Raw genomic sequence first — 47,457 nt, forward strand, 5'->3', positions numbered from 1 at the left:
TAATTTTTTAGGGGATATTCGATGTTTAATGACTGGAGCGTAAAGCTTAAATTAGGAACAGGTTTTGGAGCCGTATTGTTATTGACCCTCCTCGTTGGTGGCATCGGTCTGATGGTGATAAATCAAATTGAGAGTCAGACTGAAAAACAGCAACATATCATCATTTTTAACAATCATATCAGTCAATTGGCGAGCGGTCGCTTAGGCTACCTCAAAGACTTTAATGGCGACATCGCCGCTCATATCGCCACTGAATTACAGGCCGCTAAGACGCTGGTAGATCATGACTTGCAACTAAAACGTAGCAGTGACAGCAGCCAACGTCTCAATCACTTGGCGCAACAACTACAGCTATATGATGATTCTTTCACGCAACTTAAACAATCTGTGAGCGCCAGGATTACCGCTGAAAACCAGTTACAAACGCACATCAATCATGCCAGTGAACTATTGCGGCAGTTAACAGCCGCAATTCCTGCCAGTGATGACAGCCTGCAACATCTGGCCGCGCAACTTGGTAAGCGCTTTTATCAGGCGCGCTTTTTAGTGATAGAACTGCTACGAGGGGATGATATACAGGGAAAACTGCAAGATACCGCGGCTGAGTTTGACACCTATATCACCCAGTTACAGACTCAAGCATCTTCACAGCAACAGTTACTTACTGATATCAGTGACAGTTTCAAACAATACGTGGCAATTGCCAGTACCCTACCCGGCCTGATGAGCTCACTGGCAAAAAACAGTGCCGCACTGGAGCAAGATGAGCAGACACTGGTGGACACCGCCAATCAGGAGAGCGTAGCGCAGGCTAATCTGCAACAAAGTATCACGCACTCTGCCTATATTTACGTGACCATCGCCACTTTGGCCGCCTTGTTTGTCGGCTTCAGCGCTACCTTGGTGATAAGTCGCGGCATCAACCAACCCTTACAGCAGGTATTGGACGTTGCCAAACGCATTGGTGAAGGCGATCTGACGGCGCAGAGCAACGCCAAACGCAAAGATGAAATGGGGCAACTGATGCAGGCAATTGCTGCCATGACTCAGAGTCTACGGCAGCTTATTAGTCAGGTGAAAGAAAGCGCGGTACAGCTAGCATCATCGGCGACCGAGTTATCGGCAGTTACCGAGCAAACCAGCATTGGTGCGCAACAACAGAAACAGGAAACCGATCAGGTTGCCACCGCCATCAACGAAATGACCCTGACAGTTGCCGAAGTCGCCCGCAACGCGGAAGAATCTGCCAGTGCCGTAGAGCGAACTGACCAGCAAACCGCCGCTGCGAATCAGGAACTGGACAACACCATCGCGCAGATGCAGCTGCTAAGCCAAAAAATGCAGCAATCATCGCAGGCGATGGATCATGTGGTGAGCAGCAGCGAGCAAATTGGCAGCATCATGGATGTGATTAAAGGGATTGCCGAGCAAACTAACCTGCTAGCGCTGAACGCCGCGATTGAAGCCGCCCGAGCCGGTGAATCTGGTCGTGGTTTTGCCGTGGTTGCTGATGAAGTACGGAATCTGGCACAACGCACGCACAATTCGACCTCAGAGATTGAATCGCTGATTTTAGGGCTGCAACAAGGTGCCCGTGAAGCGGCTACCCAAGTGAACGACAGCCATGAAAGCACGCAAAGCGTCGTACAGCATGTGAATGTGGTCGGTTCAGCGTTGCATACTATTACCGAGCTGACCCATCATATCCGCGATATGGGGCAACAGATTGCGACCGCAGCTGAGGAACAGACCACCGTGGCAGAAGATATTAACCACAATATTCTGAACGTCCGTGATGCGGCCGATCAGGCTGCGGCGGCCAGTGAACAAACAGTGGCCTCCAGCAATGAATTAGCGCGGCTTAGCAATGAGTTGCAGCAAATGGTGGCAGGCTTCAGGGTGTAATGTCAGTTAGCAGTGAATGACTGTCATGGTCATTCACTGTTTTACCGCAGTGGAAGTGCCGATAATTTCGCCATCAGTCAATCATCAATGCCAATCACTTCTGTTAAACTGCCCCCACTTGTGTGGTTCTGTTCGATACAACAAAATCGAGGCTTTAGGCCGACAGCCCACTGACTTTTTCAGGACGTTAACATGGCATTGCTGTGGCTGATCACTGCACTCTGGGCTGTTTCCTTTTCATTGATAGGCGCTTATCTCTCAGGACAGGTAGATGATTACATTGCGGTTACCTCTAGAATGTTGTTAGCGCTAATGATATTTCTACCGTTCTGGCGGCCAGTTCACTGGCGTCAGGCGTTGGTAATGATGGCCACCGGTGCTATTGAAATTGGTATGACTTACCTGTTTCTGTATCGCAGCTATCACTATCTAAGTGTGCCAGAGCTGCTGTTATTTACCATTTTCACGCCAATTTACGTGAGTTTATTTGCCGACCTGTTTGCCAAACGCTGGCCCAAACAGTTATGGGCTCCGGCTTTGCTCGCAGTAGCGGGTGCGGCAGTGATCCGCTGGACCGAACTCAGTGAAGATTACTGGAAAGGGTTTTTGCTAATCCAGGCCGCAAACGCCTGTTTTGCCTTTGGTCAGGTGTGGTATCGCCACCAAAGCCTGCAAAATCAGCTGCCCCATCGCGCGCGTTTTTTTTGGTTTTTCCTCGGCGCCGCCGTCATCACCAGTGCCGCCATGTTAGGGCTGGCAGACTGGTCAAAACTGCCATGGACGCCGCAGCAGCAAGGCATATTGCTATGGTTGGGCGTTGTCACTTCTGGGCTGGGTTATCTGGGCTGGAGCTATGGTTCAACCTTAGTGAATGCTCAGCAACTGGCGGTGATGAATAATATGCTGATCCCTGCCGGGATCATGGTAAACGTGTGGTTCTGGCACGGCCAAGTCAACGACTGGCCAAGATTAGTGTTGGGATGTCTCTGCATGGCGGTCGCATTGTGGCTTTGTCGGCAACGTCAAAGCGCGATAACCAAATGACGGTTAAAGATAACTTTCAACACGGTTACGACCGTTATTCTTGGCACGATATAGTGCATCATCAGCGGCATTTAACAGCTGCCACGATTCCGTAATATCATCGGAACAGGCCAGTCCGATACTAACCGTCAATCTCAGCCCTGGGGCAATATCACTGCAGTCCATCGATTCCACAGCAATACGCAACCGCTCACAAACCTGCAGCGCCTGCTGACTGGTAGTGGTTGGCAGCAACAAGGAGAACTCTTCGCCGCCCCAACGCGCAGCGATGTCAATGCCGCGGCAGGATAACTGCAGCTGTTTTGCCAAACGGATCAGCGCCTTATCACCAACACTATGGGAATACTTGTCGTTGATCCATTTAAAATGGTCAATATCGATAAACGCCAGCGTCAAAGGCTGCACCAGTCGTTTTGCCCGCATAAATTCCTGTGCTAGGTGTTCATCGAAGGCTCGGCGATTGGCTAATCCCGTCAGTGAGTCCTGCTTGGCTTGAATTTCTAACGCCAGTGTTTGCTGCTGCAACTTATCAAGCAATACCGACTTTTCTTGGTTGGCGCTTGCCAGATTTTCAGCCTGCCGTTGCAGTTCTGCGGTTTTGCTGGCCACCTGCTGTAATAGATACTGCTTGGAACGCCGCAAACTAGCGGTACGCCAGTAAGTGAACCCAACAATCAACAATATTGCTACTGCTAATGCGATATATTTGGCGGGTAATGTTTGCCACCAGAATGGCAATTTCACTATGGTCAATTTTGCTGACGGACTCCAGTGTCCACCAGGATTGGCGGCCTGAATATCCAACACATAGGTCCCAGGTGCCAAGTTGGTAAATTCCACTTGGTTCTGGCCGGTTTTATCGCGCCACTCCTGCTCGAAACCCTCCAGTTTAGTGCGATAACGCAACCGGGTTGGCATAATGAAACTGAGGCCGGCATATTGAATTTCCAAACGTTGTACCGCAGCCGCCACCGTCAACTCGGCACTCAGTGGTACCGATTCGCTATCCAGGGTGATGTGCTCTATCACGACCTGCGGTATATGTTCAGCAAACTGCTGCAAGCGCTGCGGTCTTACTGAGGTCACGCCCATGGCGGTCGCCATCCACAAAGTACCGTCACGACTCGCCACCATTGTAGGATTTGAACCACCGTTAGCCTGCGCACTCAGCATGCCATCACTTTCGCCATACAGCACAGTTGCCAACGTTGCCATCCGGCCATCAGCCACCGCATTGGCATCCGCTTCACTAAAGCGCAAAATGCCACGATTACTGGTCATCCAGATATTGCCAAATCCATCGATCAGCAGTTGGAAAAATTTGTCAAAGGGCAACCCACTGCGACGACCAATCAGGTTGATTTCACCGGTGTCCAGCCGCAAACGTAATAAGCCACGGTCAGTGGCAACCCAAAGCAATCGCTTCTCTGGCTGCGGATAAAGGCCAAAAGCATATTCTGCCTGATCAAATTGATGGATAGGCATTTCAGTGAACTTGCCATGTTGATAGATGGCAATGCCAGTGCCGGTACCAATCCACATTTTGTCGTCACAGCGCAGTAATTCCACTACAAAGTTGCCCGGTAAACCATCCTGAGTCGTGAGGTTATCAATTTTACCGTCGTGCCAATGCGCCAGACCTTGTGCCGTACCGATCCAGACGCTGCCATCAGGGTCTTGCAGGAGCGCCCTCACCTCGTTGGAAACTAATCCAGAGTTACGATCAGCAAGCAAGTGAGTTTTGCCATTCTCATAAATAAATACCCCCGCAGTATAGGTGCCAATCAGTAATCTCTGCTTATCCATGGGCGCCAAACTGAGGATAGATTCGCCTGCCAGCACATTGTCAACGACTTGGCCTTTTTCGGGGGAATAGCGACTCAATCCGCGGGAACTGCCCACCCAGATATCACCATTTTCAGCTTCTAGCAAAGCTCGAATATAGTTACCGACCAAACCCTGCTTGGTGGTAATCGTTGAAAACGGTGCATCCCGCAAGCGAAATAAACCGCCATTAGTACCAATCCAGATGCTTTGTTCCTTGTCCTCAAAGATATCCAGCACCCGGTTACTAGGCATACCTTGACTCGCATCCAGATGTTCTAACCCATAAGTCTGACTCAAGCGGAAAATACCCTGCTGGACCGTGCCCATCCACAGGCTTCCCTGATGATCGAGTAACAACTTGGACACCGCCACATTTTGTAATTGCGGATGCAGAAACTCGAAGTTTTCTCCCACCTTGCGACGCACACCAGTTTCGCTGGCAACAATAAGTCCTTCTGCGGTATTCAATAGATCAAAAATAGGCGTTTCATGCAGCGCCGCGATAGAGGTAAATTTTTTGTGGTCCCATAGCACCAAGCCTCCAGCAGTACCAATCCAGATACTGTCATCTGCGGCTTTAGCAAAACTATAAATTGTGTTGCTGGGGAGCCCCTGCGCCGTCGTCCACTGCTGACGGGTCCCATCAGCATCCTGACGGAACATTCCGCCACCCTCGGTGCCAATCCACATGGTGTTGTGTTGGTCCACCCAAATACGGTTGATCAACACGCCGACAGGCGGCAACGGAAGCCATTTGCCATTTGTTACTGTCGTCAGCCCACCTCTGGCACCCCCGATAATTAACCTTCCGTGCTGATCCAGATAGGAGGTCCGAGTGCCAACATCCGGTAATCCGGTGGTATTGTCACGACCAAACATCTTGAATTTATTACCATTAAAACGAGCAACGCCTTCCCAGCTAGTCAACCATAAGTAACCTTCAGGGGTCTGAACTATGCTGTTAACTGTGTTATGGGGTAACCCTTGGCGCGTCGTCCAGATCTCGTTGAAATAACGATTCAGGGGGGCAATATTGCTGGCGTCAACAGTCTCTGCTGCGGCAGCCAGTAATTCAAAAGCAAAAAATAGCGTGGCAAATGCCAACAAACGGATACAGTTTGTCATGGATGGAGATGACCTGTTCTGCTCATGGAGTGAGTCCGTTTACATCTTTGCAACTTCCACTAACAATACCTTTTTTTGCCCCATTGGCATAGGCAATTACTTGTCATCAAACGCAATTATTTTGAGAAAAAACCATAAAAAAAGCTGCAGTGCAGCTCTTTTTGTACTATGACCATTACCCACCCGTGCTATTTAATCGTTGCCGGAACCATAATGAAGATAATAGCCCCAAACAGATCTATCAACAGAAACGAAAAAAACAGAATGCCATTTAACTGCCTTCCTTTCAGGGGCGCGCCTTTTGAACATTTAGGGCTGAAGGTGAATTGAGGATGCAACGTTTTCAATAACGGCAAGTTAGCATCACGGATCACTTCATCACGCCGCATCATCAACAACAGGATCACCGTAACAAAAGCACAAAGGCACAGAACAACAGCAGAATTATGTGGATCAGATTTTAGGGCATATGCCCCGCCAATGGCCGCCGTCTGAATCGCTATCAACCACTGCACACGGTTCCACATGACCTGATCCAGATGAATAAAATGCGACATCATGATCGACAAAGTACTGTCATCAGGTCTGGTTGTTTGCTGCGGTTCGATCATCATTTTCTCCTGCATGTATCCCCTATATCGCTAGTCAGCTAGTCACGTTGCGCCACCAGACAGTGCTAACAGCTCATTTCTTTCACGACATTGTATCCGAGCCAAAGGTTTTGAGAAGCCAGGATTTAGTGAAATTATTGATGAATCACAAGTGATTGCCATTAAGTCATCGGCTACGGCAACACCACTGCATTACAGACATACTGTCGATAAACTCATTTCAAGATTGGTGATAACGGCAATCTTTGTAACTCACGGCTTACAGGTGTAGAACCATCGGCTGATAGATTAATCCGGCTTTCTCCGCCACCTCGCCGTGACACTCAAAACCCGCTTTGCGATACACAGGAATAGAATAGAGTGATGCGTTCACTGTGACCGCCTTGGCGGTGGCATGTTGCAGTATTGCCTTCAATAACTGCTTACCTATTCCTTGTAGCTGAAAATCAGGATCAACAAAAAACATCACCACATGACTAGCAGCGCTAAGCTCTATCACGCCGGTAATATGTGCCGCATCTGTTGCCACCAAAATAATGCTTCCCTGTTGGAACCGCTGTAAAAAAGCTGTAGCAGCGGCCACGGTAGCAAAGGTCTGCACTCCAGCTGGCGGCAATGAGGCCGCAACGGTTTTACTGAATGAACGCATACAAACAGCGCTGACGGCATCAACATCTGCCGCCGTCATACGTCGAATCAACATGTTTACTCCTTTTTTCACCAGCGCCGTTTTTACGCCAACATTAACACTTGAGTCCATACGCCAACAGCTGGAAATCGCGTTAATTACTCTGGCTGACGGGGAAACTGTTTCACACCCGCGGGGATCTGGAACCAGTCCTGTTTTTCGCTAACCCAGGCGTGTATTGTCGGTTGGAGAATGCGCGTGTCATCCAGATTCGCCGCTTTCAATTTGATTTGCTCTGGATGTGCTGGGTTAACGTGATATATGCGGTTGCCACAAACGGGACAAAACATGGCTGCATTAATATTACCGCTGTCGGCCTTACGCTCCCAACGTTTCATCTCGCCGTGAAAGACCACGTCTTTTGCGTTGACCAAAGCGGTAATGCTAAAGGCGCTGGTAGACAGCTTTTGACACGCTTTGCAATGACAAGCCACAACCCGCTGTGGTGGTGCCAGCAATTCGTAAGTTACATTACCGCACTGACAGCTTCCGTGAATCGGATACTGAACTTCATCCATGATAACTCCTTAATCAGAATACAAAAAAACACCCGCCATCAGGCGGGTGTCGATACCTTTAAGGCGATATCAGTCTACCAGACCACGACGCTTCAGTAATGCATCAATAGTAGGCTGCTGACCACGGAAGTTGATGTAATCCTGCATCAGATCCTGACTATTGCCTTTTGACAGCACATCCTCGCGGAATTTGTCGCCATTTTCGCGAGTCAAACCACCATGCTCCTTCATGTAAGAGAAGGCATCAGCGGCAAATACCTCTGTCCACAGGTAAGCGTAGTAACCTGCAGAGTAGCCGCCAGAAAACGCATGGCTAAAGTAGCAGGAACGGTAACGCGGCATTATGGGTGCATAGTAGATACCGTGTTTTTCCAGAGCGGCTTTTTCAAACGCGTTGACATCGGTGATTTTGCTGCCAGCCTTCACTGAGTGCCATTCCATATCCAACAACGCGGCACCTAAGTATTCCACGGTGTTGAAGCCTTGATTGAAAGTGGCGGCATCACGGATTTTCTTCAGCAGATCCGCGGGGATTGGCTCGCCAGTTTTGTAGTTTTTGGCGTAATTTGCCAATACTTCTGGATTGATGGCCCAATCCTCATTGAACTGTGACGGGAACTCCACAAAATCACGAGCAGTAGACGTTCCTGCCAAACTCGGATATTTCACTTTGGAGAAGATACCATGTGCGGCGTGACCAAATTCGTGGAACATGGTCACCACTTCGTCAAAGGTCAGCAGCGTTGGCTGTCCGGCTGCTGGTTTTGGAATGTTGAGTGCGTTATATACGACAGGCTTGCCATCCAGCAGATAGTTCTGGGTGACAATCTCATCCATCCAAGCACCACCATTTTTACCCACGCGGGCATAAGGGTCCAGATAGAACAACGCCAACGGGCTACCGTCTTTATCAAACACCTGCCATACCTTGACATCTTCCTGCCATACGGGCAGATCGGTACGTGGCTTGAAGGTAATGCCATACAGTTTGTTCATGGCAAAGAACAGGCCATCATTCAGTACGCGGTTAAACTCAAAGTAAGGTTTGATCTGTGCTTCATCGAGATCATATTTGGCCTTACGCACTTTCTCGGCGTAGTAGTTCCAGTCCCAAGGTTTGAGTTCAAAATTACCACCTTCGGCTTTGATCTCCTTCTGGATATCTGCAGCTTCATGCTCAGCCTTAGCAACAGCTTTAGGTGCCAGATTGTCCAGCATGCTGTATACCGCGGCAGGCTTACCGGCCATCTGATCAGCCAGCACATAGTCGGCCCAAGTGTCATAACCCAGCAGTTTGGCTTTCTCGGCACGCAGCTCAGCCAACTTCAATACGATTGGACCGTTAGTGCTCTGTGCCCGATTTGCTGAGGTTTCCCAGATTTTCTGACGCAGTTCGCGGTTATCTAAGTGCATCAGTAATGGCTGACGGGTGGTATTCACCAAAGAGATCAGATATCCCTCTTTACCTGCTGTTTTGGCAGCGGCAGCGAGACCATCTATCTCATCGTCACTCAGACCTTTGAGCTGTGCTTTGTCGGTAACCAGAATCGTGTCGTCTTTAAATGACTTCAGAATATTCTGTGAAAACTCGGTTGCCAGCTTGGACAGTTCGCCATTGAGGTCACGCAGTTTAGCCTTATCCTGATCGTTCAGTTTGGCACCAGCACGGACAAACTGGTCGTAATAATGCTGGACTAAGCGCTGATCCACTTTGTCAGTGAGCTTATCCTTAGCGTCATATACCGCCTGCACACGGGCAAACAATTTTGGGTCCATATAGATGTTATCAGAGTGCTCGGTGAGCATTGGCATTGCCTGCTCTTCGATCTTCTGTACTTCATCATCAGCTAACAGGCCGGAATACTGGAAGAACGCCCGGCTGGTACGATCCAGAATGGCACCGGTTTTTTCCATCGCCACAATAGTATTAGCAAAGGTTGGCGCTTCTGGATTATTGGCAATTGCCGCAATCTCTTCGCTGTGTTCTTTGATGCCCGCCTTGAATGCTGGCATAAAATCCGCTTTGGTGATCAGGTCATACTGCGGCGCCTGGAATGTCAGCGGACTTGGTTCAAGCAATACGTTTCCCACTTTCTTAGTGTCTTTTTTGGTATCAGCCGGTGCGGCAATCTTACTAGCATCACTTGCCAGTTGTTGTGCTGCAACCTTAGCTGCTGTTTTGGGTTCCTGCGCTTTCTGCTCACCACAAGCGCTGAGGATCAGCGCTGCGCCGATGGCAGTAGCAATTACTGTTTTGTGCATTGTGACTCCGTTTTTCTTATGCTGTCGCCTGTTTATGATTATGAAAAGCCACTCATCGCGGCCGGGCACGACAACCTAGATTGATTCCCGCACCAACCTTACCAAGTTTTGCCAAGTAGGAACAATCACTGAACTGTAAGAATTTTCTGCCCAACGCAGTCGTCCACATCCCATGCCGCTGACATTAGCCTATTATGCTGAAAATTCTCAACAAAACCGAAGAACATCCCGTGTTTACAGGGATGACCGTAAAACAGCGATTCCTATGTCAGCTTCTGTTACAAAAATTCCGGTAATTTTAAGAAATAACCGCTAAGTTTACCTACCTCTGGTCACGTTTCATCGGCAAACTACGCCCCTTGAGCGAGCATCCATCCGTCTAACATAATTGATAAGACTTTTTATGTATAAAACATCACTACTGACACTGGCGATTGCCTTTAGTTTTACAGCCTTCGCACAGCAGACCGAGCAGTTCCAAACCGTCAAACTGCGAGTATTGGAAACCTCTGATCTGCACGCCAATATCATGGATTACAACTATTATGCGGGCAAAGAAGATCCAACCATTGGTCTAGCACGCACCGCCAGCTTGATAGACGCGGCCCGTAAAGCCGCCGACAATGCGGTGCTGGTAGATAATGGTGACCTGTTACAAGGCAGTCCGATGGGAGATTACATGGCCCATACCGGCTTGCAACCGGGGCAGATACATCCGGTATATAAGGCAATGAATCTGTTGGATTACACCGTAGGTAATATTGGTAACCATGAATTCAACTATGGTTTGGATTTTCTGCATAAGTCGCTGTCTGGCGCCCGTTTTCCCTATATCAACGCTAACGTTTACTGCGCGGCAGCACAGTGCTGGGGTGGCATTAAGCAAGGTCAACATCTGTTCACACCTTATTTGATTAAAGCTACGCAGGTGACGGATAGTGCGGGTCACAGTCACACATTGAATATCGGCTATATTGGGTTTGTGCCGCCACAAATTCTGCAGTGGGATCAACAGAATTTGCGCGGAAAAGTGCGCGCCGACAGCATTATTGAGACCGCTAAAAAGCTGGTGCCCGAGATGAAGGCTAAAGGTGCGGATATCATTATTGCCATTCCGCATTCGGGGATTGGTTCAACTGAGAATCCGGGAGATCCAATGGCTGAAAATGCGGTTTATGCCATCACGCAAGTACCCGGCATAGATGCTGTACTCTTTGGTCACAGCCATTCGATTTTCCCGGCGCCCCGTTACAGTGGTTTGCCCAATACTGATATCAGCAAAGGCCTGATGAACGGTATTCCTGCCGTTATGCCAGGGCGTTGGGGGGATAACATGGGACAGGTCGATTTTACCCTGCAGTTGCAGCAGAACCGCTGGCAAATTGTCGATGCCCGCGCCCAAGCCGTCCCTATTTACGATGGTATTCGCAAACAAGCCTTGGTGACCGCCGATGCACATATTCATCAGGCCGTGGCTGCCGAGCACCAAGGGACTCAAGCGTATATGGAGCGCCCTATTGGCGCGGCGGCCACGGATATGTACAGTTATCTGGCGCAAGTGCAGGATGATCCTTCCGTCCAAATCGTGGCGGATGCGCAGATAGCAGAGGTGAAAGCACAGTTACCAGAAACACTAAAAGGATTGCCGGTATTATCTGCCGCCGCGCCATTTAAAGCGGGTGGGCGTCATGGCACCACCAGTGATGCTGATCAGTACATCCAAGTTGCCAAGGGCACCTTGACCTTCAAAAATGCCGCCGATCTTTATCTGTTTCCCAACACCATGGTTGCCGTCAAAGTCACTGGTGCCGAATTAAAAGACTGGCTGGAATGTGCGGCGAATCAGTTCAACCGTATTGACCCTCATAGCAGCAAGCCGCAGCAACTGATCAACTACAATCATCCCACATACAATTTCGATATTATCGATGGCGTCAGTTACCGAATTGACGTAACGCAGCCAAGCAAATTCGACCGCGAATGCCAGGTTGTAGATCCACACGCATCTAGGATTGTTGACTTAAGTTATCGTACAGACAGCGGCAAACTGCTGACGGGAAAAGCAATGGCTGAACAAACGTTTATTGTGGCAACGAACAACTATCGGGCATTTGGCGGAAAGTTTGCCGGCACTGGCAGCCAACATGTGGTGATGGAGTTACCAAGCAGTAACCGCGAAGCCCTAGTGAATTACATCAGTACACAGTCCAAGTTTGATGCCGACAGCGGTCAGTATCAAACCATGGTTAATCCGGCGGCAGACTACAACTGGGACTTTGCCGATATTCGCAGCGATATCCCGCTAGATATCCGCTTTACCACTCAAAACAGCGACAAGGCCGAGCATTTTATCAACGCCCATCAACATCGCCCCATGCGCAAACTGCACGTTGATGAACTGGGATTTGCCGTGTATCAAATTGATTTGAGCGCTAAGCGCTGATAAAACAGACAACGCCCGTTATGCGGGCGTTTTTCTACTACCAACAACCGTCAATTCAGCCAAGATAACGCATTGACGGACGTGGTGTCATGGCGTCTGTCTGGGCATCATATTGCTGCTGCGCCTGGAACATCTGCTCCACGTTAGCCTCTGCCCACTGCGACACCTTTTCAATGGTGTCGGCAAAAGACAACCCCAATTGAGTTAACTGGTATTCAACGGTCACCGGCACAGTGGCGTAGACCTGCCGCACAATCAACCCATCACGCTCCAACTGTTTCAATTTCTGCGACAACACTTTCTGCGAGATACCGTCCACTTGTCGTTTTAATTCATTGAAGCGCAACGGTTTACCATCACGGAGTAATCCTATAATCAATAACACCCATCGCTCCGCCAACCGTTCAAAAAACCAGCGAGCCGGGCAGTTGCGAGAATAGACATTATAGGAAAGTGCTTCGGTCATGGTTTCCTCCAGGTAACCAACATACTTTAAAGCCACTTATTGTATACCTGGTTTCCAAAATATACCATGAGGCTGGCCAAAGGTTTCTGAGTCCTAGGCACTGTCGAATAACCGAGAACAAAGTGAGGAAGTTATGGCGTTAACTGCAGTAGTGTTCTTTTCAGGGTATGGTCATACCAAACGGGTTGCAGAATATGTTGCTAAAGGCGCCAACGCGCAATTGATCGCAATTAATGAGCAGGGAGAAATCAGCGATGCTGATTTTGACACCCTCAATGCTGCCGATGCCATCATTTTTGGTGCGCCCACCTATATGGGAGGAGTGCCGTGGCAATTCAAGAAATTTGCCGATGCAACATCTAAAATCTGGTTCACCAGCGGCTGGAAAGATAAAGTTTTCGGCGGATTTACCAACAGTGCCAGCCTGAATGGTGACAAGCAAGTCACACTGATCTCACTACAAACGCTAGCGTCTCAGCATGGTGGCTTGTGGGTAAGTCTCGGTCAGTTGCCGTCTAATACCATGGCCGCTACCCGTAACGATATTAATAATCTCGGCGGTTCAGTGGGACTGTTGGTGCAATCACCTTCTGATGCTGGCGCAGACAAAATCCCTGAGGGTGATTTAGAAAGTGCCCGTCTATATGGTGAACGCGTTGCAAATATTGCAGCCAGATTGAAGAAATAGTTTATTAAGGTTCATGCCAATAAAAACCGGGACTGGCACTATGCGCCCGGTTTTTATTGGCTTCAGTCAGCAAAACGCTGTTGATAATCCTGCTGCGCAAACTGCAACAACGCTTCAGCACTGTCGATGACTTTCGCCGCCCGCAACAACTGCAGCCTGCCAGGCTGAGCGTAATCAGTAAAATGCACTTCGTCATCACCTTCTATCACCACATAATCACAGCGTTCGTGTTGCGCACACCAGAGCGTTCTGGCTTCAGCGCTGTGTTCCCGTTGCGAATGCTCGATTTTAAACACAGGTTTCATCGGTTTCCCCTGCCCGTCTGTTATTCCCCGATTATTGTAAAAAATGATCGCACTAACTCGAAGGAGGGTTTAGTTACCAAAGTCACCAGGAGCCAATCAGCAACGGATTCTGTGAGCTGTGACATTGTTTATCATTCAGCCAACAGTGCCCGGATACGGGCAGCAATGGCTTCAATTTCGGTGTGGTCACCGGAGACTTGCGCATGTGGCTTTAATCCCTTCAACGGCCCTGGCAGCAGATGGAAGTGGACATGTGGCACACTTTGCCCGGCATAACTCCCATTGTGTTGCACTAAACTACTGCCTGAGACCCCCATGGCCTGTTGCAAGGCGGTGCCCACTTTTTTAATGGTCCGGAAACAGGCCAGAGCCGCGTCATCCGGCAACTGGTATAGCGTTACCGCCGGAGCCTTTGGTAATACCAACAGATGCCCTGACATTTGCGGCATAATATCCATAAATGCCAAAGTTTCGGCATCTTCATACACTTTGATACAAGGGAGTTCACCCCGGATAATCCGAGCAAACACGTTGTTGTTGTCGTAAGTCAAATCCATCTCAAGTGATTCCATTAGCAACTGAAGGCATGCAGGTTTACCAGATCTTTAACCATTTGCCCAGCCCATAAAGATCAAATGCTTAAAGGATGCAGCAAAAGTCGTTAAGCTATAAGGAGTAATCATGACGGCGACCTTAGGCAGTTATAGGCAGTTAATAGAGGGAAATGCTATGGCGGTGATAACAACCAGCGTCCACGCTAACGGACTTGAGTATATCGAAGTAAACAGCAAGCTGTGCTACGCCAGGATACTGTTGCAAGGTGCGCAAATTGACAGCTTTATTCCTAAAGGCCAGGCACCATTGTTATGGGTTTCCAGCGCTGATGACTACCAGCCTGGGAACGGCATTCGTGGCGGCATACCCGTATGCTGGCCATGGTTTGGTCAGCACCCAAATGCCGATTGGCCACAACATGGTTTTGCCAGAAATCGCCAATGGCACCACTTCAGCACAGAGGTTCAGGATGAGATAGTCACGCTGAAATTGGTATTGCCGCTGGCAGCGGCTGACCGGCGTTTTTGGCCACATAACACCCGCGTAGAATTACACTGCCGATTTGGCCAACAATTGCGCGTCAGTCTGGTTAACATCAATTTGGATGATCACCCGGTTACGCTGACGCAAGCACTTCACAGTTATTTTCCAATTGGTGATATTCATCAGTTGATTGCTAAAGGGTTTAAAGGCGCACACTACATCGAGTTTGGCAAAGGCCCTTATGTGCAAACCGAAGACAACGTTCACTTTGAGCGGGAAACTGACCGGGTTTATAACGGTCTGGGAGCGGTGCAGCAATTGCATACTCCGCATGGCACCATCGTGGTTAAAAGAGAGCATAGCCACTCCGCCGTGTTATGGAATCCTTGGGTAGAAAAGTCACGGCGATTGGCGCGTTTTAACGATGATGATTACCTACAGATGGTCTGTCTAGAAGCGGCTAATGTACTGGAGGACGCGGTAACGCTCGCCCCTGGTGAGCGTCATGAGTTGACCACTGAAATCAGTTGGCAAGCATAAGCGGTCATCAGCCATGATGAGCGGTAAGCGTCTGCTTTACCTATTGATAAGGTTGTTGATAGGTGGCTTTTTGCTACTCTCGCTGATGTTGGCAACAGGCTGGTGGTTGCTCACGCAGAAGCAGACTTGGTGGTTACCGCAACTCAACCAGCAGTTACAAGGGAAAGGACTGCAAATCACCCAACTTAGTTGGCAAATACCGGCTTTAGATACACTGACACTGCCGCAACTAACACTCAATTATCAAGGCAACCAGCTGCACTTTGAGCAGTTGCAGATCCGTCTGCAACATCCAGTAACCCTTCCGTTACTATGGCAATGGTATTGGCAAGATGATCCGCTGTTAGCTATGGGCAGCTCACAATGGCTGTTAGAAAATATCCGCGCAGTAAGCTACCAGCGCGCCAGACTGTTATTGACGCCACAACTGCTGTTACCGGAAGATGGTAACAATGCGCTGCCATTACCTGTTGCCGCTGGGGTACCAGACATCCAGCTCAATAACACTGAAGTGGCTTTTACTAATGCCACATCTAATAGTTTACGACTGCGACTGCCACAGGTGACGTTAACCCGTGACGGAAAATTTGCCAGTCAACTGCAATGGCAGCAGCAAACACAATGGCAACAACTCATGGCGATTAGAGGTGATCTGCAGGCGCAGCTAGCAACAGATGGCGGCGCACCACAACACTCCTGGCACGCTCAATTATTCCTCACCACTGATGCGCTGCAATCAGCGGTTGCACAGTTGGCTGATGACGAAAATGTCCAAGCATTGCAGACCGCATACCCTTGGTTACAGACAGATTTCCTGCAAAAGTTACCACGTATTGGCGGTAGGCTTGAGGCAGACGTTCAACTGGGGTTACAGCAAGGTAATAGTCTGATGTCCGTCTGTTGGTCAGCACCACAGTTATGGTTGCCAGCAGTTGGTCGTTTAAACCTCACCCCCCAAGCAACGGCAGAATGCCCGGAAAATAGTGTATCGTTAACCCTTAACGCCACGGATAAACAACAGCAATTAACATTGGCTCCCATGCAACTATCGCTGCAAACCTCAGCACCGCAGCGACAGGCGCTAATTGAGTGGCTCGCAAGCTGGCAAGCGGCGCCGGAATTGTCAGACAGCCGGCAGACTGTCGAATCGTTATTATCACAACTAAGCCAAGTTATCCAGCAACCCACCACCGCGCCTACGGCAGGCTTAACGCTGGATATCCCCGAGGGCGCATCGCTGGATCTAACGCAACACGCACTGACACTGCCAGCAGTGCAGCTAGTTCCTTCATTGGCAAGTGCCAGCGACTGGCTGACACTCAATATCAAACACCTGATATTAGCGCCAGCCACCCGCCCATCCATAGGCCTGATGCCGCAAGATAGCGATACCCTGCAGCATCAGCTGTACCAACTGTTGCCGAAGTTACCGCCGCTGCAGTTACAGGCCGATTGGCAACTACAGCTTAACTTGCCACAAGGGTTACGGTGGCAACAAGCGGATTTTAGCGTGCGCAGCCAAAGCACTCACGCCAGCTTAGCGGGCAAACTACAACTCAAAGGTGACAGCGCTGAACTCTTGGTTTCTATCGCTGAAGATGCGCACTTACAAACCCAAAAGTTACAGATCAAAACCGATAAACTGGAGATGAATATCGCCAGCAGCGATAGCCGCAGCACGCAACCCCTACAATTCAAACTGACACCGCAGCAATTACAGTTGACCTGGCCGGAACTTAAGCAACAATTGACCGCGTTGAATGCCGCTGCCGATACGCTTCAGGCCAGTATCGGCGAACTTAAGCTGACATTACCGGGACTGTCTCAACAACAGTGGCACTGGCGCGAAGCTAAGGCTTTAACACAACTACAAGCCTTGGCATTTAAACAGCAGCTAGCATTCAATGCCAAAGCTATCCATGTCAGCCAACAGCGCCAGAGCAAACTCGGCTCACGCACAGAAACCCTTCTGAATCTCGACAACGCCGCACTTACCGAACACTGGCAATGGGATGGCAATCATCTCAGCAGTCAGGAACAATGGCAGTTGGACCGACTGCAGTTTACCAGCCAGCATCAGTTACGCCCTGATCTGCAATCTGTGGACGCTGCAGGATACCATCTACTCGGTCATTGGCAAATGCAGGCAAAATTGGCTGATATTCAAGCATTAGCGGCCAAAAATCTGGTGTTATCCGGTGACTGGCAGTTGCATGGCAACGCTCACCTTAATGCCGACATTGAACTGCAACAACGGGGAACAGCATTTACGTTGAGTGGACAGTTCCAGCCTCAACTCCATGATGTCACGGGCAGTTATCGGCAGTTACCGTTTGAAGGATTGCAGGCGAGCAGCGCTTGCCGTTTCGTGCTGGATAATGCCAGCAACCAACCCACTACAGCAGCGGTTAACTGTCAACGACTGGCACTGAACATGGCGGCATTTAATCCAGGCGTAGTGCTGGATAATGTCAGCCTCGAAGGTGATATTTCACTCACGCCCGAATTGGATATGCAAAAGCGTCAACGGGCAAGCAACTGGTTGCTACCGGGGTTTAATGATGCTGATATCCAGTTGTCAGCCAGTGCCAATGCTCTTGGCGGACAACTATCATTGCCGCGTTTTCGTCTGCAACTGCAGCAACCATCGGACGCCTATCTAATGCTGTTAGGGCTGGATCTGCATCAATTGCTACAAGCCAATCCGCAACAAGGCATTGATGCCAGTGGCTTATTTGACGGTGTGTTACCACTTGCCATCACCAATAACCAGCTATCGGTCAGCGGCGGACATCTAGCATCGCGCGCGCCCGGAGGAGTTATCCGTATCGGTAACAATCCCGCAGTGCAGCAGATGCGTGCCGGTCAGCCCTATCTTGATTTTGTGTTTTCTACACTGGAGGAGTTGCAATACCAAGAAATCTACAGCACCTTTGATATGAACACCGATGGCAACGCCACGCTTAATATGATGATCAAAGGCCACGGTAAGGGTGTTGAGCGGCCGATTGAGTTAAACTACAGCCATCAAGAGAATCTGCTGCAACTGCTTCGCAGTCTGTCAATCGGTGACCGATTGCAAACGCAGCTTGAAGCATCCATGCAGTGAAACAGGAACCGGATATGAATCGTCTCCCGCGTGTAACAGCAAGTTGTTTGCTGCTGGGCATCTTGCTCGGCGGTTGTACCCCTACGGTCAAAATAGAACCACCGGATAAACCGATAGTGATCAATCTTAATGTCAAGATTGAACACGAAATCCGTATCAAAGTGGATAAAGCACTGGATGATCTGGTGTCTAATGACGAACTTTTTTGATCCCAATGAGGAACTGACAGATGAGAACCCGAATAATAACCCTGCTCTGCGCAACGCTGCTGAGCTTCTCCAGTTTCGCCATCAGTTTACAGGACGCCAAGGATCAAGGTTTAGTTGGTGAGCAGTTAAATGGTTATCTGGCGGTGGTGAAACCAGCAGCAGGTGTTGCAGAGCTAGTGAAAGATATCAATGCCAAGCGGCAAGCACAGTATGAAAAAATCGCCAAACAGAATAGCATTGCGGTCGCCGATGTAGCCAAGTTAGCTGCGGCCAAAGTGATTGCCAAGGCTGAAAAAGGCCACATGATCCAAGATAATAGCGGCAACTGGATCAAAAAGTAACGGCACGGTGCCAAACGTTATTCCAGAGGGTAAAGACAAACTGAATCACTATGCCATATTGGCATGAATTCATGGTATTAATTCATGAGCGATTTTGTCAGGTATGCGTGAGAATACTCACCTCTGAAGTGCTTTTACTTTGCCTCCTGCGTATGTGGAGGCTTTTTTTTGCGCGCTTGTCAAAGCAACAACATGCGGCGAATATAAGCCAAAGCCCTGCTAGCCTAATGTTAATGGTTTTTGCCAAAACATAGCTGACCCAGTTTCCGGTCGCAACTGGTAAGGGGCAAATCCGGCCTTGAGATAGGCATGACGAGCGACGGTATTGCCTTCCAGCACTTCCAGCGTCACTTTGCAGCAACCGCGTTGTATCGCTTGCTGTTCCACCGCCTGTAACAACAGTTGGCTGAGCCCGCGTCCACGCCACTCACTGTGTACCACTAAATCATGAATGTTGAGCAGTGGCGCACATTTAAAGGTAGAAAATCCGAGCACACAGTTAGCGAGCGCGACCGGAGTTTCTCCGGCAAAAATCAATAAGCTGAAGACATAATCAAGCCGTGCCATGGTAGACACCAAGTTGGTGACGACAGCATTAGGTAAAGCTGCGCCACCGCCCGTTGGCTCACTAGCATAGTGCTGCATTAACGTCACAATAGCCTCAGCATGCCGTGGTTGCTGATAATCAGCCACCTCCACTTTAAACGCTACTAGCCCTTGCGTATGGTCCAAGATAATCCCCTTTATTTATAGGATACTGTTGCAGGTCACTTTACGCCGTTACCAGTTGCCGCATCAACCTCTTCAGCCATTGTAATGCTGGTTGTGACTGCTGCACCGGATGCCAGACGCAATTGAGATGATAACTGGGCATTGCTGCAGGCAACTGCACTTGCTGCAATACCGCGCTAGCCGCCAACATAGTGGCGACCCGTTGAGGTAATACCAAAAGATGATCGGTCTGACTGACAATGGCAGCCGCCGACATATAGCTCTGGCTGTTGACCGATATTTGCCGTTTTAATCCCTGCCTAGCTAAAAACCGATCCACGATGGAGTCTTGGGTGCCCAGCGGCGAGTGAAACACATGCGGCGTCGTCACCAACTGTTGCAAATCCACGGCGCTAGTAATACTGGGATGCCCTTTGCGCACCAAACCACTCAACGGTTCGGTCAACCAGGTTTCACGGCTGAGATGCGACGGCACCTGCATATATTCATCAAAACCCAGCACCAGATCGATATCGCCATTGGCAAGTTCCGCTTCCGGCAACTGATCGCGCAGAATGGAGATTTCAATATTGATGCCGGGAGCGAGCTGATTCAGTTGGGCAATCAGCGGCGGGATCAACACACACTCGACATAATCCGTAGTGCTGATAACAAATCGCCGCTGAGAACTGGCCGGATCAAACGGTTGCGGCTCACTCAATTGCTGCTCTAACAGTCTCAACGCCTGCTGCACACCGGGATAAAGTGTTTCAGCTCGCCGACTTGGCAACATCCCCTGAGGCGTACGGACCAGCAGCGGATCGTTAAAAGCTGCCCGCAAGCGGTTCAGCGCATGGCTCATCGCCGGCTGACTGATAAACAACCGCTCCGCCGCACGGGTGACATTACGCTCCTGCATTAAGGCATCAAATGCCAGCAGCAGGTTGAGATCCAGTTGATTCAGCTTCATCTTAAATTCACAATATGAATAGATAGATTTATAATATTCATTTGATGGATACATAACAACTTCATACACTTTGCGCTATTCTGGGGAACAGCACTTGCTTACCCCTTGCCTCTTACCAAAAGGAGTCGTTGTTATGGCAAAAGTGAAAGTTGCCGCCACACAGATGGCCTGTTCCTGGGATATTGAATCCAACGTGATCCGCGCTGAAAAACTGGTGCGGCAAGCGGCCGCTGAGGGCGCACAGATCATCCTTATCCAGGAGCTATTCGAAGCCCCCTACTTCTGCATTGACCAGAGCCCAGAGCACTTTGCCCTGGCACAGACACTGGAAGACAGCACTCTGATCAAATACTTCCAGAACATTGCCAAGGAACTGCAAGTGGTGCTGCCGCTGTCATTTTTTGAACGTCGAGGTAACGCCCATTACAACTCGCTGGTGGTTATCGATGCTGATGGCAGCTTGCTGGATGTATATCGTAAAACCCATATTCCTAATGGCCCGGCATATCAGGAAAAACAGTTTTTCACTCCAGGAGACACCGGCTTCATGGTATGGCAAACCCGTTATGCCAAGATTGGCGTAGGCATATGCTGGGATCAGTGGTTTCCAGAAACCGCTCGCAGCCTAGCATTGATGGGCGCTGAACTGATTTTCTTCCCAACCGCCATCGGTTCTGAACCCGCTTATCCTGACATTGACTCTCAGCCACACTGGACTCGCGTACAACAAGGTCACGCGGCCGCCAATCTGGTGCCGGTGATTGCCTCCAACCGTATTGGTACGGAAAAAAGCAAGTTTATTGAAGGATTGGAGATGACTTTCTACGGTTCTTCCTTTATTGCCGATCAGACCGGGGCGTTAGTCGCTCAGGCCGACAAAACCAGTGAATGTGTGCTGGTGCATGAGTTCGATCTGACAGAAATCGACAAACAACGCATCAGTTGGGGCCTGTTCCGTGACCGTCGTCCGGCCATGTACGAAACCCTGCTGACCTCTGATGGCGAAAACGTCTGGTAAGGAATATTCCATGAGCAGTAATACCTTACAGGGAGCACCACAACAGCACGGCTTTTACATGCCTGCGGAATGGGCGCCACAGCAAGCCGTGTGGATGATCTGGCCTTATCGCCCAGATAACTGGCGCGAGGATGGCCATTTTGCGCAGCAGACCTTCGCCGCAGTGGCCAGTGCTATCAGTGCTGCAACGCCGGTGTATATGGCGGTACCCAAGCTGGAAATGGCCAAAGCGCAGGAGATTATGCCTGCCGCCGTCAAACTGGTGCCCATTGCCAGCGATGACTGCTGGGCGCGTGATACCGGACCAACTATCGTTATCAACGGTCAGGGGCAATGTCGCGGCATTGACTGGGGGTTTAACGCCTGGGGCGGAAATAACGGTGGTCTGTATTCACCTTGGGATCAAGATGAACTGGTAGCACAGCAGATGTTGGCCGAGCACGGCTTCGACCGTTACGCCGCACCGCTCATCCTCGAAGGTGGCTCCATCCATGTGGATGGCGAAGGCACACTGCTGACCACCGCCGAATGCCTGCTGAATCCTAATCGCAACCCGCACCTGAGTCAGACTCAGATTGAAGCCTGTCTAGCGGAATATCTGGGCGTCAGTCAGTTCATCTGGTTACCACAGGGTGTCTACATGGATGAAACCGACGGCCATATTGACAACATGTGCTGTTTTGCCCGTCCGGGTGAAGTGATCCTGCACTGGTGTGATGATGAAAACGACCCGCAGTATCCGCGCTCTCAGGCCGCTTATGCGGTGTTGCAGAACGCCGTGGATGCCAAAGGTCGTAAACTGACCATTCATAAACTGCCGCAACCTGGGCCGCTTTATTGCACTGAACAAGAAGCCGCAGGTGTCGCTAAAGGCTCTGGTGTGCCACGTGAAGCCGGCGATCGTTTGGCCGGTTCGTATGTGAACTTCCTCATTAGCAACCAGCGGATTGTATTCCCGCTGCTGGACCCGGCAACGGATGACATCGCCAAAGCTAAGCTGCAACAGATATTTCCTGAACATGAAGTGGTGGGCGTTGATGCGCGGGAAATCCTCTTAGGCGGTGGCAATATTCACTGTATCACGCAGCAAATTCCCAAGGGCTAATTTGCTGATATCACATAAAAAAGCCAGTCACGCTATTATGCAAGGCTGGCTTTTTTATACAAAAACGTGACGGTTCAGTGATGCTCTTTAGCACCGTGTTTGCCCGCTTCCACCTCTGATGAGGGATGCACATGCAGATGCTCATGAGCATGTTGGTGTGGATGCCGGTGCATCACCGCAGTATCCAGTTGCCCTGACTGTAAGATAACCGCCCGGTTTGCCAGTCGCTCCAGCACCGCCCGATCATGAGACACAATAATCATTGCCTGCGGCAACGCCTGCAGATGTTGCAACAATCGTTCTTCTGCGGCAGCATCCAGACCGTTGGTGGGTTCATCCAGCAACAATATTTCCGGTGACATCGCCAGCACGGTTGCCAACGCTACCATGCGTTTTTCTCCGCCAGACAACCGATAGGTTATCCGCTCGGCAAACTGCGCCATGCCCAGTGATGCCAATGTTGTCTGGGCTTTAGCAATCGCCTGTTCAGCAGTTAATCCCTGATTCAACGGACCGAAGGCCACGTCTTCCAATACGGTGGGGCAAAACAGCTGATCGTCAGAATCCTGAAACAGCAAGCCCATCCGCTGCCGCACCCGCTGAAAGCTTTCTTCGCCGACACAGTGCTGACCAAATGCGGTGATACTGCCACTATTGGGTTTTGCCAAACCGACTAAGACTCTAAGCAAAGTGGATTTTCCTGCACCATTGGCACCAATTAACGCCAGACGATCGCCTGGGTACAGCTCGAAATTCACTTCACTGAACACCGGCTTTTGTGCATAAGCAAATCCCAGCCCGGCAACTTTGAGTAAAGCGCTATGGGAAGTCTCCGTCACGCGGTCATCTCTTTGTTTGATATTCTCAGAAACCATATTGCCACCACTGCCATTCTAGCGGCAGTAAAAACAGTAACACGGCCAGGGTGAGTACCGCAGTGTCACGGCGATGCCATTTAACCGGGGTCAGCAAATGAAACTTACCGTTAAAACCACGGCAACGCATGGCACCACTTATGCGCTGCGCCCGCTCCATGCTGCGAACCAATAACATGCCCAGCAAGTGCCCATAACTACGCCAAGTGTGCCAGTTACTACCTGCGACAAACGCCCGCGCTTTCATGGCGGTACGCAGCCGTTGGTGCTCATCGAATAACACACCGATATAACGCACCGTCATCATAAACAGCTGTACCAGTTTTTCGGGTATCCCTAACCCCGCCAGCGCGTAACCCAGTTTTACCGGTTCCATCGACCCGACTAATGCCAGCAAAGCAAGCACTACGGCATTACCTCGCAGCAGGATCACCAAGGCTTGGATTACCCCCTGATAACTGGCTTCCATTCCGGCAATGGCAAACCAAGATTTGCCAGCAACAGTGAACGGTAAAAACAGCAGTACCAGCACCATAAACCCTTCAAATGCCAGCAGGCGCTTAATGATAAGTCGCCACTGGCAGCCAAGCAGTATGGTCAGTAGCAGCGCCAAGGCCAATAATGCTATCAATGGCCATAATGCGGATAAACACAAAGCACTCAACGTAAAAAACACCGCAGCTAACAAACGGGTACGGGGATCCAGCGCCGCAAACCAGCTCGGCTCAAGTGCCTGATGTTGCAAGGAGAAACTCGTCATTGCTGCTGTTTACGGCTACGCCACCATAGTGCACTGCCAGTAAGACCGAAGATAAAACCGATACCGCCGAGCAGATCGGATAATCTGAGCCGATCGGCATAGCGCTGCAATTCCATCCGCAACGGCCCAACCTCTTTGGCGACTGCGGTTTGCACCAATTGCTCTAGCGCGGCTTTATCAATCGCGCTATTTGCGACCGCTGCGGGGCCGCTAGTGACGGCATTATGGGTAACGTTGGAGGTAACGCCAGCAGTAGGATTGACATCCGGAGCAGCGACTTCAGCGGTTTTTATCTCCCAGTGCGCCACATGACCGTCTTCGGTATCGGCGACTATGCTGTAATCTGCCGCGCCCGGGACTTTAATCCGAAAGTCGCCCTTGCTGTCGGGACTCACTTCTGCCACCAGTTGATGCTGCCCATCAAATACCTTGATATGTGCACCACCCGCGGCGATGCCTCCAGCAAAATAAGCATTGCCAACGATCTCGTTACCTTCCGCCCACGCAAAAACTTTTAGCAAATGAGCCGACACCGGCATACTACAAATGCCAGACAGGCTAAACAGCAACCCAAGCAACAGGCATTTATTAGTTTGTCGCATGAGATTCCTCCGCCACTAAAGGCTGTGGTAATTGTCTCTGCAACAATTCTGGGGCTACTTTGGCAACAAACCCCACAATCGCGCCAGTGATCAGCGACTCCACCACCAGCAAAGGCAGGTAAGTCACTAGGATAATTTTCCCCGCGGCCAAGTACTGCGGCCCCGTCAACACCAAGGCTAAACACACCAAGGCCCCCGTTCCTGCAACCCCAATGGCTCCAGCAACCATGCCACTCATAAACAGCTGCCGCCGGTTATTGGCCAGCAATGCTTTATTGAGCCACGGTGACACCAGGTAGTAACTGAGTAAAGCGGGCAACGCAATGTTGAGGCAATTAACCCCAAGTACCAGCAAACCGCCGAAGCCAAAAAACACCGCTTGTAATAACAAGGCGACCAGCAAAGCCGGCACTGCTAGCCACCCCAACATCAATCCCATCAAGCCATTGAGTAACAGATGTACACTGCTCGGGCCTGCTGGCACAGCGACTAACGATGCCACAAAAAAACATGCAGCCAGTACGGCAGCTTGTGGTAAACGCTCGTAATCCAATTTACGAATGGCATAAGCCACCGCCGCGGTGGTAACCAGCGCTCCGGTAATCAGCACTGGTGCCGATAGCACACCTTCGGGGATATGAGCCATGACTATGTGCTCCTTACTTCATGTCGCGGGTAAATACCCAGATAAGCCCGCCACGTTCTACCGGGACCTCTTTGCCTTCCGGATTTTTCATCGGCTTTTTGCCTTCCAGTAATGCCGCAAATCCCCACCAACCGGCCTTTGGCATCACATAGCTGAAGGTGCCATTGGCATCAGCGCGGACTACCTGGGTGATATAAGGATCTGCTGGTGGTGTAACACTGCCATCATTGCACCATTCCACTTCCACTTCGGCAAAAGGTACAGGCTTGCCATTGCGTTTCACGACTCCTTGAAACAGGTTCCCCGTCCACAGACCAAAAGGCCGAGTTAACGGCACGATTTCGACCGGGAAACCGACTTCCGCATCCCAGTTATCTTCCATACCATAGGCATCCACGACTACCTTGGTGTAGTGCACAATCATCTTGCCTTCAGCGGGCTCCCAATAGGGGGCTGGTTCCACATAAAACAGATAATCCCCCGGACGTTTAATCTGGTACAGCGCATTAAAAGTTTGCGCACCCTGTATTGATTGGGGTTGCAGAGAGGCCAACAGATCCTGTCGTCCTTCTGGGCCGACAACGCCAAATTGCACCGGCCTCGCCATATTCATTAACGGCCCTTGCGACATAGGGTGGGTAAATTTCAGCGACAGCGATAATCTGCTCTCGCTGGGGGTCGACACAATATCGTGTGACGGGATCAATTCCTGAAAATGGGCACTGACAGTAAATGAGCAGAATAATATGGCAGTCAGCAACAGCTGAGGCAGATTTCGCAACATCAGAAACTCCGGAAAGTTGCATCGGCGGCGAGCAGCGTCGATATTACAAAAATAAAATTCGTAATACACGATAGCACTCAGCCGTGATTGCCGTCATCTATAAGCGACTGCTGTAACAGCACTAACTTGCAAGAATCCAACCTGGGTCACACTCCAGCGCCCGCTTGCCGTAGCATCGTAATAATTTACGACGCAACCACAAGTGTTAACGCTGAAGTCAACCTTTGACGCGCCATTTAGGCAACATACCGGCAGCAAAGATACCGAGAAAAATCAGCCCAATACCAGTGAGATGATACCAGTGCACTAACTCACCCAGCAGCGATACTGATAACACCACGCCAAATACCGGCATCAAGTAGATCGACATACCAGCCGGAGCGGGTCCCAAGCGGTCAACACAAGCGTTGTATAACAGATAAGCGGCAACCGAAGGGATAATGCCCACATACGCTAGCGCCAGCAGTGCGTGTAGGTTCCATTGTGGTATAGCTTGTCGGCTAGATTCCCACGCATAAAATGGTGCCAGTAACAGCAAGCCAATCAACATCTGTAGCGTCATTAACCCAACACGACTTATCTGTGGTGGTACACATTTCAGCCACTGGGTATAAAACGCCCAGCACAGCAAAGCACTGAAAATAATCAGGTCGCCCTGGGTGAACTTAAGTGCCAACAATAGCTGCCAGTTGCCCTGACTCACAATCATCAACACCCCGCTAAAAGACAGCAGCATGCCGACTATCTGCTGTCGCCGTAGCGGTTGTCTGAAAAACAACGCTCCCAACAACAAAATCACCAGCGGTACACAGCTATTAAGGATCAGGCCATTAGTGGCAGCAGTAGTTTGCAAGCCTATATACAACAAAGTGTTAAACGCGGTAATACCGGTGACAGACAGCCCGAGGATCAGCCACGGATGCTGCAGATAGTGCCGCCAATCCCGCTTCAGCGCCGTGACAGAAAAAGGCAATAGGATCAGCAAGGCAATCACCCAGCGATAAAATGCCAAGGTGATCGGGGGAATATCGTGCCGAATCGCGCGGCCGACAATAAAGTTACCCGCCCAAAACAACGGTGGTAATGCGATAAGTAATACATTGACAGCCATAACCCGCCATCTGCCAGGTGATGGCGTCGTCGTTAATACATCCATTGGTATAAGTTAGGTTGACGTTCCGAGGTTACAGACTAAGTCGTTTAGCGATATTTGAACATCCCCATTCAAGATTTCCTGATGGCTTCCGCTGGATGTGGTCGCTGTTCCCAGGCATCGGTACGCCATAAAGGCACACTGGACAGCGCATGTTTATGGCTGCCATTGGTTTCCTTGGTGGAATATGACAGATAAAGCAAGGTCTGATGTTCGCTGTCATAAATACGTCTCACTTTAAGACTCTTAAACAGCACACTTAATGACTCGGTAAAAACCACTTCGCCGGACTTACTCTTGTCGATACCGTCAATATCCGCTTTGTGAATAGGCCCAGTTTGGCGACAGGCAATACTCATATCAGATGGATCTGCCAAATTCAGATTGGCTTCAATGCGGCTGATATGGCAGGTCACCCCCGGCACTTTGGGGTCGGTTATCGCATCGATCACCACATCTTTAGTGGTAAACCAGCCCAGGCTGACTTTGCCCACATCATCGCCACATCCTGCCAATAGCCACAATGGCAGCAACATCCCCATAAATCTGTAAATTTTCATATGGTTCCTTCTAGTTATCACCACAAAATGGCGGTCTAGCGGGTGCCATTTCACTGTGACATGCTAAGTTTGCCCAAAACTATCAGCGCTGGTGCACGACGTCATATTGCCGCAACAAAAATGTCATTTAAGCAAGGATTTGTCATCTTTCATTCATAAAAGCTTGCTAGCCTTGCGCTGCAGAATCCGTTGCTCTATCGGCGTCCCGCATATCTGTGATTCAAGACGCCTTTTGCCGGATTGCATCTGCTATGTTAATTCTGTCCGGCAGTCGGAACTGGCTATGGCCACGCCGGAATTATGCCCTTAAGGAGTCTGCGGTGTCCCCTTCCACTGAAAAGTTTTCTCTGGATAAAGAGTTATCCTGGCTGTCATTCAATGAGCGAGTATTACAAGAAGCCGCAGATAATTCCGTGCCGCTGGTTGAGCGTGTGCGCTTTCTTGGTATCTACTCCAACAATATGGATGAGTTCTTCCGGGTCAGAGTTGCTGAAGTCCGCCGCGCAACCTTACTTTCCAGTCTCAAGGATGGTCGCAATTACAGCCGCCATCTGATGGCTAAAATTCAGACCAAAGTGCTGGCGTTGCAGGAACGTTTTGATGCCATTTATGTAGAATTGATGCGCGAACTGGCAAGACGCAATATATTCCTCATCAATGAGCAGCAACTCAGTGAATTTCACAGCCTGTGGCTGAAAAATTACTTTAGAGATCACCTAAAGCGCCACATTACCCCGCTGATTATTCACAAAAATTCCGATTTGGTGAAACACATTAATGACGACACCACTTATCTGGCCGTCTGTTTCTATACCAAAGAGCAGCGTCAATATGCCTTGGTGGAAGTGCCGACCAAGAATGTTGAACGTTTTGTGCAACTGCCACCGGAAAAAACCAAATCTCGCAAATATTTAATTTTGCTGGATAACATCATCCGCCATTGCATGGATGCGCTATTCTCGCCATTTTTTGAGTATGACAGCATGGATGTGTACTCGATGAAGTTCACCCGCGATGCTGACTTTGACCTCAACGATGAACTTGAACAAAGCCAACTGGAAAAACTCACCAAAGGCTTGAAACAGCGGCTAACCGCAGAACCAGTGCGACTGGTATATGACCGTGATATGCCGGAGCACATGTTGGCGATGCTGACAGAACAGCTGAATATCTCCAACACCGAATGTATTATTCCCGGCGGTCGTTACCACAGTTTTAAAGACTTTATCGGTTTTCCAAATCCTGGCAGAAAATATCTGGAGAACCCGAAAATTTCGGCCTTGGACAGTGTGCTGTTTAACCGCAGCCACAACTACTTTGAAGCGATCCGCCAGCAGGACATCTTGCTGTACTACCCGTACCATAAATTTTCCCATTTCACCGAGCTGGTGCGCCAAGCGGCCTATGACCCGGCGGTGAAGTTCATCAAAATCAACCTGTACCGCGCGGCCAAAAAATCACGGGTGATCCAGTCGCTGATCGATGCCGTTAAAAATGGCAAGCAGGTCACCGCCGTTATTGAGCTACGCGCCCGTTTTGATGAGCAAGCCAATATTGAATGGAGCCGGGTGCTGGCCGAAGCTGGCGTTAGAGTGCATCACGGTATTCCCAGCCTGAAAATTCACTCCAAACTATTTCTGGTCGGCCGCGAGGAACAAGGTGAACTGCAGCTATACAGCCATATCGGCTCAGGTAACTTCAATGAAAGTACTGCCAAGATTTACACCGATATTTCGCTGTTTACCGCCAACCAGGATGTTGGTCGCGAAGTCGCGCAGGTGTTTGAACTAATTGAACATCCTTATCGCCGTTTTGACTTCAACCAGCTAATCGTCTCGCCTTATAACGCCCGCAGTAAATTACTGGAGCTGATAGATATCGAGATAAAAAATGCCAAAACCAAACGCAAAGCAGCGATTACGCTGAAACTCAATAACCTGGTGGATGAAATGCTGGTGCAGAAGCTGTACGAAGCATCCGCTGCTGGCGTCAAAATCAAGTTGTTAATCCGTGGTATGTGTTCGTTGATCCCGCAAATCCCCGGCATCAGCGATAATATTTCAGTGATCAGTATTGTCGACCGCTTCCTAGAGCATTCTCGTATTATGCTGTTTTACGCGGGTGGGCAAAACAATCTCTACCTGTGTTCTGCCGACTGGATGGCGCGCAATATCGACAACCGGGTGGAAGTCAGTGTGTTAATTCAGGATGCACAGCTAAAACGCATGCTAATGGATATTCTGGCGATTCAGTTCAGTGACAATACCAAGGCGCGTATCATCAACAAAGATCAGTCCAACCCCTACCGTGAACGCGGCAACCAGCGTAAGGTGAGATCGCAGATTGCGGTTTACCAGTATCTGGTTAATTATGAGAAGAAATGCCTGCAATTGCTCAGCCAGCAGATGGCTGATGAGACAAACAGTTAACGGGAGAGGAGCATTTGAGCGAGGTTGCCAAGCACTTTGTTGCCGTGGATATGGGCTCCAATAGTTTTCATCTAGTCATTGCTAGGGAGCAGGACGGTAGCATCCAGATCCTGCATAAAGAAAAACAGTTAGTACAGTTGGCCGATGGGCTGGATGATAACAACATTCTCAGTGATGTAGCCATTAGCCGAGGCATAGCCTGTTTACAGGAGTTTAAGCAACGCTTTTCCAGCCTGCCGTTGCCACAAGTCAGAATGGTCGCCACTTATACTTTGAGGGTGGCAAAAAACCGCGAAGCATTTCTGGAAGCCGCGCAAAAAGTGCTGCCCTACCCCATAGAAGTGGTATCGGGTCACGAAGAAGCGCGTCTTATCTACAGTGGTATTGCCCATACACAAGTGTTAGCGGCACGTAATCTGGTGATTGATATTGGCGGCGGCTCTACTGAAGTGGTGCTAGGCAGTCGCAGTCGTGCCAGTTCGTTATCCAGTCTGCGCTGTGGCTGTGTCAGCTATAACCAGCGTTTTTTCAAAGATGGAGTCATCAGTGCAGCGGCCTTTAACGCCGCACTCAGTGCGGCCGACAAACAGTTTGCCTCACTGTCTAAAGAGTATTTCAGCGGTGACTGGGATCTGACGCTTGGCAGTTCCGGTAGTGTCAAAGCCATCTGCGAAGCGTTGTTGCAGTTTTACGGTGACGATACCGTCACTATGGCGCGACTCAAGCAGCTCAAACAACAGCTGATTAGTTGGGGGCATGTTAACAACATTGTGCTAGAAAATGTTGACAGCAAACGTGCCCCACTGTTGCCCGCCGGACTGGCAATTATGATCAGCTTCTTTCGGCGGTTACCGGTAACCTCGCTAGAGTTTGCCAACGGCGCACTACGTGAGGGCGTATTGTATGAGTTAGCCGGTATCGGCACCTTCAGCGACATCCGACAACGTACGGTAGACAGCATGGCGCAACTCTATCACATTGACCGCCAACATGCGGAGAAAGTACGTTTGACGGCAATGACACTGTTTGACGGAGTGGCCGACAGTTGGGGACTAGCGGATCAGCGACATACGCTGGAATACGCTGCCATTCTGCATGAAATTGGTATTCATATCAGTTCCCGCGCCCATCATAAACACGGGGCTTACATTATTGCGAACAGCGATATGCCTGGATTTGGTGAGCAACAACAACAGCTGCTGGCGCGCTTGATTGGCAACCAGCGCAAAAAACTGGATCTGGAACGACTGACACAGTTGGATGAACCGGAAAAACGCCTGTCTATCCGCTTGATTGCCCTCATAAGACTGGCCGTTTTGCTGAATCTAGGGCGTATTGCCAGCGGCATTCACATCAGCAGTGTCAGCACTAGCGAACAAGGGCTGAATCTGGCCTTAAAAGAGCCCAAACACCGCATCAGTCTGTTTGTAAAAGATCTACAACGGGAACAGAAACAGATGGCAAATGTGGCGTTGGATTTGCAATTCAGTTTTGCCTGAACACGCGCACAAGGGGCTATTTTCAGCCCCTCCTTTGTCGATTAGTCGTCACGAGTTAACACTTCCAGCAGTTCAATCTCAAAATTGAGATTGCTGTTTGGCGGGATCATATTTGCTATCTGTCGTTCACCATAGGCCAACGATGCCGGCACCCACAACCGCCGTTTACCGCCCACTTTCATACCGCTGATACCTTCCACCCAGCCAGCAATGACCTTTTTGTGACTTAACACCGTCTGAAATGGCTGACCTCGCCCATAAGAGGAATCAAATTCAGTACCATCTTCCAGCCAGCCTCGATAATGTGCGGTGATCAGTGCACCGCGCACTGCGGCTTTGCCGTCGCCTAGCTGGATATCTTCTATTTTTACGTCTGTCGTCATCCGTTATTCGCCTAATCAATTGACTCAAGCAAGCCATTATATCTTGCAAGCGGCGATACCACACGCAACAGCAACTTGAACATGCCCCCAGTTAAGTTTCGTACTTTGGTGCGCAGCTTTCGCCACTGTCGCCAGTAGCCATTCTTACTCTGCGACGGCTCCAATAATCCAGTTCTAGGCATCGTTGATAACTGTTGGCGATACCAAAGTAATTTATCCAGCCTCGTAGATACTGAGCTCACCCGACTATTTATTGATATACTGAGCAGTCTTAAGCTTTTGTTATTAGGAGCCACTCAAGGCTCCTTTTCTTTTCCTTCACCGGGAGGATAGCGGATGACTGTCACCAAAGGTTCCTGTTTATGTGGCACCGTCACTTTTGAAATTGACGGGCATTTTGATCGATTCTTACTTTGTCATTGTCGCCGTTGCCGTAAAGATACCGGCTCAGCCCATGCCGCCAATCTGTTTTCTTTCAGTGCCCAGTTGACATGGTTAAGTGGCCAACAGGATGTCACCCATTTTCGGTTAGCAGGAACACTGCACGGCAAGAGCTTTTGCCGCCACTGCGGTTCAGCACTGCCAACGCTGCAAATGGATAATAAATTGCTGGTCGTCCCCGCAGGCTGTCTGGATACCACGTTGGGAATTATGCCAGAAGCGCACATTTTTACCGACAGCAGAGCCGACTGGGATCGCCATCTCGCGACACTGCCAGAATTTGCAAAACTTCCCGGTAGGACTGATGAATAATGGTAGCGATCCGTGCCTACCAACAGTCGGATGCTGATGCTGTTTATCAACTGTTTTATGACACAGTACATACCATCAATTGCAGAGATTATTCTCTGGCGCAATTGCAGGCATGGGCACCTGAAACCGCTGATAAACGGCGATGGCAACAGCGTCTACTGTGTAATCAGCCTTTACTCGCTTATGCCAATGAACAGATACTGGGTTATGCAGATCTACAACCGGACGGTCTTATCGACCAATTTTTCTGCCATCATGCCCATCAACAGCAAGGGGTTGGTTCCGCATTAATGCAAGCGTTGTTAATCAAGGCGCAACAGTTGCAACTGCAGCGGATGTATGCGCATGTCAGCATTACCGCCAAACCATTCTTTGAGCGCTGGCATTTTCAAACAATCCGCATGCAGCAAGTCACCATCCGTGATCAGCAATTCACCAACTATCTGATGGAAAAGTCGCTGGTGTATCTTTATTAACGTCAGCTAACATCGGGGAAGCGCACAGTAAAAATGAGCAGGAGATCTTATGTCGCAGTTATCCAACTACCATCTGATGGCCCGTTACAACCTCTGGATGAATGCTAAGATATATGATGCAGCCGCGACCTTAACACCGGCCCAATTACAGCAGCAGCGCGGCGCCTTCTTCGGCTCTATCATCGCAACACTCAATCATCTGCTAGTGGCGGATATTCTGTGGTTACAGCGCTTTGCCAACCAGTATGACAATGGCAAGCTAGCGGCAGTGGCAGCGTTAACGCCGCCTTCTCAGTTAGATCAGATACTTTATCCTGAGTTGTCTCCATTAAGTGCGCAGCGACAATGGCTAGATCAACAGCTGTACGACTGGGTAACGACGTTAACGGAGCTGCAACTGGCCGGAGTGTTAACCTACCGCAACAGTAAAGGTGTGCTACATCGTAAGCCGTTTGCCGCGGTGCTACAGCATTTTTTCAACCATCAGACCCATCACCGAGGACAGCTATCCACGTTGCTGTTTCAAGCAGGTATTGACGTAGGCGTTACGGATCTGCTGGCTTTGATTGATGATGAAGGCGTATAACATGCAAACGACGAGTAATCTATGGCTATCAACGCAGGAACCAGGGGCATGAGCAAAGACTATTTCTCCCATAAAGCACATATTTATGAGCAGGATAATAACCGTGTTGATAACGTTGGTAATATCGCCGATGCCATCCGTCAACAAGTTACATTGTCATCGCAGATGCACTTACTGGACTTTGGTTCAGGCACTGGGCTGTTGCTGGAACGATTAGCCCCGCACGTAAAAAAAATTACGGCGGTGGACATTTCAACGTCAATGCATCAGCAGTTGGCAGAAAAGCAGGACAAACTGCCGTGTGAATTAGCGATTATCCAGGCAAATCTGGAACAAGAGGATATTGATAGTGCGTTTGATGGCATCATTTCCTCCATGACGATGCATCATATTCGAGATATTACGGCGATGTTTGCCAAGTTCCGACAGATGTTGCTACCGGGAGGCTTCATTGCCATTGCCGATCTGGATAAAGAAGACGGCAGTTTTCACACCGATGACACTGGGGTCTGTCATTTTGGTTTTGAACACCAGGAAATTGCCGCCGCCGCACGCCATGTGGGATTTACCGCAGTAAAAATCCGTAACGTCAGTATTGCCCGCAAGCCCCATGGTGATTATCCGGTCTTCCTGTTGACAGGACAGCTTGAGCAATGACTTCGGTGAGTCTTCTGCCATGGCGTTTAGCACGTCTACAGTTGCGCCAATTACGCCCGGATGATATTAGCCCGTTTCATGGGTACCGTAGCGATCCCCGCGTTGCCCGGTTACAGGGATGGACGCCCTATACCTTATCTCAGAGCGAGGCGTTTATTAACGAACAAAGTCGCTTAGTCTTCCCACAAGCGGGCACCTGGCAACAATTGGCGCTGGCGTTAGTAGCCAATGATCAGTTAATTGGCGATGTAGGCATCTGGCTCGCAGACACGTTTACCGAGGCAGAGTTTGGCCTGAGTATCACTTATAACGCTCAAGGACAGGGTTATGGTACTGAAGCCGTTAGCGGAATCATTGCGTTGCTATTTGCGGCGACACCAGTACAACGCATCATCGCCTGTACGGATCATCGCAACACTGCCTGCATCAACGCGTTGTCTCGCGCAGATATGACGCTTGAAGTTAGTCGTGAAGCGCAGTACAAAGGTGAGATATGTCAAGAGTTGCAGTTCGCCATCACTCGTCAAGACTTCCAACAAAGATGACAATTGCAGGGTATAAAGTAGAAGGGTCAACATGTTCGTGCTCAAGCAGCAAGTGCAGATTACCAGCCCAAGATTATTGCTGCGTCCTTTTGTTACATCGGATATCCCCACTATCGCCCTGCTGGCAAATGATCGCGATATAGCCGATAACACACTCAATATCCCCTACCCCTACAGTGAAGACGATGCGCGGCTCTGGTTAGAGCTACAGGCTCAACAAACACAATGCGGGGATAGCCACACTTGGGCCATTACCTTAAAAGATTCGGGTGTTGTGGTTGGTGCCATCAGTTTAACCTTACTGCAGGCACAACAGGCAGAGACCGGCTACTGGATTGGGCGGGAATTTCGTAACCTAGGGTATTGTTCAGAAGCGCTGCAAGCCTTAATCAGAGTTGCGGCTGATACCTACCACTTAACGAGCATTAGCGCAGTGCATTTACGCAGTAATCCTGCATCAGGGCGAGTCATGCATCATGCTGGGATGCAACACATTGCTGCAGATCTGCGACCTGATAGCCAGGGCAAGCGCGTACCGGTAGAGATTTATTGCCTAGTATTGTCATCCTCTCACTAACAATGCGCTGAAACCGATATGATCAACAACCGCCATCGGCATTAATGCGTCAAAGTGTTGAGACTGATGTGGGCGAGATTCCTACGTTGCCACAGCAGGAGCGACAAGATTTCTGCCACTGTCTTTAGCCACATACAACATATGATCAGCCTCTAAAAACAATGTCTCCAAGCAATTCTGCTTTATGTCAATGAGACAACTGGCGACCCCGAAACTGGCGGTTATTCGGATCGGCTTATGCGTAACTGTCAGCAGGTTACGCTCCAGCAGAACACGAAGCTGTTCTGCATATCTGACAGCTTGAGGTAACGCAGTATCAGGCAATAGAATTGCCATCTCCTCGCCGCCCCAACGGGCCAGAATATCGTTTTTCCGCTGCTGCTGACTCAGCAAGACCGCGACCTGATGAAGCGCCTGATCCCCCACTTGGTGGCCGTAGTTGTCATTGATAGCCTTAAAATGATCAATATCTATCATAATAAAACTCACCGGCTTGCGGTGGTTTTCTGCTTGCTGCAGATATTGCCCAGCAATATCCTCAAACGCTCGACGATTGTGTAAGCGAGTCAGCAGGTCATGAGTGGCCAAATACTGTGCGGTAATCTTCTCTTGCTCGATGTTTCGTAACCGAGAAGCTAATACTGTTGCGAGGATCATGGCTTCGAATACCACCCCGATTTCAGCCCCATGAAAGCCCCAGGAGGTGTATGAAATAATCCCCCACACCGATAAGGCACTCGTTAGCAATCCAAACATACTAAAACTCACTGCCAGTAACAGATAACGGGCATCAATTGACGCGGCAACATTCAACAACGCCACCACTATCATTATCAACGTCGTCAGCGTTACAAAGCTAAAGGCAATCCACGACATGAGCAGGTGTAATTGCAAAAAAATGGCGATAACACTGCTGATAATCCCCACCGCAACATAGAGTTTAAGCATTCGCGACAACGGTGATTGCTTACGGCTTAATGGCAGATAACTGCTCAAGAATATCAACCCACATACGCCGTGTAACACCATAAAAAACAATGTGCTGTAGTTTTGTAACTGCGGCGAGTTGGGATAAAACCAGGAAAAGGCAAAACCTTCATAACCTAGATTCATCACCACAAAACAGCCAATATAAAAAGAATAATAAAGAGCGACGATTTGCTTTAGGCTGATGTACAACAGCATATTAAAACCGACAAGCGCCAGTAAAAAACCGTATACAATCCCAAGCACAACATGGGTTTTGATCTGTTGTGAACGCGCTTGTTCAATACTTGTCAGGGCAATTGGCAATGTCAGCGGGTCAAGCGACTTTCCCCGAATAAAAATCTCACTCTCTCCGGGTGGTATATCAACATCAAACATATAACCAATCGTTGGCACCAAATGGTCACTGGCGGGTTCAGCATCTCCCGCATGCCAGTGTTTGAGCACTTGCTGGTGTTGTAGCAGATAAACGTCAACCGACTCGACCCATGTTTGCGCTGCAACCAGACTTTGCCGCGAATGCGTTGCGGTTGGATTGGTGATGGAAAGTCTTACCCAAGCAGTTTTGCGGTTAATCCCGAAGGTGAGGAATGGCTGAGCCACCGCAATATAATCCCCGTTCTGGAATCTTTGTTGTACTTGTGCCAGAGATAGCTCTGTAACACTGTCGTCCTGCAAGTAACCAATGGCGGAGACGAAAGGTGTTGGCGGCTTATGTTCTGATGCCTCGGCAGCTTGCCAGCAACACATCATCACAAAGATGATAAAACTGCGAAACATCATCATGGGTCAGTTAATTTTTTATTGTGAGCAAATACGCCTTAGTTTACGAACTAACTAATTAGTCGCCAATAGCATGATTAGATCAGACCTGAAAGCTGTTGCATTTATCGGCAACGTTTGTTTGTTGAACCGCACAACATCAGCATTCAAAGGTGGAAATAAAGCAAAACAAGGTGGCAAAAACAAACCACCTTATCGCTAAGGTGGTCTGTAATTAACGCCATTTTATCATCGCACAGTTATGGGACGATAAAGTTCCAAAGTGGGTGACAGCTGACACAAGCGTTTTCAGATTTCTGGTGTATTTTATGGCAGCTTAGACATTTAGTTTCAGTACCAAAGTGACGATTGTTATGCACATTGGTTGGTTTCATATCTTTAGTTTTTTCTGCCAATTTCTTGGTGTTGTGACACTGTACACACTTCATCATAGTCACAGCTTCACGTGGCTGAGCGTCACCATGACAAGAGGCACACTTGACCCCTTTAGAAAAGTGGTACTGATCCAACAACATTTCACTTTTAGCCATAGCGCTTCCAGCAAAAACTGTCAACACCGCCACAATTAATACATTGAATATATTGAATTTCTTCATTTTGATTTTTCCATTTTTCTCATTCGGTAATACGCGTCCACATCATAGACGCCCTCTGCTAACAGCGCGTCTTACAGGCTGGCAACATATTTGCCTGCAAGGTAACCGAAGGTGTAGCAACGGCCTAATGACAAACCGAATACAGTTAACGGATAGTCAACGCCGCCGTAGAAACCCGCCGCCATGTTACCCACGATGAACAGACCTGGAATTTCTTTACCGTCTGCATCCAATGCTTGGTGATGGGTGTTAACCAGCAAACCAGAACACAGGGTAGAGATACGCATGCGGCGGTGGATACCGTAAAATGGAGGTTTAAGTACAGGCACCATGCGGCTTGCAGTTTTACCGAAATCTTCATCTTTACCTTTGGCACACAGTTCGTTATAACGCTTAACGCTGGCAACAAAGGTCTTAGGGTCACATTCCAGTTTCTTCGCCAGTTCTTCCAATGTGTCAGCTTTGTAAGTGTTGGTGATAGACGGGAATACCCCAGGTTTTTCACCTGGCTCTTCAGGCATATACACTTTGATTTCTTCGGGGCTATATAGATGACCTGGCCAATCTTTGGCAGTTGTCATGTAATCTGCGTCAAACACTTGAGAGTAGTGACCTTGGTTCACTCCATCTTTCAAGTAGTTATTCATCAAAGACATTTCAACAGTTTCGTTGACGAAACGCTCACCTTTACGGTTGACAGCCAAGAATGGCATATCGCACATTGACGCAGGGCCCGCATCGAAGTCATGCAGCATTTTGGTGTGGCCAACGGGTTCGATAACACCGCCCGCCCAGTAAGCCATTGCAAAGCCATCGCCCATACGATCTTGTTGCTTACGCTCGAAGTTTTTCAGATCAGGGATGAAGAAATCACACATGGCTTTGTTGTTCTGATAGTCACCAGCAGACAAGATAACGCCTTTCTTCGCCATATATTTGTGGTATTTACCATCACGGTCTTGTGCAATAACACCGACAACTTTGCCTGATTTTTCTTGGATCAGTTGTTTTGCTGGCATATTGTAAAAGAACTTCACGCCAGCCTTTTCGGCAGTTTTTGCCAGCGCACGCATACCATCGCCAGTGGTATAAGGTTTAGGGCCACAGAAAGAGGTAACAAAGTTCAAACGGTCGCCTTTGTCAGCAATACCGTGAATACCGTGTTGTGGGCCAGTACCTTGGTCAACAACCTGACCACCGCCCTTTTTGATACGATCAATCACCCAAGTAACCGCTTCACCTGAGTTATATGCCCATTCTCTCAACAGCCCAGGATGTGAACGGTGCTGGTTGTCCGCCATTAAACGGTTTACCAAAGCCTCGATAGCAGATTTATCACTGTTTTTCAGATCGATACCTGAACCAGTGTTACCTTGCGAAATAGCTGTAGCTTGTTTTTGCAGACAAGCTACGGAAGCACCTGATTCACGGGCAGACAATGCTGCAGGAACCCCTGATGCCCCGGCACCCACAACGACTACGTCAAAGGTTTGGGTAGAGGCGATTTCTGCATCAGAAATCTCTTTTGGTTTAGGCATGAATCCAAGCGTTGCGCCGCCAATTTCTGCATATTGCTGTCCTACGACAAGCGGATCGGCACTAGCAGTGCCTACGCCCAGACCAGCAACTGCTAAACCACCTGTTCCAACCGCCATACGGCTAAGGAAGGTACGGCGTGAGATGCCATTTTGTAAAACATTAGCTGTATATTGGTCGACTTCTTGTTTTTTCTGAGAATGGTCTTTACTCATATTGGGCTCCTTTACTCATTTTCATTCCCCCTAGACCCACGTAAGCAAACAGTGTTTACTGCTAACCATGACGCTGTCTTTGGTTATAACTGCATATAATTTCTTGTAAAAAAATTGGAGTGAGATCGTGAAAAAACTGATTAAAAATCACACATCCTGCAAACATTTTTAAATATATTACATATGACATATAACCAAAAGAACGATACTTTATGTCTTTGCAGCGCTTCGCAAAATCGTCCATTTTGCGAGCTGCTATTCAAAAGATTTCATTTGCTTTCATGAATATAAAAAAGTTGATAACACATCACAGAACCAGCGCATCGATACTCATAGGGCAAAATGGTTTTAAGGAGAACACCGCGTTAGCTGTTGAAGCAGTATTAACATTGTGAAATAACTAAACGGAGTAATGACTTCAAGATGCTAGGATAATAAGCTTGCTGAGAACGGGATTGAGTAGATGATTATCGTTTAATCCGTACACACTTGTTCATCCCCCTCAGGCTTAAAATCCTGCGGCTGTATAACTGGTGTCCTAACGTCTTCTTTGTGTTAGCTAGCAAATTCATGAAACAGGTGTCAAATGAATACCATAGGTTTACTCGGCGGAATGAGCTGGGAAAGCACTCAAAGTTACTATCGATTGATAAATCAGGGTGTCAACGCTAGGTTGGGAGGATTACATTCAGCCCAATTAGTGTTGTACAGTGTTGATTTTTCGCCAATAGAACAGCTACAACATCAGGGCGACTGGCAGGCAACAGCCCGTATACTGTGCCAAGCGGCACACAGCATCGAACAAGCGGGTGCCCAGGCTCTGCTTATCTGTACCAACACTATGCATAAAGTGGCCGATGAAATTGCTGCCGCAATCAACATTCCGTTACTTCATATTGCCGATGCCACAGGTGAAGTATTGCAGCAGCAAGGGATCAAAACCGTTGGATTGCTGGGAACAGCCTTTACCATGGAGCAGGATTTTTATCGAGAGCGGTTGCGACAGAAATTTGGACTTGAAGTATTAATCCCACCACCTCAACAACGCCAGTTGCTGCATCAAGTGATTTATGAGGAACTTTGTGCAGGTAAAATACTCTCCGCCTCAAAAGCAACTTATCTCGACATCATTGACGAACTGGCAACCCGTGGTGCCGAAGCGGTGATTCTTGGTTGTACTGAAATCGGGCTATTGGTGCAGCAACAAGACACCCACATCAAGCTATTAGATACCACCACCCTGCATGCAGCAAAAGCCGTAGACTTTGCACTAGGCACGCCTTCACCACAGGAGTAACTGCCTCTATGTTTGGCACCCATGATATCGCGCTATTTATGCTGTCAGGTTTACTACTAAATTTGGTCCCTGGCCCCGATTCGTTATTGATCATCAGTAAAAGTGCCACTCACGGTTGGCGAGCGGGATGTGTTGCCGCATTGGGGATTGGCAGTGGTTTGCTAGTCCATATTTTCGCTGCAGCGCTTGGTTTGTCGGCTATTCTAGCCAGTTCTGCAACAGCCTTTACAATTGTCAAAATCATCGGCGCCATCTACTTGATTTATATTGGAATAAAGGCGTTATTACAGAAAACCAATCACGCCGACACCAACATGGCTCAAACACAAACGATGCCTGCCGAAAGCCTGCGACAAGTCTATGTCCAAGGCTTTTTTACCAATGCCCTTAACCCTAAGGTAGCACTGTTCTTTTTAGCCTTTGTGCCGCAGTTTATCAGCCAGGATGCAGATCATAAGGCTGTTGCCTTTATGTTTCTGGGGCTGATTTTTGAGTGCAACAGCATGCTCTACTGCTTATTGCTGGCAGTACTCGCCGATAGCGCAAGTAAACACTTGAAAGGGCGACAGCAACTAGGCATTTGGCTCAACAAGCTAGTCGGCACTTTGTTTGTGTCCCTTGGAATTAAGCTAGCACTAGCCAGTCGTGGCTAGACTATACGAGGTCGGCTAACGGCATCCCCACTGCTTGGCCGTTTGTTGTATCATGTAGCAATTTTTGGAGACGGGTCGGATTTTCCGTCAGAGGTTATTGCATGAAGCTGTTGAAAATTTGCCTAGCATTAGGATGTCTGCTCAGTTCCCCGTTCGTCAGTGCCCAACCTGCGCCCATTGTCCAGATCCAGTCTGGAAGAATCGCAGGTCTGCACCAACAAGATGTGGATATTTTTTTGGGCATTCCTTACGCCAAACCGCCACTGGGAGAATTGCGCTGGCAACGACCACTGACCGCGCCCGCATGGCGTGGTATCCGGCAAGCCACCACATTCGGTCCCAGTTGCATGCAAGCACCCCTGCCAAATGATGCCACCCCGCTTCCAGATAATTACAGCGAAGACTGTCTTACCTTAAATATCTGGCGTCCCAGCCAATTAAAAGGACCAACACCGGTTGTGGTTTGGATCCACGGCGGTGGTTTTGTCAACGGCGGGAGTGCCTCCCCGGTATATAATGGTGCCGCATTTGCTCGGGCTGGTGTTATCTTTGTCAGCTTCAACTACCGACTTGGACGGTTGGGATTTTTTGCTCATCCGGCAATGGATGGCAATATGTTTGTCGGAAACTTTGGCCTGACGGATCAGATAAAAGCCTTACGCTGGGTCCAGGACAACATCATCCAGTTTGGCGGAGATCCCCGCAATGTCACCCTGTTTGGCGAATCCGCTGGCGGTTATAGTATCAATGCGTTGCTGAGCAGTCGCTTTGGTCGCGATCTGTTTCAAAAAGCGATTATACAATCAGGAAATGGTCGTCACAGTCTTGCAGGAGAGCAGAGTTGGCAACAGGCAAAAACCATAGGAATGGCGTTTGCGGCAGCTCATGGCATTGGCGGTACCGACAAAATGGCACTACAGGCACTCAGAGCCCTTCCTGCGACTGAAATTACTGGCGATCTTAACCTGTGGACAATGGCGAAAAATCATCAAACCTATTCCGGGCCAATGACTGATGGTCAGGTGGTGGAAAAGGAACCTCAAGTTGCTTATCAACGGGGAGATTTTGCCAGAGTGCCATTATTAGTAGGTGCCAATAGTGCAGATTTAGGGTTTGTTACCACGCCACCAATTAACCGTGAAGCCGTGTTGGCGCAATTTGGTGCTGACAGCAGTACGGCGGCTATGGCCTACAGTGGTATCACCGATAAAAATGCACTGGCATACCAAATTGCCATGCAGAAACTGATGCTGGAGCCAGCACGCTTTGTTGCTCGAACCTTTGCAGCGCATAATACGCCAGTGTGGCAATATCGCTTCGGTTATGTAGCCAAGCGTCAGCAGCACAATGGCGCTGGTGCCACGCATGCCAGTGAAATCCCGTTTATATTTAATACGCTGCCAGCGGTATATGGGGATAAGGTTACAGCTGAAGATCAACAAGTGGCCAACATGATGCAGCAGTACTGGGTAAACTTCGCCAAAACTGGCAACCCCAATGGCACATCGTTGCCAGAGTGGCAACAATACCAACCGACAACTGATCGCCTCTTATGGATTGCACCTCAAGGCATCGGCGCGACTCAGAGCCTGACCGATCCGCAACAAGCCCAGTTGGATTTAGTAGAAAAGCTGCAGCAATAGGTTATTCCATCAGTAAAAAAAGGCCACCTAAATAAGGTGGCCAATCACTTAAACGAATCTTCCTTGATAAATGTCGATAGCAACGATGGGTAAATCTTATTGATTCAACACGACCACTCGTTGGGATCGTAGTTTGCCAGCACTTTGGCATAACCGGCGTTCAAACCACGAGTGGAATAAAAGTATCCTTCTCCTTGTGCGGTTATGGCATACGCAATGTCACAACACTCAGGATCTGTCGCTAACTGCTCCCGCAAAGCTTCGCGTCCTTCACTATCAAGCGCATACGGCTTGTAATTCAGAATCGACTCATCAACGACTGCATTATGCTGACAACTGGCTTCACGGATTTGCTGCACCAACGTTGGCAACACCTCGCCACGGCGGATAGCTAGCCAGCGATTGGCATAACTCTCCACAATATGCTTTCTTGAGAAGAAATAATGCTCATCAGCAGATTTCCTCATACAGATGTCCGCATACTCCGGTGCCAATATCAGTTGAACATATTGCCCAACAACATCTTCATCTTCAGGCTCTTCTTCCAGACCGATGACCGCTGCCACTTGTGGCAGGGTCACCAGTTTTCCGTGTTGGCTAAAGAGTCTGATGTATTTCACCAGATCCTGCATGGTCGATTACCCCGGTAACAAACCTTTGGCGGCCAGCTTATCAGCTGCGTAACCTAAACCAAATTTTTCCAGAGTTGCACGAGTGGGTATACCAGTTTCACTATCCCACCCCCAAGCTTCATAGAACATACCCAGCGCCTTTTGGATGTCATCACGATCCATTTTGATGGTGCCCTGATCACCGAAGTTCTTATCTGGATCTATGTCATAAACCCAATCAGACAACACATCATGATCACGACGCAGGTCATTAGAGTTCATCTCAAGGGCAGTGAAAGCACGGTGCAACTGCACTGTACGTTCGGCCATAATATCCAACTCTTCTTCAGTAACCTTATCACCAGTCACCAAGCTGTACATTTGGGCTTCGATAGAGCTATCACCACGATAATTCTTTTCTTTGTCTGGAGAAATTATCAATGGGAACACCCAGTTACAGATAGTTAATGAATCATGTAGCACGTTTTTGACCACGCACCACTTAGCAAAGTTAACTTTGCCCTGGTTGATGGGGGTATACCACTTCACCGGGTCAAAGGCACCTTCACCAAATTTTTCTGCGCATACTTCTGCCAGAATATCGTAAGGTAAACCACCATTAACCACGTTGATATGAGAGTGGCACATTGGATCACGGTTAAAGATAACGTTGATCAACGTACCCACCTGGCTAGCACATTCACTGGCATGGTGCAGAGCATGGCGCATGCTACGGTTGAACAAATGCACATTGCTCTCTGCATAGATATTCCAGTTATCGATCACCGGATTAGTACCATCCAATTTCCAAATATCAATATAGGAAACGGGATCGCCCATCATACGGCCCAGCGCGTTTTCATGAGGGTAACTGTCAGGGAAAGCAACACGTTTATACAAATCAACCAAGAATTCAGGTTCGTTATTGTCCCATTGCTCCCAAGGAACATCCGCGAACTCCTCCGCTGACAGCAGATGCTTAAACAGATCGGCCTTTTTCATATCTTTAAAGATATGGTGAGTCAGCCCGTACCCAGAAAAAATACCGTAGTCATCACGTAAATATGCACCCGCAGTCGCTGTCAGTGCATACTGTTCTGTCCCTGCGGTTGTTGGCATCAAATAGTTGCCCCAAATGAAACCACCGCAAGTGTTGGTAATGTATTCAGATTTGAATTTGAAGCGGCTCTTTAATTCAGGCACTTTCATTTCGCAATAGCAGCGAATTGGGCATGCATGGCAGCCGCCCATGCGTTTTAACCACTTGTTGGTGTATTCCACCCCAACATACATTTCGGCCATTGAGCAGCGGTAACCAATACGATTCCGCTCATTCCAAGCAACTTCCCCCAGTTCTACAGGTTCGTCCGCGGCCCCCCATTTAATTTCATCACGAGCTTTCCAACGACTGCCAGAACTATAGTATTCAGCCCAAGACTGCGGAGTAGACGGTACCACGTTATTGTTGTTGGAACCGATAATGCCGAGAATATGGTCATCCAACGCCCGCATTTCATCGCGAGAAGCTTTGATGGTACAGGTGCCTGTACCATGAACCCCCACACCTTTCAGATTCTTCGACCCCATGACGGCACCATGACCACCTGCCGCATGACCACCTGGAGTCATAAAACCGGACATGGGCACCAAATTTTCACCCGCTTGACCGATAGAAAATACCTGAGCGTCCTGCCCCATCAACTTAGTCAATTCAGCGTTACTATCAAAAGTCCCCTTTCCCCAAATAGCAGTAGCTGATTCAATACTGACTTTATCGTCTTCAATACGGATCCACACTGGTGAATTCGCTTTACCAATAACCGCCAAGGCATCATAACCAGCATATTTAAATTCTGGGCCAATGTGTCCACCAACGTGACCATCGGTAATCAGATGTCCCGGTGTAGCAGGACTTCTTGAGGTGACCGTCATACGTCCTGAACAGATAACCCCAGAGCCGGTTAAAGGTCCAATTGAATAAACGATCACATTTTCAGGATCCGTGCCTAATTGTCCGTCAACATGGTGGTCCCACAAAATTTTATATCCAATACCAGAACCGCCAAGATAATCGAGATATTTTTCTGTGGGCTCGGTCCAAATTTCGCTGGTGGTTAAATTTACCCATAAAACTTTACCAGCCCATCCGCCGTAATTCATAGCCATTTGCTTTACCTCTTATCCGACCAAACCGGTATAGTTGTTATATATTTCCAATGCTTCTTCTGCTTCTTCCCAGGTATAAAATTTAATTGCACCAGTAGTACACACTTGAGCACAATTAGGTTCACCCTGACACAAGTCACATTTAACGGATTTCATTTTACTGCGAACAACTTTAATTGTTTGCTGTGGACATTTGTCTGCACAATAACCACAACCGACGCAAAGTGATTCATCCACTTCTCTTGCACCAGTTTTTTCATTAATTGAAATAGCCTTTTGTGGACACACTTCCATACAGACATTACATTGATGGCAAGTTTGCGGCACCAGAGTAAAATCGCCGCTTTCACCACGTTGTTCATAATAATTTGATTGAACGCCATGTGGGCCATAGTTCATATTATGAGCGACCTTTACCCTGGCAATTGTTGGTCCGCAATCGCCTTCATGGTTCCAGCCGCAAGCGGCTTCACAGCGTCGGCAACCAACACATAGTATTGGGTTTACAACCATTAATCCGCCTGGCATAACAACGACTTCGCCGTTGCCATTATCATTATTGTCGCTACCGCAACCTGTCAAAAAGCTGACGAGAGTACCACTGTATACTGTACCTACAGCAACTCCCATGCTACCTTTCAGCATTCCTCGTCTGGTGATCATCTTATTTCCCTTTATTAGCTAAAGAAATATAATTAAAATATGCTTCCTGGTATATCCCGACAATTAATCATAATGTTAATAGAGATGATATTTTTCTTG

General features: G+C 48.9%; 45 protein-coding genes and 1 pseudogene. 21 read left to right on the top strand and 25 right to left on the bottom strand.

What is annotated here, in order from left to right; genetic code table 11:
- Window positions 1-75 precede the first annotated feature (75 nt).
- Together J3L11_RS13510 and J3L11_RS13515 are read left to right on the top strand one after the other, a co-directional pair.
- Window positions 76-1,905, top strand: a complete 1,830-nt coding sequence (locus tag J3L11_RS13510) for a methyl-accepting chemotaxis protein (RefSeq protein ID WP_207571335.1) — start codon at window positions 76-78, stop codon at window positions 1,903-1,905.
- A gap of 192 nt (window positions 1,906-2,097) precedes the next feature.
- Window positions 2,098-2,949 (top strand): EamA family transporter, encoded by an 852-nt coding sequence (locus J3L11_RS13515; protein ID WP_207571336.1) that lies wholly within the window; start codon window positions 2,098-2,100, stop codon window positions 2,947-2,949.
- A 3-nt stretch (window positions 2,950-2,952) separates the two neighbouring features.
- Here the strand turns inward: J3L11_RS13515 and J3L11_RS13520 are convergent, their stop codons facing one another.
- The 5 genes from J3L11_RS13520 to J3L11_RS13540 form a co-directional block, all read right to left on the bottom strand.
- Window positions 2,953-5,901, bottom strand: a complete 2,949-nt coding sequence (locus tag J3L11_RS13520) for a ligand-binding sensor domain-containing diguanylate cyclase (protein ID WP_207571337.1) — start codon at window positions 5,899-5,901, stop codon at window positions 2,953-2,955.
- Window positions 5,902-6,089: 188 nt separating this feature from the next.
- Complete coding sequence (locus J3L11_RS13525; protein ID WP_189617903.1) at window positions 6,090-6,515, bottom strand: hypothetical protein; 426 nt, start codon at window positions 6,513-6,515, stop codon at window positions 6,090-6,092.
- 256 nt (window positions 6,516-6,771) lie between these two features.
- Window positions 6,772-7,215, bottom strand: a complete 444-nt coding sequence (locus J3L11_RS13530; RefSeq protein WP_207571338.1) for a GNAT family N-acetyltransferase — start codon at window positions 7,213-7,215, stop codon at window positions 6,772-6,774.
- 83 nt (window positions 7,216-7,298) lie between these two features.
- Window positions 7,299-7,718, bottom strand: coding sequence for a GFA family protein (locus J3L11_RS13535; protein WP_133038821.1), 420 nt, complete (start codon window positions 7,716-7,718; stop codon window positions 7,299-7,301).
- Between the two features lie 69 nt (window positions 7,719-7,787).
- Window positions 7,788-9,980 (bottom strand): M3 family metallopeptidase, encoded by a 2,193-nt coding sequence (locus J3L11_RS13540; protein WP_189617906.1) that lies wholly within the window; start codon window positions 9,978-9,980, stop codon window positions 7,788-7,790.
- A gap of 403 nt (window positions 9,981-10,383) precedes the next feature.
- Here J3L11_RS13540 and J3L11_RS13545 point away from each other — a divergent pair, with 403 nt between their 5' ends.
- Window positions 10,384-12,423: a bifunctional 2',3'-cyclic-nucleotide 2'-phosphodiesterase/3'-nucleotidase gene (locus J3L11_RS13545; protein WP_207571339.1), complete on the top strand. Its 2,040-nt coding sequence runs from the start codon at window positions 10,384-10,386 to the stop codon at window positions 12,421-12,423.
- 55 nt (window positions 12,424-12,478) lie between these two features.
- On the opposite strand, the gene J3L11_RS13550 is transcribed toward J3L11_RS13545, so the two are convergent.
- Window positions 12,479-12,889, bottom strand: a complete 411-nt coding sequence (locus tag J3L11_RS13550; protein WP_189617942.1) for a helix-turn-helix domain-containing protein — start codon at window positions 12,887-12,889, stop codon at window positions 12,479-12,481.
- Between the two features lie 133 nt (window positions 12,890-13,022).
- Here J3L11_RS13550 and J3L11_RS13555 point away from each other — a divergent pair, with 133 nt between their 5' ends.
- Window positions 13,023-13,577, top strand: a complete 555-nt coding sequence (locus J3L11_RS13555; protein ID WP_133038825.1) for a flavodoxin family protein — start codon at window positions 13,023-13,025, stop codon at window positions 13,575-13,577.
- A 62-nt stretch (window positions 13,578-13,639) separates the two neighbouring features.
- On the opposite strand, the gene J3L11_RS13560 is transcribed toward J3L11_RS13555, so the two are convergent.
- Together J3L11_RS13560 and J3L11_RS13565 are read right to left on the bottom strand one after the other, a co-directional pair.
- Entirely contained in the window at window positions 13,640-13,882 is a 243-nt protein-coding gene (locus J3L11_RS13560) for a hypothetical protein (RefSeq protein WP_189617908.1), read from the bottom strand.
- A gap of 131 nt (window positions 13,883-14,013) precedes the next feature.
- Window positions 14,014-14,439: an HIT domain-containing protein gene (locus J3L11_RS13565; protein WP_229799990.1), complete on the bottom strand. Its 426-nt coding sequence runs from the start codon at window positions 14,437-14,439 to the stop codon at window positions 14,014-14,016.
- Window positions 14,440-14,611: 172 nt separating this feature from the next.
- Here J3L11_RS13565 and J3L11_RS13570 point away from each other — a divergent pair, with 172 nt between their 5' ends.
- From J3L11_RS13570 to J3L11_RS13585, 4 genes are read left to right on the top strand one after another with little or no spacing between them, the layout of a single operon-like run.
- Entirely contained in the window at window positions 14,612-15,460 is an 849-nt protein-coding gene (locus tag J3L11_RS13570) for a D-hexose-6-phosphate mutarotase (RefSeq protein ID WP_189617944.1), read from the top strand.
- 13 nt (window positions 15,461-15,473) lie between these two features.
- Window positions 15,474-18,569, top strand: a complete 3,096-nt coding sequence (locus tag J3L11_RS13575) for a YdbH domain-containing protein (RefSeq protein ID WP_207571340.1) — start codon at window positions 15,474-15,476, stop codon at window positions 18,567-18,569.
- A gap of 14 nt (window positions 18,570-18,583) precedes the next feature.
- Entirely contained in the window at window positions 18,584-18,778 is a 195-nt protein-coding gene (locus J3L11_RS13580; RefSeq protein ID WP_189617910.1) for a YnbE family lipoprotein, read from the top strand.
- A gap of 20 nt (window positions 18,779-18,798) precedes the next feature.
- On the top strand, window positions 18,799-19,119 hold the full coding sequence (locus J3L11_RS13585) for a YdbL family protein (RefSeq protein ID WP_207571341.1): 321 nt from the start codon (window positions 18,799-18,801) through the stop codon (window positions 19,117-19,119).
- A gap of 219 nt (window positions 19,120-19,338) precedes the next feature.
- Here J3L11_RS13585 and J3L11_RS13590 read toward each other — a convergent pair whose 3' ends face one another.
- Window positions 19,339-19,851 (bottom strand): GNAT family N-acetyltransferase, encoded by a 513-nt coding sequence (locus J3L11_RS13590; RefSeq protein ID WP_242695248.1) that lies wholly within the window; start codon window positions 19,849-19,851, stop codon window positions 19,339-19,341.
- Window positions 19,852-19,891: 40 nt separating this feature from the next.
- Window positions 19,892-20,800: a LysR family transcriptional regulator gene (locus J3L11_RS13595; protein ID WP_207571342.1), complete on the bottom strand. Its 909-nt coding sequence runs from the start codon at window positions 20,798-20,800 to the stop codon at window positions 19,892-19,894.
- Window positions 20,801-20,933: 133 nt separating this feature from the next.
- On the opposite strand from J3L11_RS13595, the gene aguB reads away from it, so the two are divergent.
- Together aguB and aguA are read left to right on the top strand one after the other, a co-directional pair.
- On the top strand, window positions 20,934-21,818 hold the full coding sequence (gene aguB / locus J3L11_RS13600; RefSeq protein ID WP_133038832.1) for an N-carbamoylputrescine amidase: 885 nt from the start codon (window positions 20,934-20,936) through the stop codon (window positions 21,816-21,818).
- Between the two features lie 10 nt (window positions 21,819-21,828).
- Window positions 21,829-22,923 (top strand): agmatine deiminase, encoded by a 1,095-nt coding sequence (aguA, locus tag J3L11_RS13605; RefSeq protein WP_207571343.1) that lies wholly within the window; start codon window positions 21,829-21,831, stop codon window positions 22,921-22,923.
- Between the two features lie 74 nt (window positions 22,924-22,997).
- On the opposite strand, the gene J3L11_RS13610 is transcribed toward aguA, so the two are convergent.
- The 7 genes from J3L11_RS13610 to J3L11_RS13640 all read right to left on the bottom strand — a co-directional run bounded on the left by J3L11_RS13610 (window position 22,998) and on the right by J3L11_RS13640 (window position 28,303).
- Window positions 22,998-23,762 (bottom strand): ABC transporter ATP-binding protein, encoded by a 765-nt coding sequence (locus J3L11_RS13610; RefSeq protein ID WP_347566513.1) that lies wholly within the window; start codon window positions 23,760-23,762, stop codon window positions 22,998-23,000.
- 25 nt (window positions 23,763-23,787) lie between these two features.
- Window positions 23,788-24,558, bottom strand: coding sequence for a cobalt ECF transporter T component CbiQ (cbiQ, locus tag J3L11_RS13615; protein ID WP_207571345.1), 771 nt, complete (start codon window positions 24,556-24,558; stop codon window positions 23,788-23,790).
- Window positions 24,555-25,160 carry a hypothetical protein gene (locus J3L11_RS13620; RefSeq protein WP_207571346.1) on the bottom strand — a complete coding sequence of 202 codons (606 nt, stop codon included), beginning with the start codon at window positions 25,158-25,160 and terminating at the stop codon, window positions 24,555-24,557. The genes cbiQ and J3L11_RS13620 overlap by 4 nt, the downstream gene beginning before the upstream one ends.
- Window positions 25,147-25,806, bottom strand: coding sequence for a cobalt transporter CbiM (gene cbiM, locus J3L11_RS13625; RefSeq protein ID WP_189617916.1), 660 nt, complete (start codon window positions 25,804-25,806; stop codon window positions 25,147-25,149). Before cbiM ends, J3L11_RS13620 begins: the two co-directional genes overlap by 14 nt.
- Before the next feature lie 13 nt (window positions 25,807-25,819).
- Window positions 25,820-26,590, bottom strand: a complete 771-nt coding sequence (locus tag J3L11_RS13630) for a DUF4198 domain-containing protein (RefSeq protein WP_207571347.1) — start codon at window positions 26,588-26,590, stop codon at window positions 25,820-25,822.
- Between the two features lie 217 nt (window positions 26,591-26,807).
- Window positions 26,808-27,701 (bottom strand): DMT family transporter, encoded by an 894-nt coding sequence (locus J3L11_RS13635; RefSeq protein ID WP_207571348.1) that lies wholly within the window; start codon window positions 27,699-27,701, stop codon window positions 26,808-26,810.
- Between the two features lie 113 nt (window positions 27,702-27,814).
- Window positions 27,815-28,303 carry a CreA family protein gene (locus tag J3L11_RS13640; protein ID WP_207571349.1) on the bottom strand — a complete coding sequence of 163 codons (489 nt, stop codon included), beginning with the start codon at window positions 28,301-28,303 and terminating at the stop codon, window positions 27,815-27,817.
- A gap of 320 nt (window positions 28,304-28,623) precedes the next feature.
- Between J3L11_RS13640 and ppk1 the strand changes: the two genes are divergently transcribed.
- On the top strand, window positions 28,624-30,732 hold the full coding sequence (gene ppk1 / locus J3L11_RS13645; RefSeq protein WP_189617920.1) for a polyphosphate kinase 1: 2,109 nt from the start codon (window positions 28,624-28,626) through the stop codon (window positions 30,730-30,732).
- A 50-nt stretch (window positions 30,733-30,782) separates the two neighbouring features.
- Window positions 30,783-32,231, top strand: a complete 1,449-nt coding sequence (locus tag J3L11_RS13650; RefSeq protein ID WP_207571364.1) for a Ppx/GppA phosphatase family protein — start codon at window positions 30,783-30,785, stop codon at window positions 32,229-32,231.
- Window positions 32,232-32,272: 41 nt separating this feature from the next.
- Here the strand turns inward: J3L11_RS13650 and J3L11_RS13655 are convergent, their stop codons facing one another.
- Window positions 32,273-32,614 (bottom strand): FKBP-type peptidyl-prolyl cis-trans isomerase, encoded by a 342-nt coding sequence (locus tag J3L11_RS13655; protein WP_189617921.1) that lies wholly within the window; start codon window positions 32,612-32,614, stop codon window positions 32,273-32,275.
- A 54-nt stretch (window positions 32,615-32,668) separates the two neighbouring features.
- Window positions 32,669-32,849, bottom strand: a pseudogene (locus J3L11_RS13660) (group II intron maturase-specific domain-containing protein); the annotation flags it as partial.
- Between the two features lie 101 nt (window positions 32,850-32,950).
- On the opposite strand from J3L11_RS13660, the gene J3L11_RS13665 reads away from it, so the two are divergent.
- The 6 genes from J3L11_RS13665 to J3L11_RS13690 are packed head-to-tail and all read left to right on the top strand — an operon-like array spanning window position 32,951 to window position 36,208.
- A complete protein-coding gene (locus tag J3L11_RS13665) occupies window positions 32,951-33,367 on the top strand; it encodes a GFA family protein (protein ID WP_207571351.1) in 417 nt (138 codons plus the stop codon).
- On the top strand, window positions 33,367-33,843 hold the full coding sequence (locus J3L11_RS13670) for a GNAT family N-acetyltransferase (RefSeq protein WP_207571352.1): 477 nt from the start codon (window positions 33,367-33,369) through the stop codon (window positions 33,841-33,843). Before J3L11_RS13665 ends, J3L11_RS13670 begins: the two co-directional genes overlap by 1 nt.
- 49 nt (window positions 33,844-33,892) lie before the next feature.
- Window positions 33,893-34,429: a DinB family protein gene (locus J3L11_RS13675; RefSeq protein ID WP_189617923.1), complete on the top strand. Its 537-nt coding sequence runs from the start codon at window positions 33,893-33,895 to the stop codon at window positions 34,427-34,429.
- Between the two features lie 48 nt (window positions 34,430-34,477).
- Window positions 34,478-35,086 (top strand): class I SAM-dependent methyltransferase, encoded by a 609-nt coding sequence (locus tag J3L11_RS13680; RefSeq protein WP_207571353.1) that lies wholly within the window; start codon window positions 34,478-34,480, stop codon window positions 35,084-35,086.
- The gene (locus J3L11_RS13685; protein ID WP_207571354.1) at window positions 35,083-35,631 is read left to right on the top strand and encodes a GNAT family N-acetyltransferase; all 549 of its coding nucleotides are present in this window, start codon (window positions 35,083-35,085) and stop codon (window positions 35,629-35,631) included. The genes J3L11_RS13680 and J3L11_RS13685 overlap by 4 nt, the downstream gene beginning before the upstream one ends.
- A gap of 31 nt (window positions 35,632-35,662) precedes the next feature.
- Complete coding sequence (locus J3L11_RS13690) at window positions 35,663-36,208, top strand: GNAT family N-acetyltransferase (RefSeq protein WP_207571355.1); 546 nt, start codon at window positions 35,663-35,665, stop codon at window positions 36,206-36,208.
- Between the two features lie 81 nt (window positions 36,209-36,289).
- Here J3L11_RS13690 and J3L11_RS13695 read toward each other — a convergent pair whose 3' ends face one another.
- From J3L11_RS13695 to J3L11_RS13705, 3 genes are all read right to left on the bottom strand, one after another.
- The gene (locus J3L11_RS13695; protein WP_207571356.1) at window positions 36,290-37,981 is read right to left on the bottom strand and encodes a diguanylate cyclase; all 1,692 of its coding nucleotides are present in this window, start codon (window positions 37,979-37,981) and stop codon (window positions 36,290-36,292) included.
- A gap of 236 nt (window positions 37,982-38,217) precedes the next feature.
- The gene (locus J3L11_RS13700; protein WP_207571357.1) at window positions 38,218-38,574 is read right to left on the bottom strand and encodes a cytochrome c3 family protein; all 357 of its coding nucleotides are present in this window, start codon (window positions 38,572-38,574) and stop codon (window positions 38,218-38,220) included.
- A 71-nt stretch (window positions 38,575-38,645) separates the two neighbouring features.
- Window positions 38,646-40,325 carry an FAD-binding protein gene (locus J3L11_RS13705; protein ID WP_207571358.1) on the bottom strand — a complete coding sequence of 560 codons (1,680 nt, stop codon included), beginning with the start codon at window positions 40,323-40,325 and terminating at the stop codon, window positions 38,646-38,648.
- A gap of 586 nt (window positions 40,326-40,911) precedes the next feature.
- Between J3L11_RS13705 and J3L11_RS13710 the strand changes: the two genes are divergently transcribed.
- From J3L11_RS13710 to J3L11_RS13720, 3 genes are all read left to right on the top strand, one after another.
- Window positions 40,912-41,622 (top strand): aspartate/glutamate racemase family protein, encoded by a 711-nt coding sequence (locus J3L11_RS13710; protein WP_207571359.1) that lies wholly within the window; start codon window positions 40,912-40,914, stop codon window positions 41,620-41,622.
- 8 nt (window positions 41,623-41,630) lie between these two features.
- Complete coding sequence (locus J3L11_RS13715) at window positions 41,631-42,275, top strand: LysE family translocator (protein ID WP_207571360.1); 645 nt, start codon at window positions 41,631-41,633, stop codon at window positions 42,273-42,275.
- Between the two features lie 101 nt (window positions 42,276-42,376).
- The gene (locus tag J3L11_RS13720; RefSeq protein ID WP_207571361.1) at window positions 42,377-43,918 is read left to right on the top strand and encodes a carboxylesterase family protein; all 1,542 of its coding nucleotides are present in this window, start codon (window positions 42,377-42,379) and stop codon (window positions 43,916-43,918) included.
- Window positions 43,919-44,022: 104 nt separating this feature from the next.
- Here J3L11_RS13720 and J3L11_RS13725 read toward each other — a convergent pair whose 3' ends face one another.
- The 3 genes from J3L11_RS13725 to J3L11_RS13735 are packed head-to-tail and all read right to left on the bottom strand — an operon-like array spanning window position 44,023 to window position 47,358.
- Window positions 44,023-44,550: a hypothetical protein gene (locus tag J3L11_RS13725; RefSeq protein WP_207571362.1), complete on the bottom strand. Its 528-nt coding sequence runs from the start codon at window positions 44,548-44,550 to the stop codon at window positions 44,023-44,025.
- Between the two features lie 6 nt (window positions 44,551-44,556).
- Window positions 44,557-46,695 carry an aldehyde ferredoxin oxidoreductase gene (locus J3L11_RS13730; RefSeq protein WP_207571363.1) on the bottom strand — a complete coding sequence of 713 codons (2,139 nt, stop codon included), beginning with the start codon at window positions 46,693-46,695 and terminating at the stop codon, window positions 44,557-44,559.
- 12 nt (window positions 46,696-46,707) lie between these two features.
- Entirely contained in the window at window positions 46,708-47,358 is a 651-nt protein-coding gene (locus tag J3L11_RS13735; protein ID WP_189617935.1) for a 4Fe-4S dicluster domain-containing protein, read from the bottom strand.
- Between the last annotated feature and the right edge of the window lie 99 nt (window positions 47,359-47,457).

This window comes from Shewanella sp. 4t3-1-2LB, assembly GCF_017368415.1.
Classification (GTDB): Bacteria; Pseudomonadota; Gammaproteobacteria; order Enterobacterales; family Shewanellaceae; genus Shewanella; species Shewanella fodinae.

Excerpts from the sequence above, each read along its gene's own strand:
- J3L11_RS13515 (WP_207571336.1), top strand. The coding sequence starts at position 2,098 with ATGGCATTGCTGTGGCTGATCACTGCACTCTGGGCTGTTTCCTTTTCA.
- J3L11_RS13520 (WP_207571337.1), bottom strand. The coding sequence starts at position 5,901 with ATGACAAACTGTATCCGTTTGTTGGCATTTGCCACGCTATTTTTTGCT.
- J3L11_RS13525 (WP_189617903.1), bottom strand. The coding sequence starts at position 6,515 with ATGATGATCGAACCGCAGCAAACAACCAGACCTGATGACAGTACTTTG.
- J3L11_RS13530 (WP_207571338.1), bottom strand. The coding sequence starts at position 7,215 with ATGTTGATTCGACGTATGACGGCGGCAGATGTTGATGCCGTCAGCGCT.
- J3L11_RS13535 (WP_133038821.1), bottom strand. The coding sequence starts at position 7,718 with ATGGATGAAGTTCAGTATCCGATTCACGGAAGCTGTCAGTGCGGTAAT.
- J3L11_RS13540 (WP_189617906.1), bottom strand. The coding sequence starts at position 9,980 with ATGCACAAAACAGTAATTGCTACTGCCATCGGCGCAGCGCTGATCCTC.
- J3L11_RS13545 (WP_207571339.1), top strand. The coding sequence starts at position 10,384 with ATGTATAAAACATCACTACTGACACTGGCGATTGCCTTTAGTTTTACA.
- J3L11_RS13550 (WP_189617942.1), bottom strand. The coding sequence starts at position 12,889 with ATGACCGAAGCACTTTCCTATAATGTCTATTCTCGCAACTGCCCGGCT.
- J3L11_RS13555 (WP_133038825.1), top strand. The coding sequence starts at position 13,023 with ATGGCGTTAACTGCAGTAGTGTTCTTTTCAGGGTATGGTCATACCAAA.
- J3L11_RS13560 (WP_189617908.1), bottom strand. The coding sequence starts at position 13,882 with ATGAAACCTGTGTTTAAAATCGAGCATTCGCAACGGGAACACAGCGCT.
- J3L11_RS13565 (WP_229799990.1), bottom strand. The coding sequence starts at position 14,439 with ATGGATTTGACTTACGACAACAACAACGTGTTTGCTCGGATTATCCGG.
- J3L11_RS13570 (WP_189617944.1), top strand. The coding sequence starts at position 14,612 with ATGGCGGTGATAACAACCAGCGTCCACGCTAACGGACTTGAGTATATC.
- J3L11_RS13575 (WP_207571340.1), top strand. The coding sequence starts at position 15,474 with ATGATGAGCGGTAAGCGTCTGCTTTACCTATTGATAAGGTTGTTGATA.
- J3L11_RS13580 (WP_189617910.1), top strand. The coding sequence starts at position 18,584 with ATGAATCGTCTCCCGCGTGTAACAGCAAGTTGTTTGCTGCTGGGCATC.
- J3L11_RS13585 (WP_207571341.1), top strand. The coding sequence starts at position 18,799 with ATGAGAACCCGAATAATAACCCTGCTCTGCGCAACGCTGCTGAGCTTC.
- J3L11_RS13595 (WP_207571342.1), bottom strand. The coding sequence starts at position 20,800 with ATGAAGCTGAATCAACTGGATCTCAACCTGCTGCTGGCATTTGATGCC.
- aguB (WP_133038832.1), top strand. The coding sequence starts at position 20,934 with ATGGCAAAAGTGAAAGTTGCCGCCACACAGATGGCCTGTTCCTGGGAT.
- aguA (WP_207571343.1), top strand. The coding sequence starts at position 21,829 with ATGAGCAGTAATACCTTACAGGGAGCACCACAACAGCACGGCTTTTAC.
- cbiQ (WP_207571345.1), bottom strand. The coding sequence starts at position 24,558 with ATGACGAGTTTCTCCTTGCAACATCAGGCACTTGAGCCGAGCTGGTTT.
- J3L11_RS13620 (WP_207571346.1), bottom strand. The coding sequence starts at position 25,160 with ATGCGACAAACTAATAAATGCCTGTTGCTTGGGTTGCTGTTTAGCCTG.
- cbiM (WP_189617916.1), bottom strand. The coding sequence starts at position 25,806 with ATGGCTCATATCCCCGAAGGTGTGCTATCGGCACCAGTGCTGATTACC.
- J3L11_RS13630 (WP_207571347.1), bottom strand. The coding sequence starts at position 26,590 with ATGTTGCGAAATCTGCCTCAGCTGTTGCTGACTGCCATATTATTCTGC.
- J3L11_RS13635 (WP_207571348.1), bottom strand. The coding sequence starts at position 27,701 with ATGGCTGTCAATGTATTACTTATCGCATTACCACCGTTGTTTTGGGCG.
- J3L11_RS13640 (WP_207571349.1), bottom strand. The coding sequence starts at position 28,303 with ATGAAAATTTACAGATTTATGGGGATGTTGCTGCCATTGTGGCTATTG.
- J3L11_RS13650 (WP_207571364.1), top strand. The coding sequence starts at position 30,783 with ATGGGCTCCAATAGTTTTCATCTAGTCATTGCTAGGGAGCAGGACGGT.
- J3L11_RS13655 (WP_189617921.1), bottom strand. The coding sequence starts at position 32,614 with ATGACGACAGACGTAAAAATAGAAGATATCCAGCTAGGCGACGGCAAA.
- J3L11_RS13665 (WP_207571351.1), top strand. The coding sequence starts at position 32,951 with ATGACTGTCACCAAAGGTTCCTGTTTATGTGGCACCGTCACTTTTGAA.
- J3L11_RS13670 (WP_207571352.1), top strand. The coding sequence starts at position 33,367 with ATGGTAGCGATCCGTGCCTACCAACAGTCGGATGCTGATGCTGTTTAT.
- J3L11_RS13675 (WP_189617923.1), top strand. The coding sequence starts at position 33,893 with ATGTCGCAGTTATCCAACTACCATCTGATGGCCCGTTACAACCTCTGG.
- J3L11_RS13680 (WP_207571353.1), top strand. The coding sequence starts at position 34,478 with ATGAGCAAAGACTATTTCTCCCATAAAGCACATATTTATGAGCAGGAT.
- J3L11_RS13685 (WP_207571354.1), top strand. The coding sequence starts at position 35,083 with ATGACTTCGGTGAGTCTTCTGCCATGGCGTTTAGCACGTCTACAGTTG.
- J3L11_RS13690 (WP_207571355.1), top strand. The coding sequence starts at position 35,663 with ATGTTCGTGCTCAAGCAGCAAGTGCAGATTACCAGCCCAAGATTATTG.
- J3L11_RS13695 (WP_207571356.1), bottom strand. The coding sequence starts at position 37,981 with ATGATGATGTTTCGCAGTTTTATCATCTTTGTGATGATGTGTTGCTGG.
- J3L11_RS13700 (WP_207571357.1), bottom strand. The coding sequence starts at position 38,574 with ATGAAGAAATTCAATATATTCAATGTATTAATTGTGGCGGTGTTGACA.
- J3L11_RS13705 (WP_207571358.1), bottom strand. The coding sequence starts at position 40,325 with ATGAGTAAAGACCATTCTCAGAAAAAACAAGAAGTCGACCAATATACA.
- J3L11_RS13710 (WP_207571359.1), top strand. The coding sequence starts at position 40,912 with ATGAATACCATAGGTTTACTCGGCGGAATGAGCTGGGAAAGCACTCAA.
- J3L11_RS13715 (WP_207571360.1), top strand. The coding sequence starts at position 41,631 with ATGTTTGGCACCCATGATATCGCGCTATTTATGCTGTCAGGTTTACTA.
- J3L11_RS13720 (WP_207571361.1), top strand. The coding sequence starts at position 42,377 with ATGAAGCTGTTGAAAATTTGCCTAGCATTAGGATGTCTGCTCAGTTCC.
- J3L11_RS13725 (WP_207571362.1), bottom strand. The coding sequence starts at position 44,550 with ATGCAGGATCTGGTGAAATACATCAGACTCTTTAGCCAACACGGAAAA.
- J3L11_RS13730 (WP_207571363.1), bottom strand. The coding sequence starts at position 46,695 with ATGGCTATGAATTACGGCGGATGGGCTGGTAAAGTTTTATGGGTAAAT.
- J3L11_RS13735 (WP_189617935.1), bottom strand. The coding sequence starts at position 47,358 with ATGATCACCAGACGAGGAATGCTGAAAGGTAGCATGGGAGTTGCTGTA.